Source organism: Methylophaga thiooxydans DMS010, assembly GCF_000156355.1.
GTDB classification, from domain to species: Bacteria; Pseudomonadota; Gammaproteobacteria; order Nitrosococcales; family Methylophagaceae; genus Methylophaga; species Methylophaga thiooxydans.
The window spans coordinates 1-55323 of record NZ_GG657895.1 but is presented as its reverse complement, the minus strand read 5'-3'; the positions used below and the strand labels follow the sequence as shown (position 1 = coordinate 55323).

The window sequence follows — 55323 nt, the reverse complement described above, 5'->3', positions numbered from 1 at the left end:
GCGTATCAGACAGGCCAAAGAAGATCGGCCTGAGATGAAAGTGGTGGTCATCGACCCACGCACAACAGCGACCTGTGATTTAGCTGATCTGCACTTGCCATTACGTCCAGGCAGCGACGCCAGTTTATTTAACGGTCTGTTGAATTACCTGAAAAAAGAAGATTATCTGGATCTTGATTTTCTTGAGCAGCATACCGAAGGTTTTTCGGCCGCCTTGAAAGCAGCAAAAACATCAGCAGGTAACATTCCCCAAGTGTCAGCGGTAACCGAGTTACCAGAACAAGACATTATTAAGTTTTATCAGTTATTTGCTTCCACTGAAAAAGTGATTACCTTGTATTCACAAGGCGTTAACCAGTCCACATCAGGAACAGATAAAAGCAACAGCATAATTAATTGCCATTTAGCCACAGGGCGTTTGGGTAAACCGGCAATGGGGCCATTTTCAATGACCGGCCAGCCTAATGCGATGGGGGGCCGTGAGGTGGGTGGTTTGAGTAATCAGCTTGCCGCCCATATGGAAATTACCAACCCCGAGCATCATGATCGTGTTTCCCGCTTTTGGGAAACTGACCGCCTGGCAACAGAAAATGGTGCCAAAGCGGTAGATTTATTTAATGATGTGGGTGAGGGTAAAATCAAAGCGGTCTGGATCATGGCAACGAACCCCGTCGTCAGCTTGCCTGATGCCGATAAAGTAAAAGCCGCTTTAGAACAATGTGAGCTGGTGGTGGTTTCGGAATGTGAGAGCAACACGGATACCACTGAGCTGGCTGATATCTTGTTGCCAGCTGCCGCTTGGGGTGAAAAAGACGGGACGGTCACTAACTCTGAGAGACGTATTAGCCATCAGCGTCAATTTTTAATAGCACCCGGTGAAGCCAGACCTGATTGGTGGATCATCACACAAGTTGCCAGAAAAATGGGATTTGAAAAGGCATTTCCATTTGAAAAGCCCGTTGATGTGTTTCGTGAACACGCTCGCTTGTCTGCATTTGAAAACAATGGCAGCCGTGATTTTGATTTAAGCGGTTTAGCGGAGATAAGTGACGAAGCCTATGAAAAACTGGCTCCTATTCAGTGGCCAGTCAGTGACAATGCGCCAGCAGGCACGGCACGATTATTTACGGATTACCAATTTTTTACGCCAAACGGTAAAGCCAGAATGGTGCCGATTGAGCCGAAGTTACCAGAAAATAAAACATCAGATGACTATCCGTTGGTGCTAAACACCGGCAGGATTCGTGATCAATGGCATACGATGACACGGACGGGGCGGGCGGTAAGGCTCAATGCGCATATTCCCGAACCCATGGTACAAATCCATCCGGTAGATGCTCAAAACTGGGGGTTGGTTGATGGCGCTTTAGCACAAGTCAGCAGCAAGCTTGGGAAGATGATTGTTCGGGTGGTTATCACTGACGAACAAAGACCTGGCAGTGTGTTTGTACCGATTCACTGGAGTAATCAATCAGCTTCTCTGGCGCGGGTAGATGCCTTAGTGGCGGCTGTTGTCGATCCGATTTCAGGGCAACCTGAGTCAAAGCATACGCCAGTCAAAATCAGACCGTATCAACCGGTCTGGCATGGCTTTATTTTGTCGCGCCACCCAATATCAGTCAAAGATGCTAACTACTGGGTGAAAGTCCGCGGTGGGCAATTCTGGCGTTATGAAATTGCCGGTGAACAAGAAATCCAACATCCGGATGTTTGGGCACAAAAGCATTTAGGCACAAATGGCGAATGGCTAGATTTTATTGATAAAAAAGCAGGGCGCTACCGCGCCGGGATTATTGTTGGTAACCGTTTGGAAGGCGTTGTTTTTGTTGCGCCTGACCATGATTTACCGGCACGTTCGTGGTTATCACAATTATTTACCTCGCCTAGCCTGACAGACGAAGAGCGTTATAGCCTGTTGGTTGGTCAACCAGGTAAAGGGCAGAAGGACTGCGGTGCCATTGTGTGTTCATGTTTTGGTGTGGGTGAAAACACCTTAAAAGAGGCCATTGCAGTCGGCAAGCTTACGTCGGTGGATGAGATTGGCAACAAATTGAATGCCGGCACCAACTGTGGCTCGTGCATTCCTGAATTGAAAAAGCTACTCGGTCACTAATTCAGTGGCCCGAAGTAGTGCACATCACCATTAAATAAGTATTCAATTGGTGCATTTCAGTCATGGTTTTGTAATAAATATGTATAAAGCAAAATAAAATCAACGTGTTATGAAATTGGCATTATGGTTGCTAATTACTAGTCAGTGACTCTGCAACGACGCAGCCATACATCTATAAAAACTAATTCATTTAACCAAGGTAACGAGGCCATGATCTGGACACCAGATCGTGGCTTTTTTTATGAGGATAAAACATGCCACAACTGAAAAAACTTACCGCATTAACACTGATCGCCACTGGTCTGAGTAGTTTTGCATTTGTACCCGCAACCGCCCAGGCTGAGGATGCGTTTATGGAAGCACTGACTGGCGGTAAGGTTAGCTTTTCTGCCAGAGCGCGTTATGAGACTGTGCAGCAAGATAATGCGTTAGATGATGCTGATGCGTTTACCTTGCGCACCACGTTAGGCTATAAAACAGGCGCTTTCCATGGTTTCAGTGGTTTTGTTGAGTTTGAGGATGTCTCGCATTTGGGATCAGATAAATTTAACGCTGCCGGCACAAATGGCGAACCAGGCTATTCGATTGTCGCCGATCCAGAAGGGACCGAAGTCAATCAAGCGTATTTGGCTTACAACAACTTTGACACGACATTTAAGTTTGGTCGTCAAATCATTACCTTTCGCGATGCGCCGTTCCACCGTTACATCGGTACAGTGGGCTGGCGTCAGAACTGGCAGACGTTTGATGCATTAAGCATAGTCAATAAATCATTGCCTGATACCACATTAAGCTATGCCTATATAGACAAAGTCCAGACCATTTTTGGTGATGATGGCAATTTGGCTGCATTGATGGTGGATGATGGTGAAATCCATATGGATAGCCACTTATTTAATGCACAATACAGTGGTCTGCCAATTGGTAATTTGGAAGGCTATGCCTATCTTCTGGATTACGAAGATTCAGTGGATGACTCAGCATATTCACGTGCCACTTATGGTGTAAGACTGGCTGGCGCACAAGCTATTAATGATGACTTTAAAGTTGTCTACACAGCCGAGTATGCAACACAGGATGATTATGCTGATGGTGAAATGGATCAGCAAGACTATTCCCTAGTCGAGTTAGGTGGTAAATACAAAGGCTGGTTATTAAAACTGTCACATGAAACACAAGAAGGTGATGGTACTTTCAGTTTTCGCACACCACTTGGAACCAACCATGCGTATCAAGGTTGGGCAGATAATTTCTTGAACACTCCGGCAGCAGGGCTTGAAGATACTTACGTCACGCTTGTTGGTAATGTTATGGGAGCGAAACTGGTCGCGGTTTATCATGATTTTGAAACTGATGAAGGCAGTCTCGATGCCGGTGATGAGTTCGATATCATGCTGGCGAAAACCTTCAATAAGCATTACACCCTAGGTGTGAAATATGCTGACTACAATGCTGATGAAGAATTTGGCGGTGTCGATACCGAGAAATTCTGGCTTTGGGGTCAGGTTAAGTTTTAATCGTTATCCACCTTCTTAAAAAAGCCGGGCTTAGCCCGGCTTTTTTGTTTGAGCCACAGTCGAAATATGCACCACAATCGTTCAACAGGCCAACCGAGACACCAAGATGTAGCACTGATAAATACCCTTAGCTTTGTAAGGTGTTGAAATGTATACATAAAACACTTGGCACAGCTTATGCAAAATCATTTGTGTAACTAACTTGCAGGAGGCTGTTATGGGGTATTTGATTGATTTAATGTATCTGCTGAAAGAGTTGGTGAAATTAGTGTTTATGGTCATGATTTCACCGTTGGGCATCATGGCTGGTTTTTTGGCGGCTTGGGATTAATTAGTCAGGCAACGTCAACGTCATTGGAGAGCAAAGATGTATCCGATGTTTATCGGTGGTGTCACCGTTATAGGTCTGCTGTTTTTGTTCAATCGCCTTGCCTTGCTAAGAAAGCAAGAACAAAAGCGTATTGAGCAAGGCATCGTATTAACCGTTCATCTGAAACGTATTATTGATAGCTGCCAGAAGCACCGTGGCACGAGTAATGCGATCAATCAGGGTAATGCAAAGCTCAAACCTCAACTAGTGAATTTGCAGAGTGATATAGAGCGCCTGATCAACAGTACTGATAGCAGATTGCTGCAAAGATTTCCTCAATGGGAGTCATTTGCAGAGCATTGGCCACGGCTCAAGAAGCATGCATTAGCAGGTGATCTTAAATCACATAACCTGGTGCGTCAGCACAGTTTAATGATTGATGGCCAGCTTTCCTTACTAGATGATGTGATGCGCGATCATGATTTACATCGCATGATGCTGGATCGTTGCACACGCGTTTCAGAAGTCTGTCTGGACACTCTACGTGTAGCCGAAACAGTTGGACAAACCCGGGCGATCGGTTCTGGTATTTGTGCTCACGGTACGTGTGAAGGGGCGGATAGAATCATCATCGATTTCTTACGGATCTCGGTACAAAATACGACACGTGAGCTGTTGAAAGAGATTAACAGTATTAAAAACGATGATTTGCACACCACTTTACAGGCTGCTGCAAAGGCCATTAACGATAGTGTTAGTAAGTTAGTCGACCTGGTAGAAAAGCAAGTACTCAAAGAAGGGCGTTTGCAGATCGACACCAATGATTATTTCAATATCTCAACGCGGGCCATTGATGAGGTGCTAAAAGTGTTTGGCATCATCATCCACTATGCCTCTCAACAACACACAAGAATGATATGAGCACCGTTGCTATGAATTCCACGACTATCGATAACGTCATTAATACTATAGTGATTAGTGAGCAACCGTTGCTGACGGCCAAACTGAGTGAAGCGTTAGCTACGACGGAATACAAAATTATTTTTGAAGGCAGTACTTTACAACAGCTTTTATCACTCAAATGGAGTGAAGAGCCACAACTTATTATCGCGATTATGGATACCAGTGATAATCAAGTGCTGAGTAAGTTTAAAGTGATTAATGAACAGTTTCCGATGCCTATCGTTATCTTTACCCATGATGATCGTGATGATGCGATTGAACAGGCCATCGAGGCGGGTGTCAGTGCCTATATTGTGGATGGTTTCCGTGAAGATCGGGTGCAACCTATCTTACGAACGGCATTACTGCGGTTCAAGCAATATCAGTCGATGAAAACGCAATTGAAGGATTTAAAAACATCACTCGCTGATCGCAAAGTGATTGACCGGGCAAAAGGCTTAATCATGGAGCAGCGTCAGTGCACTGAAGATGAGGCCTATCGTCTTTTACGCAGTTCAGCAATGAATCAGAACATGCGTTTAGCTCAGCTGGCACAGAATATTCTGGCAACGGCAAACTTACTCGAGCCGAAAAAAACGCTTTAATTGACATGCACCAGTGCTGTGCGATTTAGGCACGTGTCACACTAAAGTTGTGCAGGATTTGATATGCAGAAAATCTCATAGTCAATATTAAGCTGCTGATAAATAACACAAGTTAATTTAGGTATTTTGTTGGCATATTAACTGCTAACTACTCTCTGAGTCACAACCCAACGACGGGTAACCTTAAAAAATTTGAATACGGATAAAGGCGTCCTTGATGAGCAAAATGCTCAGCAAGGACGCCTTTTTTTTGGACAAAATTTGGGAGCAGATAATGCACAAAAATCCTTTATCAATCACACGTCGTAAGATGGTGAAAACATTAGCTGCAGCAAGTCTGGTATTGAGTACCGGTTTGATGTCAGCAACGACGGCATATGCTGCACCAGGTGAGGTTGAAAAACCTGATCTGAAATTTGGTTTTATTAAATTGACCGATATGGCGCCACTAGCGATTGCCTATGAAAAGTTCTTTTTTGAAGACGAAGGCCTCTATGTCACCTTAGAAGCGCAAGCTAACTGGAAAGTGTTACTTGATGGCGTTATCGACGGCACTTTAGATGGGGCTCATATGCTGGCTGGTCAGCCGCTTGGAGCCACAATTGGCTTTGGTACAAAAGCAGATATTATCACTGCGTTTAGCATGGATCTAAATGGTAATGGCATTACCGTCTCCAATGATATCTGGGAACAAATGAAACCCAATATTCCAAAAGGTGAAGACGGCAAACCAGTGCATCCAATCAGTGCTGAAGCGCTGAAACCTGTTGTCGAATCTTATAAAGCGGAAGGCAAGCCTTTTAATATGGGCATGGTGTTCCCGGTATCAACACATAATTATGAATTACGTTACTGGCTGGCCGCGGGAGGGATTCACCCGGGGTATTACGCACCACATAAAGGCGATGTGAGTGGTCAACTGCAAGCCGATGCGATGCTCTCAGTGACGCCGCCACCACAAATGCCTTCTACAATGGAAGCCGGCACTATTTATGGCTATTGCGTCGGTGAGCCGTGGAACCAACAAGCTGTGTTTAAAGGCATTGGTGTGCCGGTTATTACCGACTATGAGATCTGGAAAAACAACCCTGAAAAAGTGTTTGGCGTCAGCAAATCATGGGCTGAAGAAAACCCCAACACTCACATTGCAGTTGTTAAAGCCTTAATTCGTGCAGCACATTGGCTTGATGAAAATAACAATGCCAACCGTCCTGAAGCTGTAGAAATCTTGTCACAAAGTAATTATGTCGGTGCGGATTATGACGTTATCGCTAACAGCATGACAGGTACGTTTGAGTACGAAAAAGGCGACAAGCGTGAAGTGCCAGATTTCAACGTATTCTTCCGTTACAACGCCACATACCCTTACTACAGTGATGCCACCTGGTATCTGACACAGATGCGTCGTTGGGGACAGATTGCTGAACCTAAAGCAGATAGCTGGTACATGGATATTGCGAAGAAAGTTTACCGTCCTGATATCTATGAAGTGGCAGCGAAAGAGCTGATTGCTGAAGGTAAGCTGGATGCAGCAGATTTCCCTGATTTTGATACAGAAACCGGTTACAAAGCACCACAAACAGAGTTCATCGACAACATTACGTTTGATGGTACTAAGCCGAATGCTTATCTGGAGCAATTTCCGATTGGTCTGAAAGGCGAAGAAATCGTTGAGTAAATTATAGAAGCAATGTAGTTCAACCTGCCTGTTATGGCAGGCAGGTTGATTGTTTCGACCCTAAAATAAAGAGCGAAAATGAAAGATAAACTAATTTATTTTCTGGAATTAACTGGTTTTAACTGGTTTATTCCACTAGTGAAATTGGGGACGGGGGACTCGCCTAAAGCCCAGTTGCAGGATCTGGCGAAGATGGTCGGTGTACCACTCTTCGCGATTGTTGTTTTCCTGCTGTTATGGCACATGGGGGCGGCCAAAATTATTACCAGTCTAGGGCAAGTACCCGGCCCAACGCAGGTGTGGGAACAAACCACTGTATTGGTGGATGAGCATTATGAAGAACGTGAGCGTGAGCAGGCATTTATTGAACGGCAGGAAAAACGTAATGCCATTAAGCTGGAAAAAAATCCTGATGCTGACGTGACTATCCGTCCTTACACTGGTAAGGAAACCTTTTTTGATCAAATTCTGACCAGTCTTGCCACGGTATTTGTCGGCTTTTTATTAGCGAGTGTGATCGCCATTCCAATTGGTATCGTCGCCGGGCTGAGCAATACTTTGTATTCGGCTATAAACCCACTGATTCAGATTTTTAAACCGGTCTCACCGCTTGCCTGGTTACCGATTGTCACGATGGTCGTCAGTGCTTTGTATGTGTCCGACAATCCCTTGTTTGCAAAATCGTTTGTCACCTCAGCGATCACGGTTATGTTGTGCTCATTGTGGCCCACCTTGATCAACACCGCGGTGGGCGTGTCTTCGATAGATAAAGATCTTATCAATGTTGCACGCGTTTTACGCCTGAATTATCTGACGACCATTTATAAGGTGGTCATTCCTGCATCTATTCCGATGATTTTTACCGGACTCAGAATCTCCCTAGGTATCGGCTGGATGGTATTGATTGCCGCCGAGATGCTAGCGCAAAACCCGGGCTTGGGTAAGTTTGTTTGGGATGAGTTCCAAAATGGCAGCTCAGAGTCGCTCAGTCGCATCATGGTAGCGGTACTGACTATCGGTATCGTCGGCTTCATTCTGGATCGCATTACGCTGAGTTTCCAGAAGTTCTTTTCATACGACAAAAACGCAACGATTCGCTAGGACACTATCATGGATAAATACCTTAATATCGATCACGTCAGTATCGACTTTCCAACACCTAACGGCCCATTTCGTGCTCTCGACAACGTTAACCTTAAAATTGATAAGGGCGAGTTTGTCAGCATTATTGGTCACTCAGGCTGTGGTAAATCAACCGTTATGAATATTGTCGGTGGTTTATATCAGGCAACAGAAGGTGGTGTGATTTTGGAGGGGCGTGAAGTCAATGACCCTGGCCCTGATCGTGCCATTGTGTTTCAGAACCATTCTTTATTTCCATGGCTGACCTGTTATCAGAATGTGGAGCTGGCAGTTAAGTCTGTATTTGGTGGCAAGCGTTCAAAGCAGGAAATGAAAGACTGGATCGAACATAACCTGAGTTTGGTGCATATGAGTCATGCCATGCATAAATTGCCCTCAGAGATTTCGGGAGGCATGAAACAGCGTATTGGCATTGCCCGTGCCTTATCAATGGAACCGAAAGTGTTATTGATGGACGAGCCGTTTGGCGCACTGGATGCACTGACGCGTGCTCACTTGCAGGATTCGTTGATGGAGATTCAGGCTGAACTGAACAATACTGTCATTATGATTACGCATGATGTTGATGAGGCGGTTTTACTATCAGACAAAATTGTCATGATGACCAATGGCCCCGCTGCATCGATTGGTGAAGTAATGGATGTGAAGTTGCCTCGTCCACGTAAACGCTTAGAACTCGCTGATAATGGGGATTACAACCATTACCGCTCGGAAGTCATTCACTTCCTGCATGCGCGTCATGCTCGCAAGGTAGCCTAAAGTTGAACAAGGCCTTACCGATATATGGGGTAAGGCCTCTCTCCCTCGTTTGTGGTGTGTGTTTCATCACAAAAAATTCATAACCGGCATGTACTAATCTGGGGAAAGGTTTATGTTAATTAGACGCGCACAAGTATCTGTGAGGCCAGATTTAGGTATGTGTGATATTTCATATAACGACGAATACTTCGCTGCGCAGTTTGCTGGATTATCGCTGTCGTCTGTTTTTCAACCCATATTTAGTATCGCACATCGTAAGCCGGTGGGTTATGAGGGGCTCGTACGTGCCCACGATATTGAGGGTAGTCAAGTGTCGCCGTTGCAAATATTTCAGCGCCCTGAATCGACGAAACAACACCTTGAGTTAGATCGTACTTGCCGATTATTACATGCCCGCAATTTTGCGGAGCAACAAGAACCCGATAGTTGGTTATTTCTTAACTTAAATTCACAGTGTCTGGTTTCGGAACGTCCCGATGCAGGTTTCATGCGTCAGTTAATGGCACAGAGTGGCCTAGGCGCAAGGCGTATTGTGATTGAGATTTTGGAAAGTGAGATTGACGATCGAGAGTATCTAAAACACCTGATTCACCATTTCAGAGAATTAGGCTGCCTGATTGCGATTGACGACTTCGGCGCGGGGCACTCTAATTTTGATCGAATCTGGGAGTTACAACCAGACTTAGTGAAATTGGATCGCAGTCTAGTAAAACAGGCCGCCAAGTCATTAAAGATAGAACGCATCCTAACCGGTATTGTTTCTCTTATCCATGAAGCAGGCAGTCTAGCCATTATTGAGGGGGTTGAAACAGAACAAGAAGCCATGGTGGCCATTTCCAGTAATGCCGATATGGTACAGGGCTTTTACTTTGCCATGCCTTCAGCAGACATCGTCAGCGATAAAGGCTTTGCCGACAAGATGGATGCCTTATTACACCAACAGCAAAATGTTCGCAGCCAGTACAATCGTAAATTGCAGCAGCATTTTTATGACTTTCGCGAACGTTATGATGCTGAGGTTCGTTTTTTTGAAGAAAATAAAGTCTTTGATCAATGTGGCCACAAACTATTCGAAGATGAACGGGTTGTCCGGTGTTTTCTGCTGGATGAGAATGGCTACCAGATCGGTAAGAGTCTTTATTCACCTAAATACACAGAAAAACTGGATATTCGCTTTACGCCATTGCTTTCTGGTGACAATGCAAACTGGTCGCACCGACATTATCATTACCGAGCTATGCAAAATCCGGGTGTATCCCAAATCAGCCGTCCCTATCTATCCGTTGCCGGATCGCATATGTGTATCACGGTATCCCACGCTGTGCAGCTTGATAATAAAACGATGGTGTTTTGTTGCGATTTAGATTGGCCAGATGAAGATTTATCTCTCGACTAAACTGCACTTTTACAGTGCGGTTCTGCACCAATGTTGACGTAAACCGGTGCCTGAAATACCTATTAATTCTTAGCAAAACCCAGTAAAACAGTCACTTACAGAACTGGCATGATTCCAGCACTTAGAAGCCGAACCAATGTTGGTAAGGTGTTCTAAAGAGAGAACTGAACTCATGTCTAGTCAAAAACTAAACCTACTGTCCTTCAGCGGCAATATTCGTACGCTCCATCTGACCTGGATGGCTTTTTTTATTACTTTTGTGGTCTGGTTTAACCATGCACCATTGATGGTTGCCATCCGCGATACGCTGGGTCTCGATGATCAGCAGGTCAAAACACTCCTCATTTTAAATGTCGCATTAACTATTCCAGCACGAATAGTGGTGGGAATGCTGGTCGATAAATACGGCCCTAAAATCATGTTCAGCATGTTGCTGGGTATTTCCAGTTTTATCTGTTTTTTCTTTGCTATTGCGGATAGCTTTGAACAAATGGCAGTGGCGCGTTTCATGCTGGGTTTTGTGGGGGCCGGTTTCGTGATTGGTATCCGCATGATTTCAGAGTGGTTCCCGGCAAAACAAGTCGGCCTGGCAGAGGGCATTTACGGTGGCTGGGGTAACTTTGGTTCGGCCGCGGCGGCCATGAGTTTGCCAACACTTGCCTTGCTGTTTGGTGGTGAACACGGCTGGCGTTACGCGATTGCGACAACCGGTGCTGTTGCTTTGGTTTATGCCTTCATTTACTACAACACCGTGTCTGATACGCCGAAAGGGTCAACCTACTTCAAACCGAAGAAATCCGGAGCGATGGAGGTAACCAGTAAAGGTGATTTCTTTCTCTATATTGTTATGACTGTGCCACTTTATGCTGCCTTAGCGTTGTTGGCATGGAAACTGTCACCAGCAGGGGTTGAGCTGTTATCACAAAATATTGCCTATGCCATTTATGTCGGTTTAGTCGCATTGTTTTTGTATCAGGTTTATCACATCTATCAAGTCAACAAAGAGGTGTTTATAAAAGAGGTGCCTGAAATTCACCGTTATAGCTTTAAGCAAGTCGCTGTCTTGGACTTAGCCTACCTGGCTACCTTCGGTTCTGAGCTGGCGGTTGTTTCAATGTTGCCTTTGTATTTCAGTGACACATTTGATATCAGCGCGGTACAAGCGGGTTTATTAGCATCGGGCTTTGCGTTTATGAATCTGGTATCTCGTCCAATGGGTGGCTTATTCAGTGACCGTCTAGGGCGGAAGAAAACATTAACGATTTGTATCACTGGCTTGGCGATTGGTTATGTTGTGCTGGGGATGATTACACCGGAATGGTTCCTGGTGTTTGCTGTACTGGCAACCATGGCGTGTTCATTTTTTGTGCAAGCGGGTGAAGGTGCTGTGTTTGCTGTTGTACCCTTAGTACAACGTCGCCTGACTGGTCAAATCGCTGGTATGGCGGGTGCTTATGGTAATGTGGGTGCGGTGACTTTCCTGACAGTCTTATCGTTAGTGTCTGCTCAGACATTCTTTTTTGTTATTGCAGGAACAGCCGTTATTGCGCTGATTGCGGTACAGTTTATGGACGAGCCGCGTGGCCAGATGGCTGAAATTCTGCCAGACGGTACAGTGCAAATGATTGACGTCCACTAAGCAAAGGTTTTGCGATGGTAGCTAGGTTAAAGGTCACCGTTGGCCAATACTCTGATAAAGGCATAAAAGCTGAAAATCAGGACTCGATTGGTTTTTCTGTGCCCGGCAACCTAGCTTTGCTTGAAACCAAGGGCATTGCTTGTGCTTTGGCTGATGGTATTAGTAGCAGTGCCGAAGGCAAGCAAGCCAGTCAGGCTTGTGTCACTGGGTTTATCGCCGATTATTTCAGTACACCGGACACTTGGTCTGTAAAACAGTCTGGCGGTAAGGTGCTAACAGCGATTAATACTTGGCTACATGGTCAAAGTAGTCAGTATAAAGATGCCTCCAGAGGCCTTGCCAGCACATTTAGTGCAATTGTGATTAAGTCGACAACCGCTCACCTTTTTCATGTGGGTGATTCACGGATCTATCTATTTCGAGACGGTGAGTTAGAGCAATTAACCACTGACCATCGTATTCGCATTGATGCCGAGCAAGAATACTTAGGTCGAGCCTTTGGCGTCGATTATTGTCTCGACATTGATTACAAATCATTGACCGTGGAAGAGGGCGACAGGTTTCTCCTAACCACAGATGGTATTCATGATGTTATCAGCGACAAACGGCTCAAGTTATTGTTCAAAGAGCATGATGCTGATCTTGATGCTTTTTCACAAAAGATGTGTGATCTGGCTATCGCTGAGGGCAGTAAAGACAATGTGAGTTGTCAGATCCTGCTGGTGGAGCAGTTACCAAGCCAAGATGCCAATGAGGTGTTTGCACAGTTAACCGCATTACCTTTCCCGCCTGAGTTATACGAAGGCGTTATTTTGGACGGTTATCGGGTTACGCGAGAGATTCACGCCAGTTCGACCAGTCAGCTTTATTTGGCCGTTGATACTGACACTGGTGAAAAAGTTGTCTTAAAAACGCCCTCGGTCAATTTTGAAGATGATCCGGCCTATTTGGAGCGGTTTCAACTTGAAGAATGGATAGGCCGCCGTATTGTGAGTCCGCATGTTATTCGTACCGTTGAGCAGAAACGCCCACGTCGCTTTCTTTACTATGTGCTTGAGTATGTGGATGGCAAAACGCTTGAACAGTGGTTGGATGATGTAGGCACGTTAGATTTGAAAACGGTACGTGAGCTGGTGCCACAAATTGTGTCTGGGCTGCGCGCTTTTCATCGGCTGGATATGCTGCATCAGGATCTGAAACCCGGCAATATCATGATTTCTCACGATGGGGTGTTGAAAATTATCGACTTTGGCTCAACCAAGATTGCCGGAATCGCTGATATATCAACTCCTGTTGAGCGCCGCGAATTACTTGGTACAAAACATTATACCGCCCCTGAATATTTGCTTGGACGGCCCGGGATGACGCAATCGGATCAGTTTGCCTTAGGCTGTATCGTGTATCAGATGCTGACAGGTAAACTGCCTTACGGAGAAAAGCTTGCTAAAGCGCGTGAGCAACGCGGCATCAACCGCTTAAATTACCGTCCTATCAGTGAATATATTAGCGATATTCCGCACTGGGTTGATAAAGCCGTTCGTAAATCTGTTCAAGTCAGTCCTGAGTCGCGTTATGAGGCCTTGTCTGAGTTTGAATCGGACTTGGTTAAACCTAACCCTGATTTTTTGCGTGAAGACCAACTGCCGCTGTTACAACGAAACCCGGTCGGTTTTTGGCGATCTCTATCATTGCTTTTGTTGATAACCAATCTCGTATTGGCTTATTTACTGATGCAGTGACTCAGGTCTTAGATTCCGATTTCTGATCATTATGCATCTTTCCCGCTTTTCTGATTATTCGGTGCGAGTTTTAATGTATCTGGCGTTAAACCAAGACCATGTGGTGACGATTGCCAATATAGCGGATACTTACAAAATTTCAGAAAACCATCTCACCAAAGTTGTGCATTATCTTGGACAGCAAGCTTATATAAAAACGATCCGAGGTAAAGGTGGCGGAATGCGATTAAATAAAACACCTACGGAGATAAGTTTGGGCGATCTCTTCAGAAAAACAGAAGGCAAAGCGGGTTTATTACCGTGTGTGAATGGTGAGGGTGATTGTTGCATTATGTCGGTGTGTCGTCTGATTGCAATATTAAATGAGTCGCAGCAAGCGCTTTACCACGTGTTTGACAAATATACCCTAGCCGACTTGGTCGTCGACAAATTCTCACTCAGTCAGATTCTGACTCCTTCCTGATGCCATCCCAGGGTAAGGCAAGCTGAGTAAATGTCTCTAAGCTTGTTTCTAGAGTGGACTTAAGTTGTTGGCTGGTATTTTTTGTTGCACTGAGAATCAGCATGAATTCATGCTGAGTTTGATCAGGCAGACTAGTCAGCATAGTTTGCTGTACAGAAGCATCATGAATCAGTCCCAGATCGTCCTGTAGTGCTTTCATTGCGGTTATGAACCCGGTATTAGTGCTTTGTAATATCGGTGCCAATAATTCACAGCCATAGCGTAGTTGCTTGATACGGATACGTAACTGGTGCAGCATTATTTCATCGTTCAAGTCCAAACCTGACTGCAGTTCTAGGACACGGTCATAATGTTGTTGTAATTGCTGTTGTGCAAGGCTGGATGTCAAAATCGAAAGATGTTGACCATGCAGGCTGGCCCATTGGCTATTTTTAAGCTGTTTTTTGAGTTTACGGCAGGGCTTATTGAATGACTTGGACTGCAGCTGTTTAGCCAGACTCTCATGCTGCTGTTTTTTCTGGCTTTGCAGCAAATGCTCGAGTGCTGAGTCCGTGCTTGAATCAGGGTAATGAGTCTCCAGAAAGACATCTAGATCTCTTGCCTTATCAAGCAGTTTAGCCAGATATTTGAGTTTTCGGCGCCAGTGTTGACGGTAGTCAGGTTGCAGTACTGGAGTAAAAACAGTAAAAGCAGTTCGCATACGCCTTAGGCTGACGCGAAGCTGATGAACGCCTTCGGGATCATGACCTTTAATCGCTATTTTACGCCAGCGCTTAATCTGTTTAAGTTCAGTTAACAGTATGGACGGCAATGCCTTGATGGCGCGGCGTTTCATATTGTCAGACTCTATTAGAGCTGTTTTCCGTGTATGACTTGTTTGGTGAAACAACTGTGACGATTGAGCGAACTCCAATCACCATCAAACTCGAGCACAACCAAACTGGCTGGTGATAGATGTATATCTCTAGCTGGATCAGAGGCTAAATCATTACACAGCGATGCAACTACTGTTTCCAATGTAGGGTTATGTCCCACTATCATAACGCAGCGGATACGATTATTGAGTCCCTGCAATAGAGACAAAAATAGATCGGTATTAGCAAGGTAAAGTGTTTCGCGAGTCGTAATTTGGCTGGGATCAATTAACAGTTGTTCACAGATTATATTCGCGGTTTGCATAGCACGATTGGCGCTAGAGCAATAAATAGATTGTGGTATCAGCTTTACATCACGAAGATGCTGGCCGAGATTCTCAGCGTCCTGCCGACCCGCTACGGTGAGTGCACGTTCATGATCACCACGCGCGGCTTCTGGCTCGGCCTTGGCGTGACGCAAGAGCATGATTTTCTTGGGTATAGAAGTCATCTTTGCGGTTCCGGTAGTAAACAAAAGCGGTAGGACAGGAAATCGTTAAACAGTCAGGTACTACTACTCAAGCTTAATCTGCGCGTGACAGACACGCAACGTCTTGTAGCCGGTCACTGTATTCATGAGCAGGTCAAATATATTGCCGTTTCTGGAACCGTTAACGATCTTGTTAAACCGACTCACGCGTTATCTACACATAATGCGAAGAAACCAGTGAACACACAAACAATAAGGTGGCACACAGTAGCATGCCTGCCTCACTGTCTAGTGTTACTTGAATATAACTCGGAGTTTTTCTACTCTTGAAATCAGTAGCAAGTCAATGCTGATGATCGCGGCAATAGCAACAGCTGAGAGAGGAAAGCACAAAGCGACAATCAGCATCAGTACCACAACAGCCTTATTGGCTGATGGATGAGCAGGGGGCGGTGCTAAAGCGGGCGTCTTTTTCGGTCGGCGTTTTAACCACATCATGAGACCACCGACAATCATGCTAACGGTAAAAGCACAGATAATCAGGTTAAGCAGCAGATTCCACAGACCAAGATCACCCTGATGTAATGGAATACCAGCTGTCATTGCCTTGCCCATCAGTGGGTAGTCAGCAAACCGAAGATCGGCAAGAACAGCGCCGGTATGTCGATCAAGGTGCAGCGTGCGTTCTTGATTCGGGTTAGTTATATCACCGGCCATCGTGGTTGCTGAGATTGTCCATACACTGTTTGCATTGGCAGGAAGGTGAACCCGGAAGTTATCAAAGCCTTGTTCATTAGCAATCTGGAGCACCTGGTCCAAGGTGATGTCTCCGTGCATATCAGAAGTCATTTCTGATTGTGGCATGGGGGTTTGCTCCAGTGCCCAAGGGACGTGCTCCATGCCCTCATGGTTCATACTTTCATGGGTTTCTTTAGCTTCTGGGGCAACAAAAGTTGTACTCGGTACCGAGCTCCAGGCTTGGGTAAGTTTTCCACCCCAGATATTAGTCCATGATAAGCCTGAAAGCAGTAAGAACAATAAAGGAATGGCCATGATCAGGCCAATAAAACTGTGTAGACGACGCCAGTCAGTTCGGTTCATCAGGCTGGTTCGTGGCAGCATGTCTCGCCAGCCGTGTCGTTGCAATGCCAGATAAATGCCAGTCAGCACCATCAGTATCGCCAGTCCGGCTGCAATTTCAATCAGACTATCACCGAGATCGCCCAGATAAAGTTTGCCATGGAATGTCTTGATACTCGCATAGAGTGTCGTGCTGGAATCATGCTCACCCAGTAGCTCGCCGTTATATGGATTTAAATAGGCCGTGGTACTCGGTGCGCCATGCCCCCCGGAATGGCCACCACCATGGTGTGATACCAATGAAAATTGTGCTGAATGGGTAGCGTCAGACGGCGGGATATAGAGTTTCACATGAGATTGGGGAAACTGTTGCTGTACGGTAGAAAGCTGCTTAGATGCTGGTAAGATCGTGCCCTCAGGACTAACCTGAGTCATATCCGACATCAACATACTGTCTATGGGTTTACTTAACAGCATGAGCAGTCCACTTCCCGCCAGAGCTAGTAGAAAGGGGATGACCAGTAAGCCGGCATAGAAATGCCAACGCCAAAGTGCCAGAGAAAAAGCGTTTTCTTTAGAAGTGGCCGTGTTTTTAGCTATGGTCATGTAGGGTTTGTCTCTAGGCGATTTTCAGACCTGCATAAAAAAAACAATGCAGCCGCGAACAGGAAGAATAACCGGCTCTGTTCTTCAAGTCTAGATGAGGAGGGAAGGGCGTATCATGCCACTGCTGTATGAGATAGCGGTGAAATGACTTATCACGCGCGAATTTCGCTTATGATAATTTAGTTGAGCTGGTCTAAGTTGAACAGGCTGGGTGAATGAGGACAGATGGATTAAGTAAGACGGGATATAACGGGATTTAATGGTTTTAAATGGGAAGAAGCTTTTAATAATGAGGGTTTGAGTAACATTTAAAGCTTATTTAATAATTAATTATGGATCGCGATCATTTTAAATATAGTAAACATTTAGACACATGAATTGCGATCAAGCTCATTAGTGACGACGACCACTCCAAACAACTCGCCCAATAATCGAAAGCTCGTTCTGCAAATCAAAATCCAGTGATATCTCAAAAGGCTCATAAGCTGGATTATCACTGGTAACCTTTAACCGCTGACTTGGTAGGCGCTGTAGCCGTTTAACTAGTAATGACTCACCCATTCTGATTACATAGATGCCGTCACGTTTAGCAACGTTGTCAGTGTGATCAACGAGTATAACGTCGCCTGGACGCAATGCAGGCTCCATGCTCTCACCTTCTACATAAATCAGATATAAATTAGCTGGGCTGCTGTGTAGCTCGTTATATATCCATTCTTTTTTGAATATAAGTGCATCAGTTTCCTCTTCCTCGTGAATGACATAACCGTTGCCAGCTGATGCTTTTACATCAAACAGTGGGATGTGGGCGAATGTTTCCATAATGCTACCAGTTCCTGCTGAATAGTCTTTGATGCTCGATCCCACTTCTTCGTTGGAAGTGGGATCGACTTGCCCCACTTTAGATTTTCGATCCCGCTTTTCATAAGTTTCTGATTCGTTTGAATTTCTATGTGTTGATGATGAATTATCATCAACATCTAAGTGGGATCGAGTTGGAAAGGTTTCGTTCCCCGTCAGCACGTAATACGAATTAAACCCAAGCCCTAATATTTTTTCTAAATAAATAGCATCAGGGCTACGTTCACCTTTTTCATATTTGGCTTGTGACTGCCTTGTGATTCCAACAAAGTCAGCAACATCCTGCTGGGTTAAGCGTAGACGCTTACGCTCCTCTAGTATTCTGCCGCCAATGTAAACTAATGATTCCATTACAAGCCCTTGACAATGTTATTTTATGTGTACATAATTTTTGCAGGTGTTATGTTTTGTTTGCATTTATGTAAACGCTTATATATTTAATTACGGATTGTAACAATGAACTACAAGCAAATACATCAAGCATTGAAAGCCAAAGGTCTTTCTTGGTTAGTCGCTGGTGAAGTAATTGGTTGCACTCATCAGCATGTAATGAATGTTTGTGCAAGACGAGCGGAAAGTTTAAGAGTTGCACGATCAATATCCGTGCTAATCGAGAAAGATATTGCAGCAGTTTTTCCGGATATTCCCCGCTATCAGTCTGATGTAAAAACTGATCGCCAAGCCAAAATTGATCAAGCAAAAGCGCGTCTGGCAGAAGCCGGTCTTGCTGAGAGCGCCTAATCATGGTTGATAACTATCCGCATCAAGAGCACTTACATCCGCAAAAAGCACGCGCCCACAAAGCAGTTCAAACCAACGGCGATTCCAGTTCGGCGGCACAAGGTAAGTATCGGCTGGATGAGTGCGCTTCAACGTCGCAATCAAACTTTTTAGTTGATAAAGACGGAATGCCAGTTTCTCCTGGGTTTGGTGATCCAGATCGCCAATCTGCTTACAAAGCGTCGCGGATGAAGGCGGCAATACGTTTTCAACAACTTGCCAAGCAACAGTCTCAGCGAGTTGTGGAAGTTCCTCTGAATTGTCCGGTTCACGTATGTCCGATTTGTCAACTTTCAATGCTTTTAAAAAAGCTGATAGCTCGGATAAAAGCATGGTCGATGAAATGATGATGAATCCATCATTCTGCCCGTGTAAATACGCGGCACTGACGGGTGCTGGTCTGGTTGTTTTCACTTTGTTATCTCCTGTTTGGTTAAAACGCAGAACCAGCCTATCCCGTGCAGTACTGCCGCAACAATCAATAAATTTGGAAGTGGTGTTGTGATGAGAATTCCAAAAAGTAAGGTGGCTTGGAAACGCATCCAGCCGAACAATATAAAAGACGCGCTGCGGCTTAATAAAGAGTACGCCAGACAGTTCAAAAGGCTAACTGTTCCAGCTATCGCTGAACTGATGGCTGTCAGTGAAGACCGCTTATACAAATGGCTCTCTACTGGTGATATGCCAGTCAGTTTTATCCCGGCATATGAGCATATCTGTGAGATGGATTATGTCACCCAATATCTGGGTTACCGAAGTAACAAGCTGATGATTCAAATCCCCACAGGGAAAAAAGTGGATGAACTAGGTTTAGCCGAACTACAGCAGCTTTCTGCAGATGCAATGAGTTTGCTAATCAAGTTTTATCGTGAGGGTGAGTCGGTAGATATCCTTACTTCAGCGCTCACTCGACTGTTAGCTGGCGTGGCATACCACAGAGAAAATGTTATCTCTCAGAGTCAGCCAGGTCTAGATTTTGAGGGCGGTGAAGATGACTGAACAAAACAGGGAATGGTTCACAGCAACTGAATTAGCAAACAAACCAGGTCTTCCAAAGTACAAGCGTGGCGTTAATCAGCAGGCCTCAAAACAAGGCTGGAATACAAGGCAAGTAAAAGTAAGAGGTGGATCAGCAAATGAATACCACCTTTCCAGCCTGCCAGTAGAAACTCAGGCCGCGTTGATAAAACAACACCTGCCGACCCCAGTTAAGAGCAGCTCGGAAAGCACTGAATTTAGCTACGATCCTCAAGCATTATGGCAGCACTATGACAACAAGCCACAAAAACAAAAGGACGCAGCTCAGAACAAACTCAACCTGCTTTTGCAGGTCATGGCTCTGACAGAAAACGGTGGCGCCACACTTAAGAATGCCTTCTTACTGGTGGCTGATCAAAACGACATTAGTGAACGCACCATGCAAGGCTGGTATCACGGTACCAAGAGCAAGAAAGGGGTGAAATTCTATGCTCGTCAAGACTGGTTAGCCGCGCTGGTACCCGGCTTTGTTGGCCGAACGGTCACAGCAGATATGGATACTGAGGCTTGGGAATTTTACAAAGCCGATTACCTTCGCCTGGAGCAGCCAGAGTTCGAAGCCTGTTACTACCGACTACAACGTACTGCAGCCGAACAAGGCTGGAAAATCCCCAGCAAAAAAACACTGGAACGTCGCATCAAAGCCATACCGCTGGCAACCCGCGTTTATCTACGTGAAGGTGAAGCCGGTTTGATCAAACTGTTTCCTGCCCAACAGCGAACAGTCCAAGAGCTACATGCGCTTGAGTGGATCAATGGTGATGGCTACCAACACAACGTGTTTGTTCTATTGCCAAATGGCGATGTAACGCGCATGAAAACGTGGTTCTGGCAGGACGTCTACAGCCGCAAAATACTGGCTTACCGCGTCGATGAATCAGAAAACACCGACTCAATCCGAGCCAGTTTTGGCGATGTTGTGGATCAGTTCGGCATACCCGAACACGTCACTATTGATAACACCCGCGCTGCAGCCAATAAATGGATGACCGGTGGCGTTAAAAACCGCTATCGCTTCACCGTAAAAGAAGATGATCCACTCGGCCTATTCCCTACGCTCGGTATCAAAGTGCACTGGACATCAGTGATTGGCGGCAAAGGACACGGTCAGGCTAAACCTGTCGAACGTGCCTTTGGTGTTGGTGGTCTTGGTGAATATCTGGACAAGCATCCTAAGTTTGAAGGTGCCTATACCGGCCCAAACCCAATGGCCAAGCCAGAAAACTACGCCAAAAAAGCGGTACCCATTGAAACGTTCCTAGCAGTACTGGAACAAGAAATCATTGCTTGGAATGCCAAACCGGCTCGACGCACTGAAATCTGCAACGGCACAAAAAGTTTTGATCAAGCTTTCACCGAAAGCTATCAAACCGCCGTTATCAAAACAGCTAACCAAGAACAACGTCGCATGTGGCTGCTGATGGCTGAAGCCATCAAAGTGCAGAAAGATGGATCATTTAATCTTGATGCCGGATCAGCCACAGGACAAGGCAAAAACCGCTACCACGCGCCAGCGTTGCTCGACTTTGCAGGCCAGAAGATTACCGTTCGTTTTGACCCTCAAGCGCTGCATGAAATCGTCTATGCCTACACCTTAGATAATCGCTATATCGGTGAGGCGCAATGTATTGAAGCTACTGGGTTTGGTGATACTGAAGCGGCTCGAAGCTTCAACAAGCATCGCACTCGCTTTATCAAGGCCACCAAGCTGGCAGCGAAAGCCGAAGTCGCGATGGATGCAATGGAAGTGGCAAGTCGCCTGCCTTTGCAGCCACAGCCTGAAGTCGCCAACCCGAAAGTGGTCAGACCACTTCGCCCAGCGCCAGAACTAGGCCGACACATACCGCAGCCACAACTAACTGACGAACAAAAACAGGATCTGGCTACATTCCAAGCCGAGTTCCAACAGCCACAAGAGCCTGCAGCACAAATCATAAGAAATGATGACCCCAGAGCGCGCTACAAGCGTTGGGTCAATTTAGACCGTCGGTTGCGAGAAGGGAGTCAACTCTCAGCAGCTGATCAGAAATTCTGGGCGATGTACCAGAAAGGCGATGAGTTCCGCTTTATGAGCGAGTTCAGCGCTGACTTTGAGAGCTTCGACGAAACTGTCGAGGCATAAAAAAACAAACCCGCTGGCAGGCGGGTAAGTAAAACGTGATGAGGTAAATAATGACAACAAATCAAAACGTGGTCAACTTGGGAGACAGAGTCGAAGCCTCTGTCACCACGGCACCACTGAAAAACGTCATGCTCTGTACACGATTGCTGGAACAAGCGATGAATCGCCCAGCACATCTACCAGGTATGGTCACTTTCTTTGGCCCGAGTGGCTGGGGTAAATCGTTTGCTGCAGCTTATGCAGCGAATAAATACCGCGCTTACTACGTTGAATGCAAAAGCACCTGGACAAAAAAAGCGCTGCTCCTTTCCATTCTCAAAGAAATGGGCATCCAGCCAGATAAGACCAACTATGACATGGTCGAGCAAATCAGTCAGCAGCTGGCGCTGAGTGGTCTGCCGCTCATCATCGATGAGATGGATCACATCGTCGAAAAGAAAGCCGTCGAAGTAGTGCGTGACATTTATGAAGGATCAAACGCTGCCATCCTGCTGATCGGTGAAGAGAAGCTCCCGACCAAGCTGCTCAAGTGGGAACGGTTCCACAATCGAATGCTGGCTTGGCAAGGCGCTCAACCTGCCGATCTGGAAGACACACGACAACTGTCCCAACTTTACTGCCCGGACATCACCATTGCTGATGACCTGCTCGAACGCATCCAGCGTGAAAGCATGGGCGTCGCCCGTCGAATCTGCGTCAATCTCAACCAAGTTCAGCAAGCCGCCTACTCAGCTGGTACCGACCAAATCGACGTCAAACTCTGGGGTAACCGTCCCCTCTATACCGGCGACGCACCCAGGAGGAAGGTTAAATGACACAGCCTGTTCATATCACAAGAGCAAACGGCAAGCTGTCAGGTAGAGATGCCTGCTGGCAAGCCATACGTGAATTGAAAGTGTTTTCTTTACTTGACCTGGAAGCACACACCAGTGATCACAAACAGCTGAATGAAGTGAATCGCCGAACAGCCAGAACCTACGTGATAGGGCTGGAAGGTGCTGGCTATCTGGAACGCACCACCAAGCGCATGGGCGGTGCCATTGTCTGGAGGCTGACTCGTGATGTCGGTGTGAATGCACCTCGCGTCAACCGCAAAGGTGACCACGTCACTGGTGGCGAGAGCCGTGAACAGATGTGGCGAACCATGCGAATTCTGAGTGATTTCAGTTGGCGTGATTTGGTGGCATCAGCCTCTACGGAAGAAACACCTATCGAACCGAACACTGCCAAGGATTACATCACCTTTCTGGCTAAGGCGAATTATCTCAAAGAGATAATCCCAGCCAACCATGGTGGTGGTCTGGCGCGATACAAACTATTACCCGCGATGAATACCGGTCCAAAGCCGCCGATGATTCAACGCATTAAACAAGTCTTTGATCCCAATTTAAACAAGGTCGTATGGCCAAAGGATGGTGAGTAATGGATGAAGCGACAGTAGACGTAATTCAACAATTAATGGCATGGCACCAGAAACGAGTTGATGAATTGCAGCTGATAGTGGATCAAAAAGGTGCCTCTATCAAAATCGGTGAAGAGATTGAAATAACCGATCCGGAGGTGCTCAAAGGCGTTCATTTAGGCGTGAAGATTAGTTTGTCACTGCTTGGCAAGTTACCCATTTCATTAAAGGAAGGTGAGTAATGCTGATTTTAACAAGACGTGTGGGCGAAGCCCTGATTATCGGTGATGACGTTGTCGTGAATGTGCTTGGTACCAAAGGTAATCAAGTCCGGATCGGGGTTGAAGCCCCAAAAGATGTCTCTGTTCATCGTGAAGAAATTTATAACCGCATTCAGAAAGAAAAGGATGACAACAAATGAGCGACTGGAAACAAGTACTCAAAACCGAATGTGAGAAAACATCACAAGCCAAGGTGGCCGCTGTTCTCAGACAGAATGATGGCTTTCCTTCACCAACCGTGATTAACCAGGTCATCAAGAGTAAATACCCCGGCAGAACTGACCGACTGCAAGCACTCATTGAAGGCAAGTTTATGTCCGGCAGTGTGCAATGCCCGGTGGTTGGTGCTATCCCCAGCGACCAATGCATTGAATACCAAAGCCGCCCGTATGCAGCAACAAACCCGACACGCATTCAACTTTATAGAGCCTGCCGTGGCGGCTGTGAACACAGCAAAATTGGAGCCTAATCATGAACAAGAATTTGGGTAACGACATCATCAGCAAAAAAGTAGAAGACGTTCGCCACTGCTTAGCAGAACTAGCACGACGTGGCCTCACCATTACCGATATCAACATCGGTGAAGCCAGAAAGCCGACCATCACCATCGTCGGCTACAACGACAGTCCAGGTGGACTTAAGGGCGGCACAAAAACCCGCATTAAAACCGGCCTACGTCGTCTCGAAACCTACGCCACAGAAGTCAGCGGCTGCCAGGTGCAGTGGAAAGTTGTGGCTTAAACAGGAGTAACCCATGAATACAGCTATCAATACAGAGCAACACAAGGTGAACGCACAAGGTCACCTTGTACCCATTAGCAAAATCAAACAAATCGATCTGGATCGTGATGATCTTATCGAAGAACTGTTTGGTAAGGCCGAGTTGCTGCGAGAGCAGATGGTCGCCTTCAAAGCTCAGGCGATGAATGACGTTTATGCCTTCGTCGAGCTTGTTGCAGAAAAATACGATGCCAAGCTCGGTGGCAAAAAAGGCAATATCAGCCTCACCAGCTATGACGGTAAACGCCAGATTCGCATTCAAATGGCCGAGCTGTTGCACTTCGATGAGCGTGCTGAAGCAGCTAAATCCCTGATTGATGAATGCATTCAAGAATGGTCAGAAGGCAGCAACGACAATATCAAAGCCCTGGTCGATCACGCCTTCAAAACCAACACTGAAGGCCAGCTTAGTGCTGCCCGAATCCTCGGACTGCTGCGGCTGGAGATTGACGATCACAAATGGAAGCAAGCCATGGAGGCGCTGAAAGATTCGATGCAAATCACTGGCTCCAGCGCCTATGTGCGTTTCTATTACCGCCCGACCACCGAGAGCAAGTTTCAGAATCTGGCTCTCGATATGGCTGCTCTGTGAGGTCTTCTATGGAAATGATTGTATTCGAAGACAGGGGCCAGGACTTTCTGGAGTGGGACATCGATGAAGATGGCGTCGTTGTTGATTCAAGACCATTTCAGGCTGGTATCTGGAGTGGCACGTTTGTATCAGACATAAAAGTTGGTGAGCGACCAACCGTCACCAGTCCCCGTGATGGGGTTCAACGACAGTTGAAGTATCGCGTCATCGATATTCAGCCTAAATCCGCTTAACCAACGGCGCGTCAGCAGACAGGTGGTGCCAGCAAAAAACTAACAGACTGCAGCTGAGACGGTGGGTTTTATAACCTTTCTCCCCGCCGGGCAACGCCGACTGATCCACGAGACGGATTACTTAGCCCCTTCGTTGGGGTTAAGGCAGTGAAAAATCCGGGAGATGATATGGATGAATTAAGGAACCCAATCTGTTTTGCACGTTGCATCTGGCGGTCGCTTAGTCGTGGTCGGTATATATCTGGTCACAAGTACAAAACAGCAAAAGAGGTTACACCGGAAAACATTCATATCCTCCGCTGTAAACATTGTGGCCATAACTCCATTGCATGGAGCTGGGGATCGTTAGAGGAATCCAAATAATGAACATGAAAGAAGCAAGCGAGATGCGACCAGACATACTCACTATCAGTGGTGAATACTTTAACTTTATGTGTCCTGAAGAGTCTGAGTTCGACATTTACGTTGCCGCTCATGGCCTATCAAACATTTGCCGCTTCGCTGGCCACACTAATAAGTTCTACAGCGTAGCCCAACATTCGGTTTATGTGTCTGAAATTGTACCGCCTGAAATGGCTTTGCACGGACTGCTGCATGATGCCGCAGAGGCGTTTGTTGGTGATGTGGCCAGACCACTGAAAAACCTCTTGCCCGATTATCGTGAAATAGAGAAGCGTGTTGAAAAAGCCGTGTTAGGCCGTTTTGGGTTAGACGCTGAGATGCCTGCAGAAGTGAAGCACGCAGACTTGGTCTTGTTAGCCACAGAGCAGCGTGACTTGATGGCACCACACGATGATGAATGGCCGTTAATTAAAGATATTGAGCCATTAAAAAAAGCCATTGAACCAGTGTCTCCCAGCACAGCGTTTTTAATGTTTGTTGGCCGTTATCTACAAATCGTGGGGCAGCTATGAGTTCAAGACAAAAGCTAATCCAGCTTGTTCATATCGGCGCTAGCCGCTTGTTTAAGGACGAAGAAGCTCGTCGCACATGGCAAGGAGACCATACCGGTGAACGTTCGTGCAGCAAGATGACGGACAAAGAATTGAAACATTTAGTCAATTTGCTACGTGATGCCAAAGCGATTAAACCACCTAAACGCGCAGGCAGAAAGCCATTCAATCGCAGCCCGTATATGGCAAAAATTGAAGCCTTACTGACCGATATGCAACTCAGTTGGGAATACGCTGAAACCATAGCCTGGCACGTCACCGGTGGTAAAGGCCATGCAACAACAGGCCGTCCTGGTATTGAACGTCTGGAGTGGGTGCACAAGCGTCAGCAGTTTGAAGCGATCATTGCCGCGTTATATCAGGAACAGAAAAAACGCAGCCTGCTGCAAACCGTTGAGTACCTACTGGATGCCATGAACCTGAGCGAAAGCTATGTCGAGAAGCTGGTAGCAGGCCGTGCGAATGCCAGCAAGTGGCGTCGTAATGTGCCGCTACTCAATGCCATCGTCGATCACCTTAATGACAAAGTCGCGTTTGAACGTGCCACTCAAGTAGCGCTGCCATAAGCAAGGTACCGAGCCAGTGAATTTACCTGATTATTTACCACCTGTAGCCAGAGAGATAGCCGATGTGATCGGTCTTGATGGACTGTTGCGTCTGGTGAAACAGTTCGGTGGTGTCACTATTCGAGTGCCGGGGCAAGGTGACCTAAAGCAAGTGCTTAGTCCAGATCAATACAAACAGTTCGTGCATACCTTCCGTAATGAGAAAATCGCCATCCCCAAGCTTCAAGCAAGGCTATACCAAGTGGATCTGGCAGAGACAAGCCGTCTGCTTGATCAAGGCTTTACCAAAGCAGAAGTCGCCCGGACACAAAAAATTACTGAACGCGCTGTCTACAAACGCCAGGCTAAACAGCGTCAACTTGAAAATGACAAACAACAGGATCTCTTTTAATGTTCGATTTTATCAATCCACTCACAACTGATGACTTCAACGATAGTGTTGAGTTTTTATACCCTAATTTTTTGCCTAAAAAACAAATCACTATGATCTATGCCGATGGCGGCATGGGTAAAAGCTGGTTGCTTTTCGGGCTGGCAAAATATGCCACTGAACACAACAGTGGTAGTGAGCAAGGCGCGATGAATGTGCTGTACATCGATGTCGATAACCCCATCAGTGTGCTGAAAGAGCGTGGCATCGAACATAAACTGATCGAAGCCTGCCCGAATCTAACCTACTCGCACCGCAGTAAGTTCAATGGTGAGCCACTCGAACTGCTGGATGAGCTTGAAAACAGAGCCTATGGCAACGCGTTTAAAAACATGCTGCTGATGCTGGACAGTCTCAGAGACTTTGGTGATATCAATAATGACCTGACAGCCATGCGGATCGGCAACAAGCTGAAAAAGATACGTGACGCCGGTGCCACCATTATTGTGTTGCATCACTCCACCAAGAACGGCAGCAACTATCAAGGATCAAACAACCTACGTAACAGCGTCGATAATATGTACCGTCTTATCAAAGCGGACTCGCCCGAAGGTGAAATTCGCTGGCTGCTCGAAGTTAAAAAAGAACGTGCTGCCATTGCCAATATCGCACTAAGAATAGAAGTGGCAGATCTGTTTTTAACCGAACTGGATCTCGACGAAGTCACACTCAACGATGAAGAAAGAGCGTTTATCGACAAGGTAAAAACCGTGCTGAAGGAGCAAGGTAGTTTGAATAAAACCAAGCTACTGGACGCCTGCGGTCACAAAAAAGATGATAAAACCGCCCGTGATAGACTAGATCGCTTTGACCGTATTCACTGGCAATCTGAGAAAATAAAAGGTGCTTACACCTATAGTTTGGTTTAACAACCACTACAACGCGAACAACCTATCTGCTAAGTTGTAGCGGTTGTATCGGTTGTTGATAAAAGGAACTTAAAAATGAAAAAACTCGCTTTTTGTATCTATGCGCTACTACTTTCTTCATCAGTTTTTGCAGCCGATGACTCACTCTTCCAGCCATGGTGTGATGCTTTCACTGCTCAGGGTATGGTGAGTTTGGCAGCGAATCGCATTTATGGCAGCCCCAGTACATTGAATGATGAGCAGTATGAGTCGCGTAGTAACTGGGTAAATAATAGCTACCGAATGGCAGCTGAGAGATTTGCAGCCCGTTCCGGGCAGAGTTTTGAAAAAGTAGATATGGATGCAATGTCAAACGGTTGGGTTCAACGGTGTCAGCTGAAAGACCAAGTCCAATGAATCTTATAGGTAAATTTCCAGCTTGGTTATAACTTCCAGCCAGTCTGAAAAAAATAACTCAAGATTGCCCAGACTTCTAAAACCTGCTTAACTAAATTGTAGTAACACCCCAGCGCCCTGAACTCATTCAGGGCGTTTTTGTTTGTGCCAGAAAGCATCATGCAACCCATGGACACAAACAAAACCTACCCAGAACTTTTCCTCAAAGCAGTCAATCATGTCTTGAAGATTGAAGGCGGCTATGTGGATGATCCAAACGATGCCGGTGGCGAAACCAACTACGGCATCAGCAAGCGTCAATACCCCCATCTTAATATCAGACTGCTGACATTAGATGATGCCATTGCACTCTATTTCCGTGACTACTGGCAAGCCTATGGCTGTGGCGATTTGCCACCAGTCATTGGTTGTTTCTTGTTTGACTCGGTAGTAAACCACCGGCCCAAAACAGCAATCAAATTCCTTCAATGCGCTTATCGCGTGGAAGTAGATGGTGTGATCGGTGATGAAACGCTTGGCGCTATCAGACGTTTCGCTAATAACGAAGACTACCTTACTAACAAGCTCACTCTCAGCCTTGCCTATCGGGCTGACTTCTATCATGACCTCGCCGTTGAAAACCCATCACAAGAACGCTTCATTATGGGCTGGATGCGCCGTCTGTTTGTGTTGCAGCAATTTATCAATACAGAGGTGACTCATGGAGCCGATTAGCATTGCTTTAGGATTAGCGCAATTCGTGCCGGGGCTAACCCGGCTTTTAATGGGGGATAGGGCTGGTAACGTCGCTGATAAGGTTGTTAAAGCAGCCAATGCAGTAACGGGCGCAGGTAACGCTGATGAAGCCTTAGCCAAAATAAAGCATGATCCAGAGCTTCAACTAAAACTGCAAAAAGAAATGAACGTTATCGTTCTCGCCGAACTAGAAGCCGAGAACAAGCAGTTGGCCACCATCAACGCCACCATGCGAACCGAGTACACCTCTGGCGATTCATTCGTCCGTCGCTGGAGACCTTTCTTCGGTTACACCATTGCCGTGACATGGTTTGTACAAATGTCTGCTTTGGGCATTGTGATCGTTATTTCACCGAATGACGCTCCTGCTGTTATCAATGCCATGGTCAACCTATCTGGTATGTGGGCAATCGCGCTTGCTGTGCTGGGTGTCTCAGTGAAAAAGCGTTCTGATGATAAACAAGTGTCAGCCGGACAAACGCCACCTCCGGGCGTATTTCAGAATCTATCTACTCTTTTAAGCCGTAACAAGGAAAGTAAATAAGCATGGTGGACGTGTTCGACCGCGCCCAGGAGCGCGAACAAAAAGACAGGGATATCGCGATTCAGACGGTGCTTCGAAGTAGCAGAGAAACAGAACAACCTGATGAAGAAAACGGTATTCGCTATTGCTTGGATTGTGGTGAGCCGATTCCAAATAAAAGACTGGAAGCAAGACCAGACGCGGTGCGCTGTGTGGACTGTCAAAACATTAAGGCTAAGCGGGAGCGATAAATGGAATTAGATTACACCGCATACAGGTTTTGGTTTGATGTGTTTCTGGCTTTTTTGTTTGCAGGTAATTGGGTTTACACCTGGCTAATCAATCGCCATCGCGTGAATAAAACAGAGATTAAAGAAGTGAGCCAGCAGATAGTTAAAGTAGTTAGCCGAATGGATATCGTTGAAGAGCGAATGAATGGTGCACCAACGCATACCGACCTTAGCAATATCTACAATCGCATGAATGGAATGAGTGAAAACATCAGCGAAATGACTGGCTCTTTGAAAGCCATGACAACCCAGCTAACGCTAATCAATGACTATCTGTTACGAGGAGATAAGCGGTGAGCTTTAATCAAATACTCACAGAATCTATTCGTCTTGCCTTATTGCAGGCATTGGAGCAAGACCCTGGCTACTCGCATAACGAAAACATCTTGCAAATGATTTTGGCCAGTGTTGGTCATGATGTGTCTGCTGATCGTGTTCGTACCGAATTGCGCTGGCTGGAAGAGCAAGGTCTGCTGGCGATTACAACGGTTGGTGAATTGTTGATTGCCAAGGTGACTCAGCGTGGCGTCGATGTTGCGCTGGGGCGGAGCCGAATTGATGGTATTGGGAGAGCGCGACCATGATTAGAAAATTAAAGAACTGGCTGTTACAGCAAGATATAAAGAGCTTCGGCAAAGAAGTGTTAAAGAGTGTGGTTATTTTTTGCTACATCATTGCCGCTGGTTATTTCTTTGGTGTTGGGATGTCACATTCTTATTCACCCATCACCATCAGCGTAGAGACGACTGAATAATGGCTCGCGCCTCATCCATTGAGCAATTGCCAGCCGATATTCTGGAGCAGCTGCAAACCCTGTTGCGAGATCCGCGAGTCTCACAACTGGATGCCACAGCACAAATCAATGCCATCCTTGAACAGCTCGGCACTGATGATCGCGTCAGCAAGTCTGCGGTCAATCGATATGCCGTCAAGATGAAAGATGTCGGAGCCAAACTACAGCAATCACGCGAACTGGCCAGCATGTGGATCGGCAAGCTGGGCGCTGCACCGCAAGGCCAGGTTGGTAAGTTAGTCAATGAAATCATCCGCACGATGGCGTTTGATTCAGCAATGCATATGGCTGAAGGTGATACCCCTGTAGAGCCAAAAATGCTGGCTCAATTGGCACTCGCTGTTCAGCGACTGGAGTCAGCGGCCAATATGAATGAAGAGCGAGAGAAAGCCATCAGAGCCGAAGCCGCTAACGAAGCTGCAGCGACAGCTGAAAAGTCTATGGTCAGCCAAGGCATGAGCCAAAAAGCAATTGATTCAATCAAGACAGAAATACTGGGGCTGGGTTAAGCGATGGGCGCTGCTTTAGCCATATACAAAGATTACGATCCGAATGATGTCCTGCTGCCATATCAAAAGAACTGGATGGCAGATGACAGTATTCTTAAGCTTGCTGAAAAGTCACGACGTACAGGTTTAACTTGGGCTGAAGCAGCCGATCAAGTATTAGCCGCCTCATCGTCAAAGGCTGCGGGCGGTACCAACTGCTACTACGTTGGTTCTAATAAAGAGATGGCCGTAGAGTTTATTGATGCTTGTTCGATGTGGGCTAAGTCATTCAATAAGGCTGCCTCAGCCATTGAAGAGGAAATCTTTGAAGATGAAGACAAAGATATTCTCACCTTCACTATTCGCTTTGCCAGCGGCTTTAAGATTCAGGCACTCAGCTCACGACCCAGCAATATGCGTGGTCGTCAGGGTAATGTCTGCATTGATGAGGCGGCATTCCATGATGCACTTGATGAGCTTTTAAAAGCTGCGTTAGCTCTGACGATGTGGGGCAGCAAAATTCGAATCATCTCTACGCATAATGGCGTAGAAAACCTGTTCAATGAACTCATCGAAGACAGTCGATCTGGAAAAAAAGATTACAGCGTTCATCGAATCACACTGGATGATGCGTGTGAAATGGGTCTCTATAAACGCATCTGCCAAATTCAGAAAATTCAATGGACACAAGAAGGCGAAGACGAATGGAAAGCTGGGCTTCGTAAAAATACTGCCAGTACCGAAGATGCCGAAGAAGAATATGACTGCGTCCCCAAACAAGGCGGTGGCACCTATATCAGCCGCGCCCTACGTGAGTCCCGCATGCATGATGTGCCGGTGCTGCGCTATTCCGGTACCGCCGAGTTCAACCTGTGGCCAGAGCATCTTCGCCAGGCAGAAATGCTGGCCTGGTGTGAGGTTAATTTAAAGCCGCTTTTAGACCAGTTAAATCCCAATTTACGCCACGTTTTAGGCGAAGATTTTGGTCGCTCCGGTGACTTAACCGTGCTGACACCGATGACCATCAGTCAGCAGCTCAGGCGCGTAGTGCCATTTATGGTTGAACTGCACAACGTGCCGTTCAAGCAGCAAGAGCAGGTGCTGTTTTATATCTGTGATCGTTTGCCTCGATTCAGTGCGGCCAAGCTGGATGCCCGTGGTAATGGTCAGTATCTGGCAGAGCAAGCCAAGTACCGCTATGGCGTCAATGTGGTCGAAGAAGTGATGCTTAGCCAAAGCTGGTACCTGGATAATATGCCCAAGTTCAAAGCTGCGTTTGAGGACGACACCATTCTTATCCCGCGTGATGCCGATGTCGCAGACGATATCGGTGCGCTGCAAGTGATTAAAGGTGTACCGAAATTGCCCGATGGTAAAACCGATGCTGCCAAAAGCCGACACGGTGACGCAGCGATTAGTTTGGTCATGGCGCATGCTGCCAGCTTTGATTTGGCTTCACCGATTGAGTGGACAGCAGCCCCCAGCAAAACCGAACGCGACAACCCCGACAACGACTACAGCAGCCTGATGCAAAAAGGCGGTGGATGGTAACAATGGAACAAGTAAGAACAAGTCAAATCGTAGATGCCGCTGGTAAGCCAGTACAGGTGCGAGAAGCACTGAGTGAAGAGCAAACATCCAAGCTCGGCTTTATCAGTAAAGAGTTTGAGAACCATCCTTCAGGTGGTTTAACACCACGCAAGTTAGCCAGCATTCTGCAAGCAGCTGAACAAGGCAATCTGGTCGAACAGGCCGACCTGTTTGAAGATATGGAAGAAAAAGATGCCCATGTCTTTGCGGAAATGAGTAAGCGAAAACGGGCGTTGATGGGTGTCGATTGGGATGTGGTCGCACCGCGTAATGCCGATAAAAAAGAAGAAGCGCTTGCCGAAGAGGTCAAAGAGTGGCTGCTTGACATGGAAGACTTCGAAGATCACCTTTTCGATATCGGTGATGCGATTGGCAAAGGCTATTCGATGCTGGAACTCGGTTGGCATAAGCTGGGTAAAACGCTGTTACCAACGCTAGAGCATCAATCAGCACGCCTATTTACCATCGATGAAAATGATCGCAAAAAGATTCTGCTGCGTAACAGTGGTGGCAGAGGTGATGAATTGTGGCCGTTTGGCTGGGTAACGCATGTTCATAAAGCCAAGTCTGGCAGCATTGCCCGTGGCGGTTTGCATCGTATCCTCGCATGGCCATACCTGTTTAAAAACTACAGCATTCGGGATCTGGCCGAGTTTCTGGAAGTCTATGGCATACCAATGCGACTCGGCACTTACCCCAGCGGTGCCAGTGATGAAGAAAAAAATACCTTGCTTCGCGCCGTCATTGGTATCGGCCACAGTGCTGCAGGCATCATGCCCGATGGTATGGATGTCGATTTTAAAGAGGCCGCCAAGGGAGCCAGCGACCCATACCAGTTTATGATCAACTGGTGCGAGTCGGTTCAGTCTAAAGCGATTCTCGGTGGCACCTTAACCAGTACGGCACAAAATACCGGTCTGGGTTCTAACCTGGGTGATATCCATAATGAAGTGCGTCATGATCTGCTGGTCAGTGACGTGCGGCAAATTGCTGGCACCTTAAACCGTGACCTACTTTGGCCAATGGTTGCACTCAATATTCCCGGTGCCGATCCACGCCGTGGCCCACGTATCAAGTTCATCTCTGAGGAAGGTGAAGAACTTAACGAACGCGCCGAACGCGATAAGCTTTTGTTCGATATGGGCTACCGGCTTAACCAAGAAAAACTGACGGAGATCTATGGTGAAGGCTATGAACCGGTTCCAACTAACACCCCTGAACAAAATGATGCTGCACGCCCGAATGCCGCCGCTACCGCTGCAGCCAAAGCCGGTGATAATGAAACAGAGTTAGATGGTGTTGTGAATCAACTGGCAACACAAGCACAGTCACCGTTAGACGACCTTTATAACCGTATTAAATCCTTATTAGAGGAAGTGGATGATAACGGTGGCACGCTAGAAGACTTTCAGGATCGCCTGGTCGAAGCATTCGGTTTTCTTGACCCGGAAGAACTTGCTGACGTGATTCAAATGGCGCTGGCCACCGCTGAGCTGGCTGGGCGTTATGAGGTGTCTGAAAATGACTGAAATAGAAAATGAAATTCAAAAGAAAGAACTTAACGCTCCAAGGTTAACTCCAGATATGCTTCAGGCTGTAATCAAGTCAGAGCAGTATCACGTATTTGAAGGAAGCCAATTAACTGTCTGCTGCTTAACTTTACAAAATGGCTTTACTGTAACAGGTGAATCAGCTTGCGCTAGTCCAGAAAACTTCGACGCTGAAATAGGTGAGAAGATAGCCTATGAGAATGCCAAAAATAAAATCTGGCAACTGGAAGGTTATCTGCTGAAGCAAAAATTGCATGAAGCTGGCTAAATGAACATCAATTACGGCTCCATGCCTTTCAATAAAGCGGTTGATGCGTTTCGTGACAAGCTGAACCTGCCGACGGCATCCTGGACAGATATCTATGAGGGCCAGCATGCCCGTGCCTTTGTCATTGCCGGGGCGATGAAAGAAGACCTGCTTAACGATTTTCGTTCATCAATGGACAAAGTGATTACTGAAGGCATGAGCCTGAAGGACTTTCGCAAAGACTTTGATCAGATAGTCAGCAAGCACGGCTGGGGCTATAACGGTGGTCGCAACTGGCGCAGCCGGGTTATCTACGAGACCAATCTGTATCAAAGCCATAACGCTGGTCGATATGCCCAGATGCAGCAAGTCAAACACACTCGACCATTCTGGCAGTACATACACAATGATGCTGTCGAGCATCCACGGCCAGAGCATGTAGCCTGGGACGGATTAATCCTTGATGCCGACGACCCATTCTGGCAGACCCATTACCCCCAGAACGGCTGGGGTTGCAAGTGTCGGGTCAGAACACTCAGCAAACGCGATATGGATAAGCTCGGTAAAACTGGCCCGGATAACGCTCCTGCAGTAGAACTGGAAGATAAAGTGGTCGGTGTCCGAGGCCCGTCGCCTCGTACCGTAAGCGTACCCAAAGGTGTTGATCCGGGCTTCGCCTATAATCCAGGCAGAGCCGCTTTTGGTGAGCAGCTGGCTGATGATGTGATGGCGCAATACACAAAAACACGCACTCAGTGGACAACGCTCACACCACAAGGCTGGGCTGAAGCTGGCAGAGAACAACAGATACCTTTCACCAAGTCGCCGGTGAAGTTGGGATCACGCTTAAATAAAAAAGCAGAAGTATATGAGCAGCTGCAAAAACAAGTGGGTGAAGAGAAACTCTACACCCCCGGAGGCTTACCGTTTCTGCTCAACAGCAAGGCATTATCAGAACATATTGATCCCGCCCGTGCTGAGTTCCTGCCGTTACTGGACGACTTGCTGACCAATCCTTATGAAGTCTGGTTATCGTTCCAGCAACACAACGGCACTGGCAAAGTGGTGCTGCGCTCTCGCATTGTCAAAGCCTACGATATCGGTAAAGGCCGGTACCTGGTCGCGGTGGCCAATGTGAGAAAGGGGTTACTGGAAAGCTGGACGTTTATCCCGACATCACGCCGTAATTACCTGAACAGTCAGCGTAAGGGGTATCTGGTGTATGGGGATGAAGAATGATGGGGCCACTTTTCCTGACGCACCAGGTTGGCGGGTTTTTGATGCTATGGGCGTACGCGCCAGCATCGCAACCGATAAACATAGTATAGGTGAATAATGGCAGGCGCATCAATCAGTATCGACTATAGCTTCCCGGATAAAGCCATCGCCGCCCGGCTACGCGCCCTGGTCGATGCCGGTGAAGACTTGGAACCCGCCTTTATCGATATCGGTGAAGGTTTACTTAACAGCACCCATGATCGATGGGATCAGCAAGTCGATCCTGAAAGTAACCCATGGGAGCCACTCGATCCGAAATATCAGGCACGTAAAAAGAAAAACGCCGACAAGGTGCTGGTGCTAGAAGGATTCATGCGTGACACGCTAGCCTATAACACCAGCAGCCAGAGTATGGAAATGGGTACCAACCTTATCCAGGGCGCGACCCATCAGTTCGGTGATGAAGACCGAGGTATTCCCGCCAGGCCCTACTTGGGTGTGTCAGAAGACGATGAACAAATGATAATTGATACCCTTTACGAACACTTTCAAGATGCACTACGTTGAATCTCTGTGTGCCGTTCTAAGCTGTTTTAACTGTTGATGTGCGGTCAGTATTGGAATATAAAAGTATTAAACGATTGTGCGGGAATTTAAACGGGGTTAAGCGGTCTTTAATAGTGTTGCTATTGCTTGGATATGTAAAACTGTGACAATATGCCTTATTATGGATAACTACTAATAGGGAGTAACCCTGATGCTGATGGTTTGATTGGTGTCGGGTTTTTTTGTGCCTGATGGCAGACAAATATCAATCAAGAACAGACTTACTCGTTGAAAATGCATCGCTTCGGGGAAGTATCGCAACAATGCGAGCTGCTGAGTGGTCAAAAACTATAAGGTGGTTTATTGCTGGGTCAGCATTGGTTTTAGGGCTATATCTTTTATCGCCAGTTGCAATTTCATGGGCTGGTAAAACAACAAAAGCTGATATTGGCATTAACGCGAAAATCCACGCTGAAATTAACAAGGATGAAAAGTCAGCTGAAGAGAGTAGTTATCTAGTTGGCTTGCTCGGTGGTCTCTTTGGTGTGTTCGGGATTTTATATGGTAGAGGTCAGTCAAGACATAGAAAAAATGTGGTTGAACGCTATCAACCATATAAAGAGATGTATGAAAAAGAAGTGGACAGTAAGAGAACATCTAGTGACTTAACGCCAAGAGGCGAAACAAGACCGGAGGATGTGTGATGGATTCACAATTGAATGATTCAATATTACTGATCGCGTTATTTATTGGGATTTGGTACGCCTGGTTTGTTGAGTATAGAAGCTATTTGAACGACTCTACTCGTCAGCGCCTTTTTGATATACGTGATCAATTATTCAATGCCGCTGAAGCGGGAGAAATTGATTTTGATAATGAATTGTATTGCATTACACGCACGACTTTGAATGGGGTGATTAGATACACCCATCAGTTAAGTGCGATGCATTTTATCCTGACGTTATTTTTGGGCCGGAATGATATTAAAAATAGTCCTCAGTTAAAACGTTATCAAGAGCGTTGGGAGGATGCTTTCTTAAAAACAGAGTCAGAGCATCAAAAGAAACTGATATTAAAAGCCCAAAAAGAAATGCACCTTACTGTCTTTTATCACATTGTCAGAGGTTCACTCTTTTTAAGGGCGGTACTATATATGACGGCATTGCTCCTAATTCTAAAAAATCGCAAGATTGATAATGCTGTCACGTCAAAAAGTGTACGTAGTAAATGGACAATGCTGGATGCTGAAGCTAATTGCATAGGTCAAGCGGTTGCATCTTAACTTCTGATTGTTGCCGTTTTTATGCGTAGACGGTATCTTCAATAACAACAAATATTTAATGCCCTGAACTGTTTCAGGGCATTTTTTTTGCCCCGCATTCGTAGAGTGGCACCTGTTCTTGAAATAAACGACGAACAGGAGACTCGCCATGACATCATTCCCTCAAGGTCGCTATGCATAACGTAGCGCTTGCAATCTGCTCACTACTGGTCGGCACTGATGGTGCCGTCCAGTTATTTCCTGCTGGCAAGTTCGATGCCCCTCGCGGTGCGATGGCAGGGAGTGGCCCTTGGTATCTTGATGATGTTTCTGCAGCTGCACTTATTAATCGCGTTCAATCACGCAAGAACGACATCGTTTTCGATTACGAACACCAAACTTTGTTGGCTGCTAAAAATGGTCAGCCTGCACCCGCTGCCGGTTGGGGTAAGCCTGCCGCGTTGAGTTGGGTGCCTGATAAAGGTCTCATGTTGTCTAGTCCTGAATGGACACCAAAAGCCAACGGCTTCATCACCAACAAAGAATATAAATATATTTCACCCGTTTTCACCTATGACCCCAAAACAGGTCATGTCTTGGATTTACTTCATGTCGCGTTAACCAATAACCCAGCCATTGATGGAATGGATGATGTATTGGCAGCGGCTTCCCTTCTCCCGCAACCAAAACAAGAGGACGCTTCTATGAACGAGGAGACTTTAAAGCTGTTACGCCAATTATTTGGCCTTGCAGCTGATGCCGATGAATCAGCGGTGACTGCAGCTCTGACTGCTATGAATAAGCAGGTTACCAACATGGCAACCACATTGGAGCTGAAAGACACTTCAGGGCTTGCTGCGCTGACAGCGGTTAGCAATGCTCTCGGTGAGCTAAAGAAAAAAGCCGATAGCGCTGATGAAGCTGTTGCTGCTGCCACTGCGGCTACCCCCGACACCGCTATGGCTGTTATTAAAGAGCAAGGCGAAGAAATTGCTGCTCTGACAGCGCGCCTGGATGGCAATGACAAGGACGCCATGATTGCCGCAGCCAAAGCAGATGGCAAGCTCACTCCCGCCATGGAGCTGTGGGCTAAAGACCAGCCGGTTGATGTGCTGAAGTCCTACCTTAAATCAGCCGCCCCCATTGCCGCCCTGACAGGTAAACAAACCACCACACAGCAAGTCGATGACGACGGCAACCCCGTTCTGTCTGATGCGCAGTTGGCGGTTTGTACGCAATTGGGTGTCGAGCCAGCCGAATACGCCAAATCACTCAAAGGAGATAAGTAATGGCCGCATTAACCAAAGACCGTAATACCCCGCAACGGTTAGGTGAAGTTCACAACCATCCAGTGGCGGCATCAAGTGTCATCTTTGCTGGCTCTATTGTTGTGCTTGATTCATCTGGCAATGCTGAGGCTGGTTCAACGGCAACCGGTTTGAAAGCCGTAGGCCGTGCAGACCAGCACGTTGATAACGGTGCTGGCTCTGCCGGTGATAAAGCCATTGATGTACGCAAAGGCACGTTCTTGTTTGCAAACGATGGCTCGATTGACCGCACCGATATCGAAGCCACCGCTTACATCGTCGATGACCAGACAGTGGCTAACACTGACGACACCGGCTCCCGTAGTGCTGCAGGCAAGATTGTCGACGTTGATGTTGACGGCGTCTGGGTCAAATTCGACTAAGACTTCACTGGTTTAGCTAATTAATAAGGATGACACCATGAAAAAACTGATTCTCTTGCCGATGGCCATCGTCGGCGCTCTCGTAATGATGACCTCCGCGATGGCGGCTGACTGGTCATTGCCAGCCAGCCTAATGACCGGCCCTGCCTCATTGAATACGGCCATGATGGGTGATGCAATGCCAATGCTGGCGTTTGGCGGCATCATCATTAACAAACAGGCTATTCAAGATATTTTTATTGGCCTGAAAACCGTCTTCCATAACGCACTCAAAGCCCGAACCAGTAACTGGCAACTGACTGCGATGGAGGTCATGTCTAGCACCAAGACCGAAGACTACGCCTGGTTAGAACGTTTCCCGAAAATGCGTAAATGGGTGGGTGAAAAGCATGTCAAAGCCTTGAAAGCCGGTAAATACACTGCCACCAATGAAGATTGGGAAACGACCATCGCGGTTGATCGTAACGATATCGAAGATGACACCTTGGGTATCTACAACACCCAAGCCAATATGGCGGGTGACTCAGCGGGTGAACTGCACGACATCATCTTGGACGATCTGAAAAACAACGCCTTTATTAATGAAGGTCTTGATGGTCAGTACTTCTATGACACCGATCATGAAGTGAATGAAGATTCGGTATCGAACAAACTGACAGTGGCATTGAGCGCGGCAACATCAGCGGCTGCAGCGGCGTCTTACGGTGCGGCACGTACTGCAATGATGAAGTTCACCGATGACGAAGGCATGCCATTGCGTCTGGTACCCGACTTGCTCGAAGTGCCACCGGCTTTGGAAGCTGTCGCACGTAAATTGGTCGAAGCCGACAAGCTCGACGATGACAGCCCGAACCCCTACAAAGGCACAGCCAAAATTGAAGTCAATCCGGGGTTAACGTCTGATACTGTCTGGTTCCTCCACCACACCCGCAACGCTGTGAAGCCTTTCATTATCCAGATGCGTAAGAAGCCTGTCTTCGTCAGCCAGACGGATATGGAAAACGATGATGTATTCAATAAGCGTGAATACAAGTTTGGTGCCGAAGCGCGAGCGACTGGCGTGTATGGCTTCTGGCAACTGTCTGTCGGTTCCACCGGCGGCGCGTAGTTAATCAGCCTTTAAGACAACTTTATCAGGGCGGTTTTCCGCCCTGATAACCAAGATAAGGAACGCATGATGGAAAACTTACTACAACTGCTACGTGAGAAGGCATTCGACAAAAAGCCTACCGTCGAAGAACTGAAAAAGTTTGATGGTCTGGACAGCATTACAGCCAAAGAGCGTGATGAAGCCTGGAAAGTCATTCAGGACGAAAAGCAGGCTCAGTCTAAAACGAATTCAGAAGCTGATGATAATGGGGGTGGCGGTGACTCAGACAAAAACAGCACAACCACAACAACCACTACAACCGACAGTGACCCTGATTCTAAACCAAGCACCAAACAGAACGCTTTACCACACTACCGTGTGACCGTGATGCGGGATGGGTTTCGTCGTTTAGGTCGTGCCTGGTCAGGCAGTGATGATGTCGAGCTGAGCGAAGAAGAGGTCGCCATCCTGGAAGCCGATCCGATGTTCAGCGTTGTCGAGCTATAAGCGGATATCTCAACGATGCCTTACTGCACACAACAAGACCTGGTCACCCGATATGGAGAGGATGAACTGATCCAGCTTACGGATAAGCAAAACACGGGTCAGCTGGACACGGACGTCATTAATTTAGCCATTGCCGACTCAGACAGCATGATTGATGGTTATCTGGGTGGCCGTTACAGCCTGCCGATTGACCCGCTGCCAAGGTCATTGGTGCGTATTGCTTGCGAAATTACACGCTATTACTTGTACGAAAATCTAGCGCCCGATGAAGTAAAAGACCGGTACAACGAAGCAGTCAAGTCACTCAAAAGCATCGCCCGTGGCGAATTGAGCATTGGTATCAGTACAGAAGGTGCCAAACCTCTCAGCCAAAACACAGTGAAAATCAACACCGGTGGCAATGTCTTTAACCGTAAAGATAAGAGCTTTATATGAACAGCATTAGCACCGTTGAAGATCACATCATTGAAAAAGCACAGGCGTTATTTGGCAATACATTAAGCGCTGCTGAAGTGTTACCCAGCGCGTTGAACTTGGCAGTACTGAAACAGTTGGTTGCCTCAAACAGAACGCCGGGCGTTTACACCACGTTTCTCGGTGGTCAAGGCAACTCACGCGGTAGCCTCAATGGCCGTTTTGATGTGTATGTCATCACCCGTCACGTTGGTAACCACAGCGCCCGGCGTCGAGGTGACACAACCACCATTGGTGCTTATGACATTTTAGCGGCACTGATTCCTAAGCTGCATGAATCGACGATTGCAGGGGTCGGTTCACTGGCGCTGAAGAATGTCAGGAATCTGTTTTCAATGCAGCTGGAGCAAAGCTTCAAAGCCACGATGTATGCCGTCACTTTTGAGTTGCCAAATATGCCATTTCCTAATGACTTTGACCCATCAACGTTGGCTGATTTTGTCACCTTTCATGCTGAACATTCATTGGTCGACGGCGACGACGAACCCGACGCTATTGACCACATAACATTGGAGCAATAAACCATGCCAGACCGAATTTTTATCAAACCCGCCAAGCAGGCTGTCAATGTGCGAAAGCTACGCGGCGGTCTGTTAAATCAGCACGGTGAATACGTGCCACGTGAAGTGTATTACCTGAAGCGGATAAAAGACGGTGATGCGATTGAGCTAACCAGTGACGCCGACATTAAAAAAGCGTTGGCCAAGGCTAAAACGGATGCCAAAAAAGCCGTTGCTGCCAAACCCACAGATTCAACTGATAAGGATGCATAAGCATGGCTATTTCTTTTGATACGATTCCTGAAAAATTACGTCTACCGTTTACAGCCATTGAGTTCAGTAATCGGTTGGCAGGTAATGCCAATATTGATTTTAAAATGCTGGTTATCGGTCAGCGACTGTCAACCGGCACGATTCCAGCGGGGCAAGCAGTTCGTGCCAATAGCCCTGAAGAATTGGAAGCGTATTTTGGTCGAGGCTCTATGTTGGCTGAAATGGGCAAGGCACAAATCAATGCCGATCAGTTTACTGAAAAGTGGTTCTTGGCTTTAGATGATGCATCAGGCGGTGAACAAGCAACCGGGTCAATCACCGTTACTGGCCCGGCCACGCGAGGAGGCACAGTCTTTCTTTACATCGCAGGCTATCGCTTACTCATTGGTGTTGACGCTGCTGACACGGATGAAGATATTGCCAGCGCTATCGTTGCAGCCATTACGGCAGAGACGACCTTACCGGTAACAGCCGAAGTTAATGGTGCAGAGTCGACTGAGGTCGATATCACTTGTAAGTGGAAAGGTGAAACCGGCAACGATATTGATATGCGACTCAATTTCTACGATGAAGCCTTGCCTGATGGTGTCGGCCTCACCTTTGTGGCCATGTCTGGCGGTACCGGTAATCCTGATCTTACTGATGTGTTCACTGCTATTGGTGATGAATGGTACAACTGGCTTGCAGTGCCTTATACCGATACAGCCAACTTAGTGGTGCTAGAAGCCGAAGCAGAAAGTCGCTGGGGGCCAATGCGTGCCATCGGCTTTCGGGCATTTACTGCGTTTAAAGGCACCCACTCAGAAACCGGGACTTTTGGCAGTGGACGAAATGGCCCACACGTCACCTGCATGGGTACCAATGACTCACCGACTCCGCCTTATCTATGGGCTGGCGTCAATTGTGTTGTCGCTGCCGCTTCCTTGCAAATTGACCCGGCACGTCAGCTAAGAACGCTGGCATTGCCTGGTATTAAGCCACCGAAAAAAGAACTGCGTTGGGATGGTACCGAGCGTAATCAGCTGCTGTTCGATGGTATTGCTACTTACAGTGTTGATCGTGGTGGATTGGTACGAATTGAACGTCAAATCAGTATGTATCAAACCAATGCGTCCGGCTTTGCTGATGACAGTTATCTCAACATCAACACGGCAGAAACATTAGAACGCATCCGCTTTGAGCAACGGGCAATGGTGTCTCAAAAATTCCCGCGTCACAAGCTGGCGGATGATGATTTTGATATTCCAGCCGGTCAGGCGGTGGTGACGCCTAATGCCATGGAAGATGAGTTTTTAGCCTTGTATACCGTCTTTATGGATCGCGGCTGGTGCCAGGATTATGAAGGTTATAAAGCCACAATCATCGCTGAAATTCATGATGACGATCCAGACCGTCTGGATATGTATGACTCACCAAAACTCATCAATAACCTACGTGTCACGGCTGTGCACACTGAATATCGTCGTTAAATTTAGGAGTAAGCAATGAGCGAACAAGTCACAGGAAAAGTAAAAGTCAGAATTGACGGCGGTGTTATTGAGTCAGAAAACGAAGCCACGTTAGATCCGGGTGGTGTTTCAAGAGAACCGTCGAGCCATGGTGGCAAAACCTATTTCACCGAATCAGATTCACCACCGAACCTGAAGTTTAAAATCCTGCTCACGTCAACGGTTGACGTGACAGAGGTGAATAAGTGGAAAAACAAAACCGTCACGTTTATCACTGATACCGGCCAACGTTATTTAATGCGTAACGCCTTCACTGTGAATGTGATTGAGCATGGCATGACCAGTGCGGATGTCGAGATGTCAGGCGATATGGCGGAGAAGGTATAAACGCATGGCCACGATAACAATTTCACTCGAACACGGCGTCAAAATGGGCGATAAAACCCACACTACAGTCTTGCTGCGAGAGTTAACCCCTGGAGACATCATTGATGCGGGGCTAGCGTCTGAACGTGTCACGGCATCAGATGATGGCTATGTGTTTGCTGTCAGTCCGACATTGATGGGGCTTCATACCTTGGCGAAGCAGATTGAATCTATTGGTGATTATGACGGCATTGTTGATATTGATGACCTGCGTAAATTTCACCGTGAAGATTTTGAGCTGCTTCAGTTTCATGCAGAACGATTAGACCAGGCAGTGCTGGAGTCTGTCATGCAGCGGGGGAAGCATGATGCGTCTGGCGGAGAACCTGAACTGGCAGACGATTAAGTTCAGCCAGTACAGCCAGACGCCTCTTAACTACACATTAAATAGACCTTTAAGACTCTTTTATACGCAGCTAATGAAACGATGAGCCAAAACGACTTAACAACCAGCATCAACATCAACGCCGGAGGTAACTTCGGCCGCCAGATGCGTGTTAATGAAGACCGTTGGAAACGCTTTAGCAAAACAGGCCAACGTCAAATGGGCGTGTTGCGTAGAAGTGTCAGCAGCTTTGGTAACGGGCTTGATAAGTTAGGCAATCGTTACACCGCACTATTGACCGGTGCCGCTGGTGCCGGAACAGCCAAGTTTTTAGTCTCGCTTGAGCGTCGCTTCACTCGGCTAGGCATTCAAGCCAATATCGGTGCTGAAGCAATCGATGAACTGAAAAAGAAAATCTATGAAACGGCACAATCACCCGACATCAGAGTTGACCCAAGTCAAATCACCAGCGCGATTGAATCTATTGTCGAGAAAACCGGTGACCTGGACTTTGCTGAAGCCAATATCCGCAACATTGGTTTAGCCATCCAGGCAACCGGTGCAGAAGGCACATCGATTGGTGAAGTGCTAGGTGAGTTCCAGAAAATGGGCATCGTCTTGGAAAAAGACGTGCTTACGGCACTCGACACACTCAATGTGCAAGGTAAAGAAGGCGCGTTCACCTTGCAAAATATTGCGGCATTAGGCCCTCGTGTTGTCACCGCTTACACCTCGATGGGGCGGCAAGGTATTCCTGCTATTCGTGAGATGGGTGCGGCATTGCAGGTTATCCGTCAGGGTACCGGCTCATCAGAGATGGCAGCGACGGCTTTTGAAGCCTTAATGCGGACACTGAGTGATGCTAAGAAAATAGACATGCTCAAAAGCGGCGGCATCAAAATATTTGATGCTGAAGCTTTAAGTCGTGGCGAAGAAGTGTTGCGACCAATCAATGAAATCATGGTCGACATTATCAAAAAAACACAAGGCAAAAAAACACTGTTAAGCACCGTGTTTGATGCAGAAGCCATGCGTGCATTCAATTCTTCCACTGCCGAGTTCCAGCGCACTGGTGGGCTGGAAAGCTTAGATAAATTCATGAATGTCCACGCTGATGGCACCACCACATTAGAAGACTCGACCAGAGCAGCAAATGATGCCGCAGGCGCTATGCGAAACCTCTACACTGCCTGGCAACAATTTGCTGACTCAAACCTGACTACCTACATTCAATCATTGGCGGACACGATCAATGACATTGATAAAGAAACACTGGATATGCTCATCAAAGGTGCAGCAGGTCTGGTTGCAGTCGGTGGCACAGCTATCCTAGCGAGGAAACTCTATAAAGGTGGCAAGGGTATCTCCGACTTTGTTAAAGGCAGCAAAGCTAAATCCGCCATGGGTGGTGCACTAGGCGGGATGGATGGGGTAACGCCTGTTTATGTTGTCAATATGCGCGGCGGCATGGATCCAACGGGTATGGATCCAAAAAAGAAACCAAAAGTAAAAAAACCTAATCGTAGGCAAATGCTTAGAGCAGCGCCAAATATGAAAACAATAGCAGCGATGGGTGCCGGAGCGATGGGTACTGCTGGTTTAGCAGTTGGCGCTGCTGGTTTGGCAGGTTACGGAGCCGGTAAGGTTATTTATGATAATGCATTAGAAGGCACTGAGTTTGCTGACGCATTAGGCCGTTCGATTGCTAAAGCCTTGGCTTTGTTTGGTAATGATAATGCTCAGGCCGCATTAAGTGCGGAAAAACGCAGCCAACTGCAAATTGAAGTCACCGATAAGCGTGTCCAGGTCAAAAATATCCAAAGCGATGACATGGATATTAATGTCGATACTGGCCCTACAGTGGGGAATCTGTAATGGCCGAACAAGTATTGACATGGCGCGAGCAACTTCAACAATCCTCATTCCGTGGCGTTGAGTTTTATGTTGATGACCATACGCTCGAATTTGGTCGCCGTGTCCAGTTGCATGATTATCCCTTTAAAGATGATGCCTATGCCGAAGACTTAGGCGGCAAAGATGCTGTGTACTCCTTTCCTGCTTTTGTAGTGGGTGAAGATTACAGGCAGCAGCGTGACAAACTGATTGAGGCTTTAAACAAAAAAGGCTCTGGCACCTTAGTTCATCGTTACCTCGGACGTGTCCGTGTGCAGGCTGGCCCCAGCAGTTTGCGTGAAACCAATAAAGAAGGTGGTATTGCCCGATTTACTCTGACTTTTTACAAAGCTGAGTCACGCGCCAAGCCAACATCAAAAGTTGACACGCAACAACGCGTCAATGCAGCGGCCAAAAACGCACAAGCTGTAGTGAAGCAACAATTTACATCGGCATACAGCGTTACCGGCTTTCCAGGTTGGGTGAAAGAACAGGCGAAAACCGTCTTATCCGATATCGAGTCACGCTTTTCCGGATTAGGTGTTATCGATGCCACCATTGCCGATTTTGTTGGTTTGCCCGATGCCTTAGCGGGGCAGGTGATTGGCAGTGTCGGCAGTCTTTCTGCCATGACTCAGTTTCGTAAACTGTTCAGCTTTGGTAGCGAATCAGCCGCCGTGCCAACCACCACGCCAAGTCGTGTTCAGCAAGCCTCAAATCAGCAGGCAATCATTAACCTGGTACAACAATCATCACAAATTGAAGCGGCCAGAGTGGCTAGTACCCGTGATTATGACTCGGCTCAAGATGCGATTGCCGCACGTGATGAACTGTCTGAGGTATTAGATGAGCAAATGCAAGCGGCAGACGATGAGACCTATATCGCACTGCAAGATTTACGGGCTTCCATGGTTCAAGACCTGACAGAACGTGCCGCCAACCTCAAGCAAGTTCGTCGCTATACACCACAAGCGACATTGCCCTCATTAGTGATTGCGCATCAGCTCTACCAAGACGCTGATCGTGCAACCGATATCGTCTCTCGCAATAACATCGGTCACCCCGGATTTGTACCCGGTGGTCAGACTTTGGAGGTGTTGGATGCATGATGTCGCCTTGAAAGTGAATGGTCTGGACTGGTATGGCTGGGAAGAGGTTCGGATCAATCGTTCAATTGTTCAAATTGCGAATGAGTTTAATCTCAAGCTGACTGATAAATGGTCTGAAAACAGCGCGCCACGCCCTATTAACGATGGCGATTCCTGCAAGGTGACGATTGATGATCACACGGTCATCACTGGCTATATTGATGAAGTTGATCATAGCTATGATGACAGCACTAATGGCATTCAAGTAGCAGGGCGTGATGCAACCGGTGACCTGGTTGATTGTAGCGCGCCATCGTTTCAGTGGGCTGGTCGTAACCAATTAGAGGGTGCGTCAGTACTCTGTGAGCCATACGGTATTCCGGTGTCCTCAACGGTTGATACCAGCAAACCGTTTGCCACAATGAAATCAGATGAAGGTGAAAGCACCTTTGAAGTGCTCGATACCGTCGCTAAAATCAGAGCAGTACTGCTAGTGTCTGATGGTTTGGGTGGCCTAAAAATCACACGTTCCGGAACCCGACGCCTGAAAGGCAGTTTAGAAACCGGTGTCAACATTAAAGCCGGTAGTCGTAAACGCTCATCACGCGAACGCTTTAGTCACTACACGGTTAAAGGCCAAACCAGCAGTGCCTGGATAGATACGGTATCGGTGTCAGCTACCGTGGCAGATAAAGCCGTTACTCGTCATCGACCTAAAATTATTCTAGCTGAAGATGCCTTAGATGCCGCTGGCTGCAAAGCCAGAGCCACATGGCATAGAAATATTTCTGCAGCGAAAGCTCAGACATTTAATTACACGATGCTGAGCTGGTATTTAGACGATGAATTGATCGAACCCAATTGCCTTATCGCAGTGAAAGACCACTACCTGAATGTCAATCGTGACCTATTGATCGTAGGCATCACCTATATAGTTGATGATAAAGGGCTGCGCGCTGAGCTGATCCTTGGTTTGCCTGAAGCGTTTGAACTACAAGCCCTGCCAGAGCCAAACGATGAAGGCGGTGTCTGGTAATGCGTCGCTTACAGAAATTACTGTCACCATTAAAACGTGGCCTGCAACAAATGCTACGTGTCGGTGCCTTGCTTAAAGTCAATGACGCACCACCGATTCAAATGGTGCAGATCGAAACCTTATCTGGTGAGGTGATTGAGGTGCCTCGCATTCAAGATTACGGCATAACATCCGTGCCACTACCCGGAGCAAAAGGTGTCGTCGCGGCTATTGGCGGTAAAACCAATGGCTATGTTTGCATCAAGATGGATGATAAGCGCTATCGTCAAGTCAGTCTCAAGCCGGGCGAAGTTGCACTCTACGATAGTCAAGGACAACTCGTTCACCTCAAGCAGGGTGGCCTGATGGAGTTGATTGCCAACACACAAATCACGGCCAAAGTGCCGGTTTTTCGTATCGAAGGCCAACTGAACGTCACCGGCGACATTATCGATCACGTCGATAGCGATGGTCTGACCATGGCGAGCATGCGTTCTACTTATAACGGCCACAATCATAATGGCGATAGTGGCGGCACCACCAGTAACCCTAATCAGAGTATGACACCATGATGGATTTTGTTATCAAAATGGTGAATAAAAATGGTCGTCCACGCTTTGTGCTGGAAACCGATCCATTAAAAATTACCTACGTCGCGATACTGGAAACAGCCGTCATCGTGGCGCTTTTCACTGACAGACAAGCCGACTCAGATGACGTCATCCCCGATGGCACCAATGATAAACGTGGCTGGTGGGGCGATGCCTTGGCGTCTGTTTCTGGTGACTTGATCGGCTCACGGCTTTGGTTGTTACAACGTGAAAAGCAAACCGAGCCTGTGCGAAAAGCCGCTGAAGACTATGCCGATGAAGCCTTGCAGCATCTCATTGATGATGAAGTGGTTGATTCCGTGCAAGTCACAGCCAGTTACCCACGCGCTGAATGGTTAGCCTTAGATATCGACATCGAAACAGCAGACGGCCAGCTTTTAAATTTCAATTATGCCTGGGAGGCTTTCAATGGCGTTTAAACGTCCTTCATTGGCAGAATTACATGCCCGTTTAACGGCGAATATTGATAGCAGAACCGATGGTCAGCCACGTCTGCGCCGTTCACCGTTTAATATCTTTGCCACGGTCATGGCGGGTGGCATGCATGAGATGTATGGCTATCAAGCCTATAAAGCGAAGCAGTTATTGCCTGATAGCGCCGATGAAGCGCACTTTGGTCGTCTCGCATCAATTGAAGGCACCGAGCGAAACCCATTCGAATACGCGATCGGCCAATGTGAAGTCACCGGCACCAATGGCGCTGTTATCGAAGCCGGTAAAACTCTAAAACGTGCTGATGCGGTTGAATACACAGTCGATGATGAAGTCACTATTGTCGGTGGTGAAGCCGTTATTTCAGTCACAGCCGTTTTGCCAGGCGCTGAAGCCAATGCCATCGCTGGCGTTGCCTTAACCTTTGTCGATACCCTTGCCGGTATTAATGGCCAAGCCATCGTTGACGCAGACGGTATTAACAATGGTACCGACATCGAGCAGCTTGAAAGTTGGCGTCAACGTCATATCGAAAACATCCAGCAACCGGCTCAAGGTGGCGCGGCACATGACTACATTAGATGGTCAAAACAAGTGCCAGGTGTTACCCGTGCATGGCAATATCCGGGTGAGATGGGTGAAGGCACTGTCACCGTTCGTTTCGTGAGAGATAACGATGACAGCATCATCCCTGATGCGACTGAAGTGGAAGCGGTGTATGACTATATTTTTGAACAGCACCCTGTTACAGCCGGGATCTATGTTGTTGCCCCCATCCCTGTCGCTTTAGATTTAACTATCGCGTTGACACCGAATACCACGGTTGTCAAAGCAGCCGTTGAATCCGAAATAGCCGACTTACTTTCGCGAGAAGCGATTCCAGAAGATGGTAATGGCAAAGGCACTATCAAAGTCAGCCATATCCGAGAAGCGATTAGTATCGCTGCTGGTGAGACCGATCATGTTTTAGTTAGCCCGACAGAAGACGTCACGCTAACGCTAGGCCAAATTCTCGTGCCAGGTGATATCACATGGCAATAAAAACCCAGCAATACCTCACTATGCTGATGGCCTTAATGCCTCGCGGCCTGCTTTGGGACGATCTGCAACACGATCCTGACTTTATCGGCTTGTTCGAATCAACCGCTGAAGAGCTTGCCATCCTTCACGCCCGTGAAGATGACCTGTTAGACGAAGCAGACCCGCGTACCACCTATGAAATGCTTAATGAGTGGGAAGCCGCTTACGCGCTGCCCGATCCGTGCGTAGATGACGTGCAAACCCTTCAGCAGCGACTGGCTAGCCTATACGCCAAAGTGACCAATAAAGGGGGGCAAAGCATCCCGTATTTTATAGCCATTGCAGAATCGATTGGCTATCAAGTCACTATCACCGAGTTTTCGCGCTGGACAGTCGCAGACCGAGTCAATAAACCGCTTTATGGGCAGTCTTGGCAGTTTGCATGGCAGGTCAATGCGCCTGAAGAAACGATTAGCTATTGGAGAGTGAATGGCCGCGTCGATGAGCCATTAGCATCATGGGGCAATAAGCGCCTCGAATGCACACTCCATAGATTAAAACCCGATCACACCACACTCATTTTTTCCTACGGAGGATAATAATGGAACCACGTAATTATGAAGCGGATGCTTCAGCATCACCTCCTGATGCCCCAGCAGTACCGTCAGTTGGTTATCCAACAAATGGTGATCCTACATCCGGTACACCAGCGACATGGCCCGGCGCGCATTGGTTCTACAAAATGGGCGAGTCACTACGCAACGTCATCACTAATGCAGGCCTCACACCTGATGATGGTGATTTAAACCTGCTGCAGAAAGCCATCGTCAAGCTGGTCTCAGCCACCAACCACGTTGTACGGCTGGAAGATGTCACCTTTGGTCCATCAGTAGCCGATGGCGATGCCGTGTACTGGGACACTGCCAACAGCCGCTATGACCGTGCCATTGCCGACGGTACCGACAAACAGAAGATGGTCGGCTTTGCGGATGTCACCAACAGCCTGGTCGAAGCGTTTGGTCGTTCGGCGCTGTTCTCCGGCCTGACGGTGGGTGACAAGTATTATCTGTCTGGCAGTACGGAGGGGGAAATTACTGCAACTGCGCCATCCGAAAAGGTGGTCGTCGGTCTGGCTAAATCAGCCACCGTGATGTTTGTTGATATTGACCCGATTGCCGGTACGCCTATTCAGGATCAGACGACATGGAATACGGGAACCGATACGACTGAGAGTATTATCAGCCCCGACAAGCTTGATGCCAAAATCAAAACGATGGCTATTGGCGAGGGGCAGGTCTGGCAAGACGTTTTTGTCAGTCGTTCAGAGGGTGTTACTTATACAAACACTACTGGTAGATCTATTCAACTGGCGATAGTTCTAAGCGCTGGCAGTGGGCCTCGTAATTTCCTTGTTGACGGTGAAGTTATCTGCACTATCGCAGGTGATTCTGATGAACAATACGTTAATTTGATTATTCCGAACGGTAGCACATATCAAGCCGGAGCTGGAGTTCTTTCGGGATTTGATGTTTGGTGGGAGCTTAGATAATGAAATATTTTAAAGACGAAAATAATAATGTCTTTGCATTTGAATCCGATGGCTCACAAGATCATTTAATTAAGTCTGGCATGACTGAAATTGATGAGTCAGAAATTCAATCTGTCATAGATTCAAAACTAATAATCGATGATCGGCTTGCTAATAAGCATTCTGAGATTGTTCAGAAATTCAAACTAGCCATGGCTCCAGTCACGAGTCTTTATACGGCTGAAGAAATTGCTAGCTTCCCAACGCAAGAGCCAGAAGCAATAGCTTGGCAGTCGGACAATGCCGCGCCGACGCCACTGATTGACTTCATTGTTGCAGAGAGAGCCAGCGTTGATAAAGCAACCCTAGTCGGACGAATCATTAGCAATGCGTCCAATTATAAAAGTGTGGCTGGCCCAGCTATTGGAAAAAAGCAGGACTATGAAGACTTGCTCTATGCACTTCAAACACAGCACGAAGATGAGCAGCAGCCGGATGTGATTCAAGCTGATATTGACGCGATTGTTGTGGATTACAGCTAATGCCTAAGCAATCAAAAATATCCTGGTCAGACCTGACACCGGAACAAAAAATCAGTTTTGGAAATGGCTGTGGCCCTGACTGGCTACCCGAACCAGTTGCTAAGCTGTTATTTGGCTGGTTCTTCGAGGCGAGTTGCCGTCATCACGATTTTAACTACCAACGTGGTGGTGGTGATAAGGATCGTCTCTCAGCTGACCGAGGCTTTTTTAAAGCCATGCTGCGAGATGTCAAGCGGCTGCATTGGTCATTACAATTGCCAGCAGCTATAGAAGCTGTTGGGTTCTATGGTCTGGTTCGCTTCTTTGGCCGTTTTCATTTTGAAGATGGCCAATACAAATCGCTAGACCAAATACTGAAGTAAAGGAAGAGACAGCGACTCGGCAGTGCGCCAACACTGCCGAGCCGTCAACCCACAGGCACATACCCTGTGAGCCAACCAAGGCCATCCCGCCGCGTCGACGCAGCCGGGCCAGCCTAGCACAAACAGATAGAGGCTCACATGAAAGAAGTTAGATGTGGTGGCTGCAGCCGGTTACTGGCTAAAGCTGAATACGTACAAATCGAAATCAAGTGTCCGCGATGTAAGACACTCAACAACCTGAAGGCCATTGAGCCTCTTAATCCAGCACCAGCGAGTGCCAGACCAATAGAGGAAAAACATGGCCAAACCAATTATCCCGTGGATGGGCGGTAAAACCCGACTCGCAAAAGACATCCTGCCCCTGTTTCCGGAACATCAATGCTACGTCGAAGTCTTTGCTGGTGGCGCAGCGCTCTTTTACAAAAAGGAACCATCCAAAGTCGAAGTGCTTAATGACATCAATGGTGAGCTGACCAACCTTTACCGGGTTGTTCAGCACCACCTTGAAGAATTCGTCCGGCAGTTCAAGTGGGCCTTATCCAGCAGACAACTGTTTGAATGGGAAAAAGCCAAAACACCCGAAACGCTCACCGATATCCAGCGTGCAGCCAGGTTCTACTATCTGCAAAAGCTTGCCTTCGGTGGCAAGGTCGACGGCCAGAGCTATGGCACCGCCACTACCAGTCCGCCACGGCTCAATCTACTCCGCATCGAGGAGGATCTGAGCGCCGCTCACCTTCGCCTGGCCAGAACCAACGTCGAGAACCTAGACTGGCAGCGCTGCATTCAGAAATATGATCGACCAGGCACACTGTTCTATCTGGATCCACCGTACTATGAAACCGCAGGTTACGGTCAAGACTTTGGTTTAGAACAATACGAAACCATGGCAGAACTGGCCCAAACTATCCAAGGCAAAATGCTCATCAGCATCAACGACCACGACACTATTAAAAAGGTCTTTAAAGGCCTCTCAAATAAGCCTTTAAATATCAATTACACGGTAGGTGGAAATCACAATAAAAAAGCATCCCGTGAGCTGCTAATATGGAATTGGTGATAATTAACAAATGGAGTCACATTCTTAAGCGATGATTACACTAAATACCGAGAAAGGCTTAATCCGTGTTGATTCATGGGGAGATATTCAAGACTTAGCTGGTTTTGAGGAAAACCTCGATCCATCAGACCATAAATTAAAGGAGATTCTAGGTAATTATACTTTTACTGAAAAAATTCGTTGTGGTTTATCAACTTGTCATTCGCCTCATAACAAAGGCTATATTGTCTCAACTGAAGATGGCTATACCACTAACATCGGCCAGTTATGTGGTGCCAGTTACTTCGGTGTTGAATTCAACACTCTATCGAAACGCTTCGACCGTTTTGTTACTGAATCTGAAAACCGTGCCACATTAAGAGAGTTTGATATTGATTCTGTTCAACAACAGGTTTCGGAACTAAAGGCTCAGGAAAAAGGTGCCAATTGGGCTAATTCTAAACTTAGCCCGTTTAAACAGAATAAATTTCCTACCATATCTAAAGCCTTGTCTAGCATGATCAAGACACGGAGTAATCAACTTATAATTACCGTGAAAGCTACTGTGCAAGAGGTTGAAGCTATTGAGGCTGCTCAAAATGTAACCCTTGAAAGGCCTCATTATGTTGAACGTCCTGTTGCTGAAATTGCTGGCTTAGAGGCTTTGTATGATGAGAACGACATCAGAGAGTTGGTGGTTATTCAGCTTGAAAGCAATCTCAATCAATTGAGAGATGCCGATATAAATCAGCTCAGTTATCAAGATTTAGAGAAATGGGCGAAGTGGGTTAGAGAGGTTGACTCTTTAGTCAGTAAAGCCACACAAATCATTCTCTTTGCCAGAGTGTTTCTCACTAGAGAGAACTTAAAACCACTTGATCGTTTAGGTGGCAGTTATGATGAATCTTCTGCATTTACTTCTTATATAAAGCAGCTTAAATAGATCATTAATTACCTATAGTTAGTTTGGAGTTTGTTATGTCTGGTTTTGTTTCTGTTGAGGTCGAAGGGAAGCTCTATGAGTCTGAGTACCATGAAGTTGGTGGTGTGGTTCGGGTTTATGGTGATCTAGGTGACCCTCATAAGCCAGAGGTCGAGTTCACCACTCTTGGAGGTATGAAGCCAGACCAAGTCGCTAGGATTTTGCTGAGACGTTTGGTTAAGCGAGGAGTAGTTTCGCCA

General features: G+C 47.1%; 70 protein-coding genes (1 of these 70 only partly in view). 65 read left to right on the top strand and 5 right to left on the bottom strand.

The genetic code is table 11. The features are described from left to right. From MDMS009_RS05810 to MDMS009_RS05760, 11 genes are all read left to right on the top strand, one after another. Positions 1-2113, top strand: the 3' portion of a protein-coding gene (locus MDMS009_RS05810) for a nitrate reductase (RefSeq protein ID WP_008290773.1). It extends 536 nt beyond the left edge of the window; only the last 2113 of its 2649 coding nucleotides appear in the window; its start codon lies off the left edge, out of view; its stop codon occupies positions 2111-2113. 254 nt (positions 2114-2367) lie between these two features. Beyond that, positions 2368-3630, top strand: a complete 1263-nt coding sequence (locus MDMS009_RS05805) for a hypothetical protein (protein ID WP_008290776.1) — start codon at positions 2368-2370, stop codon at positions 3628-3630. Positions 3631-3997: 367 nt separating this feature from the next. Next, entirely contained in the window at positions 3998-4861 is an 864-nt protein-coding gene (locus MDMS009_RS05800; protein WP_008290744.1) for a hypothetical protein, read from the top strand. An 11-nt stretch (positions 4862-4872) separates the two neighbouring features. Then, positions 4873-5487, top strand: a complete 615-nt coding sequence (locus tag MDMS009_RS05795; RefSeq protein ID WP_008290758.1) for an ANTAR domain-containing response regulator — start codon at positions 4873-4875, stop codon at positions 5485-5487. A 274-nt stretch (positions 5488-5761) separates the two neighbouring features. Next, positions 5762-7165, top strand: coding sequence for a CmpA/NrtA family ABC transporter substrate-binding protein (locus MDMS009_RS05790; RefSeq protein WP_043887997.1), 1404 nt, complete (start codon positions 5762-5764; stop codon positions 7163-7165). Positions 7166-7243: 78 nt separating this feature from the next. Continuing rightward, on the top strand, positions 7244-8266 hold the full coding sequence (locus tag MDMS009_RS05785; protein ID WP_008290798.1) for an ABC transporter permease: 1023 nt from the start codon (positions 7244-7246) through the stop codon (positions 8264-8266). A 9-nt stretch (positions 8267-8275) separates the two neighbouring features. Further along, positions 8276-9067 (top strand): ABC transporter ATP-binding protein, encoded by a 792-nt coding sequence (locus tag MDMS009_RS05780; protein ID WP_008290774.1) that lies wholly within the window; start codon positions 8276-8278, stop codon positions 9065-9067. A gap of 112 nt (positions 9068-9179) precedes the next feature. Next, on the top strand, positions 9180-10463 hold the full coding sequence (locus tag MDMS009_RS05775; RefSeq protein WP_237700485.1) for an EAL domain-containing protein: 1284 nt from the start codon (positions 9180-9182) through the stop codon (positions 10461-10463). A gap of 172 nt (positions 10464-10635) precedes the next feature. After that, positions 10636-12102 (top strand): NarK family nitrate/nitrite MFS transporter, encoded by a 1467-nt coding sequence (locus MDMS009_RS05770; RefSeq protein WP_008290739.1) that lies wholly within the window; start codon positions 10636-10638, stop codon positions 12100-12102. 14 nt (positions 12103-12116) lie between these two features. Beyond that, complete coding sequence (locus MDMS009_RS05765; protein WP_008290765.1) at positions 12117-13841, top strand: bifunctional protein-serine/threonine kinase/phosphatase; 1725 nt, start codon at positions 12117-12119, stop codon at positions 13839-13841. 31 nt (positions 13842-13872) lie between these two features. Continuing rightward, positions 13873-14304 carry an RrF2 family transcriptional regulator gene (locus MDMS009_RS05760; RefSeq protein ID WP_043887981.1) on the top strand — a complete coding sequence of 144 codons (432 nt, stop codon included), beginning with the start codon at positions 13873-13875 and terminating at the stop codon, positions 14302-14304. On the opposite strand, the gene MDMS009_RS05755 is transcribed toward MDMS009_RS05760, so the two are convergent. The 4 genes from MDMS009_RS05755 to MDMS009_RS15785 all read right to left on the bottom strand — a co-directional run bounded on the left by MDMS009_RS05755 (position 14279) and on the right by MDMS009_RS15785 (position 18546). Next, positions 14279-15139, bottom strand: coding sequence for a CHAD domain-containing protein (locus MDMS009_RS05755; RefSeq protein WP_008290793.1), 861 nt, complete (start codon positions 15137-15139; stop codon positions 14279-14281). The genes MDMS009_RS05760 and MDMS009_RS05755 overlap by 26 nt on opposite strands. A gap of 14 nt (positions 15140-15153) precedes the next feature. Continuing rightward, on the bottom strand, positions 15154-15669 hold the full coding sequence (gene sixA, locus MDMS009_RS05750) for a phosphohistidine phosphatase SixA (protein ID WP_081443601.1): 516 nt from the start codon (positions 15667-15669) through the stop codon (positions 15154-15156). Positions 15670-15942: 273 nt separating this feature from the next. Beyond that, positions 15943-17334, bottom strand: a complete 1392-nt coding sequence (locus MDMS009_RS05745) for a PepSY-associated TM helix domain-containing protein (protein ID WP_008290756.1) — start codon at positions 17332-17334, stop codon at positions 15943-15945. Positions 17335-17727: 393 nt separating this feature from the next. After that, on the bottom strand, positions 17728-18546 hold the full coding sequence (locus tag MDMS009_RS15785; RefSeq protein ID WP_008290350.1) for an XRE family transcriptional regulator: 819 nt from the start codon (positions 18544-18546) through the stop codon (positions 17728-17730). A gap of 105 nt (positions 18547-18651) precedes the next feature. On the opposite strand from MDMS009_RS15785, the gene MDMS009_RS05735 reads away from it, so the two are divergent. After that, positions 18652-18936, top strand: a complete 285-nt coding sequence (locus MDMS009_RS05735) for a hypothetical protein (protein ID WP_043887910.1) — start codon at positions 18652-18654, stop codon at positions 18934-18936. Here MDMS009_RS05735 and MDMS009_RS05730 read toward each other — a convergent pair whose 3' ends face one another. Next, entirely contained in the window at positions 18937-19389 is a 453-nt protein-coding gene (locus MDMS009_RS05730) for a hypothetical protein (protein ID WP_008290335.1), read from the bottom strand. A gap of 15 nt (positions 19390-19404) precedes the next feature. Here MDMS009_RS05730 and MDMS009_RS05725 point away from each other — a divergent pair, with 15 nt between their 5' ends. The 53 genes from MDMS009_RS05725 to MDMS009_RS05475 form a co-directional block, all read left to right on the top strand. Further along, positions 19405-19974, top strand: coding sequence for a hypothetical protein (locus MDMS009_RS05725; protein ID WP_008290339.1), 570 nt, complete (start codon positions 19405-19407; stop codon positions 19972-19974). After that, on the top strand, positions 19967-22135 hold the full coding sequence (locus tag MDMS009_RS05720; RefSeq protein WP_008290354.1) for a transposase domain-containing protein: 2169 nt from the start codon (positions 19967-19969) through the stop codon (positions 22133-22135). Before MDMS009_RS05725 ends, MDMS009_RS05720 begins: the two co-directional genes overlap by 8 nt. Positions 22136-22185: 50 nt before the next feature. Then, complete coding sequence (locus tag MDMS009_RS05715; protein ID WP_008290142.1) at positions 22186-22950, top strand: AAA family ATPase; 765 nt, start codon at positions 22186-22188, stop codon at positions 22948-22950. Next, on the top strand, positions 22947-23558 hold the full coding sequence (locus MDMS009_RS05710) for a hypothetical protein (RefSeq protein WP_008290358.1): 612 nt from the start codon (positions 22947-22949) through the stop codon (positions 23556-23558). Before MDMS009_RS05715 ends, MDMS009_RS05710 begins: the two co-directional genes overlap by 4 nt. Next, a complete protein-coding gene (locus MDMS009_RS05705; protein ID WP_008290147.1) occupies positions 23558-23779 on the top strand; it encodes a hypothetical protein in 222 nt (73 codons plus the stop codon). The genes MDMS009_RS05710 and MDMS009_RS05705 overlap by 1 nt, the downstream gene beginning before the upstream one ends. Further along, entirely contained in the window at positions 23779-23958 is a 180-nt protein-coding gene (gene csrA, locus MDMS009_RS05700) for a carbon storage regulator CsrA (RefSeq protein ID WP_043887800.1), read from the top strand. Before MDMS009_RS05705 ends, csrA begins: the two co-directional genes overlap by 1 nt. After that, positions 23955-24287, top strand: a complete 333-nt coding sequence (locus MDMS009_RS05695; RefSeq protein ID WP_043887799.1) for a hypothetical protein — start codon at positions 23955-23957, stop codon at positions 24285-24287. The genes csrA and MDMS009_RS05695 overlap by 4 nt, the downstream gene beginning before the upstream one ends. A gap of 2 nt (positions 24288-24289) precedes the next feature. Then, on the top strand, positions 24290-24559 hold the full coding sequence (locus MDMS009_RS05690; RefSeq protein ID WP_008290127.1) for a hypothetical protein: 270 nt from the start codon (positions 24290-24292) through the stop codon (positions 24557-24559). Positions 24560-24572: 13 nt separating this feature from the next. Continuing rightward, positions 24573-25190 carry a DUF3164 family protein gene (locus MDMS009_RS05685; protein WP_008290166.1) on the top strand — a complete coding sequence of 206 codons (618 nt, stop codon included), beginning with the start codon at positions 24573-24575 and terminating at the stop codon, positions 25188-25190. Between the two features lie 8 nt (positions 25191-25198). Next, on the top strand, positions 25199-25423 hold the full coding sequence (locus MDMS009_RS05680; RefSeq protein WP_008290122.1) for a hypothetical protein: 225 nt from the start codon (positions 25199-25201) through the stop codon (positions 25421-25423). A gap of 362 nt (positions 25424-25785) precedes the next feature. Further along, positions 25786-26337, top strand: a complete 552-nt coding sequence (locus MDMS009_RS05675; protein WP_237700449.1) for an HD domain-containing protein — start codon at positions 25786-25788, stop codon at positions 26335-26337. Then, entirely contained in the window at positions 26334-26942 is a 609-nt protein-coding gene (locus tag MDMS009_RS05670; protein ID WP_008290338.1) for a regulatory protein GemA, read from the top strand. The genes MDMS009_RS05675 and MDMS009_RS05670 overlap by 4 nt, the downstream gene beginning before the upstream one ends. A gap of 16 nt (positions 26943-26958) precedes the next feature. Next, positions 26959-27333 carry a hypothetical protein gene (locus MDMS009_RS05665; RefSeq protein ID WP_008290342.1) on the top strand — a complete coding sequence of 125 codons (375 nt, stop codon included), beginning with the start codon at positions 26959-26961 and terminating at the stop codon, positions 27331-27333. Next, positions 27333-28241: an AAA family ATPase gene (locus tag MDMS009_RS05660; protein ID WP_008290124.1), complete on the top strand. Its 909-nt coding sequence runs from the start codon at positions 27333-27335 to the stop codon at positions 28239-28241. Before MDMS009_RS05665 ends, MDMS009_RS05660 begins: the two co-directional genes overlap by 1 nt. Positions 28242-28316: 75 nt before the next feature. Then, complete coding sequence (locus MDMS009_RS05655; RefSeq protein ID WP_043887798.1) at positions 28317-28637, top strand: hypothetical protein; 321 nt, start codon at positions 28317-28319, stop codon at positions 28635-28637. Between the two features lie 168 nt (positions 28638-28805). Continuing rightward, positions 28806-29351, top strand: a complete 546-nt coding sequence (locus MDMS009_RS05650) for a glycoside hydrolase family 108 protein (RefSeq protein ID WP_008290134.1) — start codon at positions 28806-28808, stop codon at positions 29349-29351. Next, positions 29338-29916 (top strand): 3TM-type holin, encoded by a 579-nt coding sequence (locus tag MDMS009_RS05645; protein WP_008290135.1) that lies wholly within the window; start codon positions 29338-29340, stop codon positions 29914-29916. Before MDMS009_RS05650 ends, MDMS009_RS05645 begins: the two co-directional genes overlap by 14 nt. A gap of 2 nt (positions 29917-29918) precedes the next feature. After that, a complete protein-coding gene (locus tag MDMS009_RS05640; RefSeq protein ID WP_081443580.1) occupies positions 29919-30146 on the top strand; it encodes a TraR/DksA family transcriptional regulator in 228 nt (75 codons plus the stop codon). Then, positions 30147-30482, top strand: coding sequence for a DUF2730 family protein (locus tag MDMS009_RS05635; RefSeq protein ID WP_008290353.1), 336 nt, complete (start codon positions 30147-30149; stop codon positions 30480-30482). Next, entirely contained in the window at positions 30479-30769 is a 291-nt protein-coding gene (locus tag MDMS009_RS05630; protein WP_008290323.1) for a VpaChn25_0724 family phage protein, read from the top strand. The genes MDMS009_RS05635 and MDMS009_RS05630 overlap by 4 nt, the downstream gene beginning before the upstream one ends. Continuing rightward, positions 30766-30939: a hypothetical protein gene (locus tag MDMS009_RS16235; protein ID WP_008290347.1), complete on the top strand. Its 174-nt coding sequence runs from the start codon at positions 30766-30768 to the stop codon at positions 30937-30939. The genes MDMS009_RS05630 and MDMS009_RS16235 overlap by 4 nt, the downstream gene beginning before the upstream one ends. Next, the gene (locus MDMS009_RS05625) at positions 30939-31487 is read left to right on the top strand and encodes a DUF3486 family protein (RefSeq protein WP_008290117.1); all 549 of its coding nucleotides are present in this window, start codon (positions 30939-30941) and stop codon (positions 31485-31487) included. The genes MDMS009_RS16235 and MDMS009_RS05625 overlap by 1 nt, the downstream gene beginning before the upstream one ends. A gap of 3 nt (positions 31488-31490) precedes the next feature. Continuing rightward, positions 31491-33017 carry a terminase large subunit domain-containing protein gene (locus tag MDMS009_RS05620; RefSeq protein WP_008290169.1) on the top strand — a complete coding sequence of 509 codons (1527 nt, stop codon included), beginning with the start codon at positions 31491-31493 and terminating at the stop codon, positions 33015-33017. 2 nt (positions 33018-33019) lie between these two features. Further along, on the top strand, positions 33020-34585 hold the full coding sequence (locus MDMS009_RS05615; protein ID WP_008290130.1) for a DUF935 domain-containing protein: 1566 nt from the start codon (positions 33020-33022) through the stop codon (positions 34583-34585). Beyond that, positions 34578-34874: a Gp49 family protein gene (locus MDMS009_RS05610; protein ID WP_008290712.1), complete on the top strand. Its 297-nt coding sequence runs from the start codon at positions 34578-34580 to the stop codon at positions 34872-34874. The genes MDMS009_RS05615 and MDMS009_RS05610 overlap by 8 nt, the downstream gene beginning before the upstream one ends. Then, on the top strand, positions 34875-36092 hold the full coding sequence (locus MDMS009_RS05605) for a PBECR2 nuclease fold domain-containing protein (RefSeq protein ID WP_008290145.1): 1218 nt from the start codon (positions 34875-34877) through the stop codon (positions 36090-36092). A 96-nt stretch (positions 36093-36188) separates the two neighbouring features. Further along, a complete protein-coding gene (locus MDMS009_RS05600; protein ID WP_008290150.1) occupies positions 36189-36638 on the top strand; it encodes a phage virion morphogenesis protein in 450 nt (149 codons plus the stop codon). A 230-nt stretch (positions 36639-36868) separates the two neighbouring features. Further along, positions 36869-37321, top strand: coding sequence for a hypothetical protein (locus tag MDMS009_RS05595; RefSeq protein ID WP_154646946.1), 453 nt, complete (start codon positions 36869-36871; stop codon positions 37319-37321). Then, positions 37321-37899, top strand: coding sequence for a hypothetical protein (locus tag MDMS009_RS05590; RefSeq protein WP_008290118.1), 579 nt, complete (start codon positions 37321-37323; stop codon positions 37897-37899). The genes MDMS009_RS05595 and MDMS009_RS05590 overlap by 1 nt, the downstream gene beginning before the upstream one ends. Before the next feature lie 173 nt (positions 37900-38072). Beyond that, complete coding sequence (locus tag MDMS009_RS05585; RefSeq protein ID WP_008290138.1) at positions 38073-39167, top strand: phage protease; 1095 nt, start codon at positions 38073-38075, stop codon at positions 39165-39167. After that, entirely contained in the window at positions 39167-39568 is a 402-nt protein-coding gene (locus MDMS009_RS05580; RefSeq protein WP_008290156.1) for a hypothetical protein, read from the top strand. Before MDMS009_RS05585 ends, MDMS009_RS05580 begins: the two co-directional genes overlap by 1 nt. A gap of 37 nt (positions 39569-39605) precedes the next feature. Beyond that, positions 39606-40676, top strand: coding sequence for a Mu-like prophage major head subunit gpT family protein (locus MDMS009_RS05575; RefSeq protein ID WP_008290173.1), 1071 nt, complete (start codon positions 39606-39608; stop codon positions 40674-40676). A 66-nt stretch (positions 40677-40742) separates the two neighbouring features. Continuing rightward, positions 40743-41165, top strand: coding sequence for a hypothetical protein (locus tag MDMS009_RS05570; RefSeq protein WP_008290141.1), 423 nt, complete (start codon positions 40743-40745; stop codon positions 41163-41165). Positions 41166-41180: 15 nt separating this feature from the next. Then, a complete protein-coding gene (locus tag MDMS009_RS05565) occupies positions 41181-41600 on the top strand; it encodes a gp436 family protein (RefSeq protein WP_008290132.1) in 420 nt (139 codons plus the stop codon). Continuing rightward, positions 41597-42160, top strand: coding sequence for a phage protein Gp37 (locus tag MDMS009_RS05560; protein WP_008290165.1), 564 nt, complete (start codon positions 41597-41599; stop codon positions 42158-42160). Before MDMS009_RS05565 ends, MDMS009_RS05560 begins: the two co-directional genes overlap by 4 nt. 3 nt (positions 42161-42163) lie before the next feature. Further along, positions 42164-42412 carry a DUF2635 domain-containing protein gene (locus MDMS009_RS05555; RefSeq protein ID WP_008290139.1) on the top strand — a complete coding sequence of 83 codons (249 nt, stop codon included), beginning with the start codon at positions 42164-42166 and terminating at the stop codon, positions 42410-42412. A gap of 2 nt (positions 42413-42414) precedes the next feature. Then, complete coding sequence (locus tag MDMS009_RS05550) at positions 42415-43881, top strand: phage tail sheath subtilisin-like domain-containing protein (protein ID WP_008290164.1); 1467 nt, start codon at positions 42415-42417, stop codon at positions 43879-43881. A 15-nt stretch (positions 43882-43896) separates the two neighbouring features. Beyond that, positions 43897-44247 (top strand): phage tail tube protein, encoded by a 351-nt coding sequence (locus MDMS009_RS05545; protein ID WP_008290154.1) that lies wholly within the window; start codon positions 43897-43899, stop codon positions 44245-44247. Between the two features lie 4 nt (positions 44248-44251). Beyond that, a complete protein-coding gene (locus tag MDMS009_RS05540) occupies positions 44252-44632 on the top strand; it encodes a phage tail assembly protein (RefSeq protein ID WP_043887794.1) in 381 nt (126 codons plus the stop codon). An 81-nt stretch (positions 44633-44713) separates the two neighbouring features. Next, the gene (locus tag MDMS009_RS05535) at positions 44714-46486 is read left to right on the top strand and encodes a phage tail tape measure protein (protein WP_008290161.1); all 1773 of its coding nucleotides are present in this window, start codon (positions 44714-44716) and stop codon (positions 46484-46486) included. Continuing rightward, complete coding sequence (locus tag MDMS009_RS05530; RefSeq protein ID WP_008290153.1) at positions 46486-47613, top strand: DNA circularization protein; 1128 nt, start codon at positions 46486-46488, stop codon at positions 47611-47613. Before MDMS009_RS05535 ends, MDMS009_RS05530 begins: the two co-directional genes overlap by 1 nt. Next, positions 47606-48628, top strand: coding sequence for a phage baseplate assembly protein (locus tag MDMS009_RS05525; RefSeq protein ID WP_008290121.1), 1023 nt, complete (start codon positions 47606-47608; stop codon positions 48626-48628). Before MDMS009_RS05530 ends, MDMS009_RS05525 begins: the two co-directional genes overlap by 8 nt. Continuing rightward, the gene (locus tag MDMS009_RS05520; RefSeq protein ID WP_008290167.1) at positions 48628-49179 is read left to right on the top strand and encodes a phage baseplate assembly protein V; all 552 of its coding nucleotides are present in this window, start codon (positions 48628-48630) and stop codon (positions 49177-49179) included. Before MDMS009_RS05525 ends, MDMS009_RS05520 begins: the two co-directional genes overlap by 1 nt. Beyond that, positions 49176-49637 carry a phage GP46 family protein gene (locus tag MDMS009_RS05515; protein WP_008290120.1) on the top strand — a complete coding sequence of 154 codons (462 nt, stop codon included), beginning with the start codon at positions 49176-49178 and terminating at the stop codon, positions 49635-49637. Before MDMS009_RS05520 ends, MDMS009_RS05515 begins: the two co-directional genes overlap by 4 nt. Then, positions 49627-50691, top strand: coding sequence for a baseplate J/gp47 family protein (locus MDMS009_RS05510; RefSeq protein WP_008290140.1), 1065 nt, complete (start codon positions 49627-49629; stop codon positions 50689-50691). Before MDMS009_RS05515 ends, MDMS009_RS05510 begins: the two co-directional genes overlap by 11 nt. Then, entirely contained in the window at positions 50682-51269 is a 588-nt protein-coding gene (locus MDMS009_RS05505; RefSeq protein ID WP_008290129.1) for a YmfQ family protein, read from the top strand. The genes MDMS009_RS05510 and MDMS009_RS05505 overlap by 10 nt, the downstream gene beginning before the upstream one ends. Positions 51270-51271: 2 nt before the next feature. Then, the gene (locus MDMS009_RS15780; protein ID WP_008290149.1) at positions 51272-52219 is read left to right on the top strand and encodes a hypothetical protein; all 948 of its coding nucleotides are present in this window, start codon (positions 51272-51274) and stop codon (positions 52217-52219) included. Next, positions 52219-52740, top strand: coding sequence for a hypothetical protein (locus MDMS009_RS05495; protein ID WP_008290664.1), 522 nt, complete (start codon positions 52219-52221; stop codon positions 52738-52740). Before MDMS009_RS15780 ends, MDMS009_RS05495 begins: the two co-directional genes overlap by 1 nt. After that, on the top strand, positions 52740-53102 hold the full coding sequence (locus tag MDMS009_RS05490) for a hypothetical protein (RefSeq protein WP_008290144.1): 363 nt from the start codon (positions 52740-52742) through the stop codon (positions 53100-53102). Before MDMS009_RS05495 ends, MDMS009_RS05490 begins: the two co-directional genes overlap by 1 nt. A gap of 138 nt (positions 53103-53240) precedes the next feature. Then, positions 53241-53435: a Com family DNA-binding transcriptional regulator gene (locus MDMS009_RS16710; RefSeq protein WP_081443579.1), complete on the top strand. Its 195-nt coding sequence runs from the start codon at positions 53241-53243 to the stop codon at positions 53433-53435. Then, complete coding sequence (locus MDMS009_RS05485) at positions 53401-54162, top strand: DNA adenine methylase (RefSeq protein ID WP_008290345.1); 762 nt, start codon at positions 53401-53403, stop codon at positions 54160-54162. Before MDMS009_RS16710 ends, MDMS009_RS05485 begins: the two co-directional genes overlap by 35 nt. Before the next feature lie 31 nt (positions 54163-54193). Next, complete coding sequence (locus tag MDMS009_RS05480) at positions 54194-55084, top strand: hypothetical protein (protein WP_008290170.1); 891 nt, start codon at positions 54194-54196, stop codon at positions 55082-55084. A 35-nt stretch (positions 55085-55119) separates the two neighbouring features. Next, on the top strand, positions 55120-55323 hold a 204-nt coding region (locus MDMS009_RS05475; RefSeq protein ID WP_008290359.1), incomplete at its 3' end, for a hypothetical protein.

Coding starts and splice junctions, on each gene's coding strand:
- MDMS009_RS05805 (WP_008290776.1), top strand. CDS start 2,368: ATGCCACAACTGAAAAAACTTACCGCATTAACACTGATCGCCACTGGT.
- MDMS009_RS05800 (WP_008290744.1), top strand. CDS start 3,998: ATGTATCCGATGTTTATCGGTGGTGTCACCGTTATAGGTCTGCTGTTT.
- MDMS009_RS05795 (WP_008290758.1), top strand. CDS start 4,873: ATGAATTCCACGACTATCGATAACGTCATTAATACTATAGTGATTAGT.
- MDMS009_RS05790 (WP_043887997.1), top strand. CDS start 5,762: ATGCACAAAAATCCTTTATCAATCACACGTCGTAAGATGGTGAAAACA.
- MDMS009_RS05785 (WP_008290798.1), top strand. CDS start 7,244: ATGAAAGATAAACTAATTTATTTTCTGGAATTAACTGGTTTTAACTGG.
- MDMS009_RS05780 (WP_008290774.1), top strand. CDS start 8,276: ATGGATAAATACCTTAATATCGATCACGTCAGTATCGACTTTCCAACA.
- MDMS009_RS05775 (WP_237700485.1), top strand. CDS start 9,180: ATGTTAATTAGACGCGCACAAGTATCTGTGAGGCCAGATTTAGGTATG.
- MDMS009_RS05770 (WP_008290739.1), top strand. CDS start 10,636: ATGTCTAGTCAAAAACTAAACCTACTGTCCTTCAGCGGCAATATTCGT.
- MDMS009_RS05765 (WP_008290765.1), top strand. CDS start 12,117: ATGGTAGCTAGGTTAAAGGTCACCGTTGGCCAATACTCTGATAAAGGC.
- MDMS009_RS05760 (WP_043887981.1), top strand. CDS start 13,873: ATGCATCTTTCCCGCTTTTCTGATTATTCGGTGCGAGTTTTAATGTAT.
- MDMS009_RS05755 (WP_008290793.1), bottom strand. CDS start 15,139: ATGAAACGCCGCGCCATCAAGGCATTGCCGTCCATACTGTTAACTGAA.
- sixA (WP_081443601.1), bottom strand. CDS start 15,669: ATGACTTCTATACCCAAGAAAATCATGCTCTTGCGTCACGCCAAGGCC.
- MDMS009_RS05745 (WP_008290756.1), bottom strand. CDS start 17,334: ATGACCATAGCTAAAAACACGGCCACTTCTAAAGAAAACGCTTTTTCT.
- MDMS009_RS15785 (WP_008290350.1), bottom strand. CDS start 18,546: ATGGAATCATTAGTTTACATTGGCGGCAGAATACTAGAGGAGCGTAAG.
- MDMS009_RS05735 (WP_043887910.1), top strand. CDS start 18,652: ATGAACTACAAGCAAATACATCAAGCATTGAAAGCCAAAGGTCTTTCT.
- MDMS009_RS05720 (WP_008290354.1), top strand. CDS start 19,967: ATGACTGAACAAAACAGGGAATGGTTCACAGCAACTGAATTAGCAAAC.
- MDMS009_RS05715 (WP_008290142.1), top strand. CDS start 22,186: ATGACAACAAATCAAAACGTGGTCAACTTGGGAGACAGAGTCGAAGCC.
- MDMS009_RS05710 (WP_008290358.1), top strand. CDS start 22,947: ATGACACAGCCTGTTCATATCACAAGAGCAAACGGCAAGCTGTCAGGT.
- MDMS009_RS05705 (WP_008290147.1), top strand. CDS start 23,558: ATGGATGAAGCGACAGTAGACGTAATTCAACAATTAATGGCATGGCAC.
- csrA (WP_043887800.1), top strand. CDS start 23,779: ATGCTGATTTTAACAAGACGTGTGGGCGAAGCCCTGATTATCGGTGAT.
- MDMS009_RS05695 (WP_043887799.1), top strand. CDS start 23,955: ATGAGCGACTGGAAACAAGTACTCAAAACCGAATGTGAGAAAACATCA.
- MDMS009_RS05690 (WP_008290127.1), top strand. CDS start 24,290: ATGAACAAGAATTTGGGTAACGACATCATCAGCAAAAAAGTAGAAGAC.
- MDMS009_RS05685 (WP_008290166.1), top strand. CDS start 24,573: ATGAATACAGCTATCAATACAGAGCAACACAAGGTGAACGCACAAGGT.
- MDMS009_RS05680 (WP_008290122.1), top strand. CDS start 25,199: ATGGAAATGATTGTATTCGAAGACAGGGGCCAGGACTTTCTGGAGTGG.
- MDMS009_RS05675 (WP_237700449.1), top strand. CDS start 25,786: ATGAACATGAAAGAAGCAAGCGAGATGCGACCAGACATACTCACTATC.
- MDMS009_RS05670 (WP_008290338.1), top strand. CDS start 26,334: ATGAGTTCAAGACAAAAGCTAATCCAGCTTGTTCATATCGGCGCTAGC.
- MDMS009_RS05660 (WP_008290124.1), top strand. CDS start 27,333: ATGTTCGATTTTATCAATCCACTCACAACTGATGACTTCAACGATAGT.
- MDMS009_RS05655 (WP_043887798.1), top strand. CDS start 28,317: ATGAAAAAACTCGCTTTTTGTATCTATGCGCTACTACTTTCTTCATCA.
- MDMS009_RS05650 (WP_008290134.1), top strand. CDS start 28,806: ATGGACACAAACAAAACCTACCCAGAACTTTTCCTCAAAGCAGTCAAT.
- MDMS009_RS05645 (WP_008290135.1), top strand. CDS start 29,338: ATGGAGCCGATTAGCATTGCTTTAGGATTAGCGCAATTCGTGCCGGGG.
- MDMS009_RS05640 (WP_081443580.1), top strand. CDS start 29,919: ATGGTGGACGTGTTCGACCGCGCCCAGGAGCGCGAACAAAAAGACAGG.
- MDMS009_RS05635 (WP_008290353.1), top strand. CDS start 30,147: ATGGAATTAGATTACACCGCATACAGGTTTTGGTTTGATGTGTTTCTG.
- MDMS009_RS16235 (WP_008290347.1), top strand. CDS start 30,766: ATGATTAGAAAATTAAAGAACTGGCTGTTACAGCAAGATATAAAGAGC.
- MDMS009_RS05625 (WP_008290117.1), top strand. CDS start 30,939: ATGGCTCGCGCCTCATCCATTGAGCAATTGCCAGCCGATATTCTGGAG.
- MDMS009_RS05620 (WP_008290169.1), top strand. CDS start 31,491: ATGGGCGCTGCTTTAGCCATATACAAAGATTACGATCCGAATGATGTC.
- MDMS009_RS05615 (WP_008290130.1), top strand. CDS start 33,020: ATGGAACAAGTAAGAACAAGTCAAATCGTAGATGCCGCTGGTAAGCCA.
- MDMS009_RS05610 (WP_008290712.1), top strand. CDS start 34,578: ATGACTGAAATAGAAAATGAAATTCAAAAGAAAGAACTTAACGCTCCA.
- MDMS009_RS05605 (WP_008290145.1), top strand. CDS start 34,875: ATGAACATCAATTACGGCTCCATGCCTTTCAATAAAGCGGTTGATGCG.
- MDMS009_RS05600 (WP_008290150.1), top strand. CDS start 36,189: ATGGCAGGCGCATCAATCAGTATCGACTATAGCTTCCCGGATAAAGCC.
- MDMS009_RS05595 (WP_154646946.1), top strand. CDS start 36,869: ATGGCAGACAAATATCAATCAAGAACAGACTTACTCGTTGAAAATGCA.
- MDMS009_RS05590 (WP_008290118.1), top strand. CDS start 37,321: ATGGATTCACAATTGAATGATTCAATATTACTGATCGCGTTATTTATT.
- MDMS009_RS05585 (WP_008290138.1), top strand. CDS start 38,073: ATGCATAACGTAGCGCTTGCAATCTGCTCACTACTGGTCGGCACTGAT.
- MDMS009_RS05580 (WP_008290156.1), top strand. CDS start 39,167: ATGGCCGCATTAACCAAAGACCGTAATACCCCGCAACGGTTAGGTGAA.
- MDMS009_RS05575 (WP_008290173.1), top strand. CDS start 39,606: ATGAAAAAACTGATTCTCTTGCCGATGGCCATCGTCGGCGCTCTCGTA.
- MDMS009_RS05570 (WP_008290141.1), top strand. CDS start 40,743: ATGATGGAAAACTTACTACAACTGCTACGTGAGAAGGCATTCGACAAA.
- MDMS009_RS05565 (WP_008290132.1), top strand. CDS start 41,181: ATGCCTTACTGCACACAACAAGACCTGGTCACCCGATATGGAGAGGAT.
- MDMS009_RS05560 (WP_008290165.1), top strand. CDS start 41,597: ATGAACAGCATTAGCACCGTTGAAGATCACATCATTGAAAAAGCACAG.
- MDMS009_RS05555 (WP_008290139.1), top strand. CDS start 42,164: ATGCCAGACCGAATTTTTATCAAACCCGCCAAGCAGGCTGTCAATGTG.
- MDMS009_RS05550 (WP_008290164.1), top strand. CDS start 42,415: ATGGCTATTTCTTTTGATACGATTCCTGAAAAATTACGTCTACCGTTT.
- MDMS009_RS05545 (WP_008290154.1), top strand. CDS start 43,897: ATGAGCGAACAAGTCACAGGAAAAGTAAAAGTCAGAATTGACGGCGGT.
- MDMS009_RS05540 (WP_043887794.1), top strand. CDS start 44,252: ATGGCCACGATAACAATTTCACTCGAACACGGCGTCAAAATGGGCGAT.
- MDMS009_RS05535 (WP_008290161.1), top strand. CDS start 44,714: ATGAGCCAAAACGACTTAACAACCAGCATCAACATCAACGCCGGAGGT.
- MDMS009_RS05530 (WP_008290153.1), top strand. CDS start 46,486: ATGGCCGAACAAGTATTGACATGGCGCGAGCAACTTCAACAATCCTCA.
- MDMS009_RS05525 (WP_008290121.1), top strand. CDS start 47,606: ATGCATGATGTCGCCTTGAAAGTGAATGGTCTGGACTGGTATGGCTGG.
- MDMS009_RS05520 (WP_008290167.1), top strand. CDS start 48,628: ATGCGTCGCTTACAGAAATTACTGTCACCATTAAAACGTGGCCTGCAA.
- MDMS009_RS05515 (WP_008290120.1), top strand. CDS start 49,176: ATGATGGATTTTGTTATCAAAATGGTGAATAAAAATGGTCGTCCACGC.
- MDMS009_RS05510 (WP_008290140.1), top strand. CDS start 49,627: ATGGCGTTTAAACGTCCTTCATTGGCAGAATTACATGCCCGTTTAACG.
- MDMS009_RS05505 (WP_008290129.1), top strand. CDS start 50,682: ATGGCAATAAAAACCCAGCAATACCTCACTATGCTGATGGCCTTAATG.
- MDMS009_RS15780 (WP_008290149.1), top strand. CDS start 51,272: ATGGAACCACGTAATTATGAAGCGGATGCTTCAGCATCACCTCCTGAT.
- MDMS009_RS05495 (WP_008290664.1), top strand. CDS start 52,219: ATGAAATATTTTAAAGACGAAAATAATAATGTCTTTGCATTTGAATCC.
- MDMS009_RS05490 (WP_008290144.1), top strand. CDS start 52,740: ATGCCTAAGCAATCAAAAATATCCTGGTCAGACCTGACACCGGAACAA.
- MDMS009_RS16710 (WP_081443579.1), top strand. CDS start 53,241: ATGAAAGAAGTTAGATGTGGTGGCTGCAGCCGGTTACTGGCTAAAGCT.
- MDMS009_RS05485 (WP_008290345.1), top strand. CDS start 53,401: ATGGCCAAACCAATTATCCCGTGGATGGGCGGTAAAACCCGACTCGCA.
- MDMS009_RS05480 (WP_008290170.1), top strand. CDS start 54,194: ATGATTACACTAAATACCGAGAAAGGCTTAATCCGTGTTGATTCATGG.